The sequence below is a fragment of the Cellulosimicrobium cellulans genome, from assembly GCF_007679345.1.
GTDB lineage: Bacteria > Actinomycetota > Actinomycetes > Actinomycetales > Cellulomonadaceae > Cellulomonas > Cellulomonas cellulans_A.
In genome coordinates, this window is record NZ_VEGH01000018.1 from 1 (window position 1) to 57534 (window position 57534).

Sequence of the window (57534 nt, forward strand, 5' to 3'; positions counted from 1 at the left end):
CGCCGGCCGCTACCGCCGCGCCGGCGCGCCGGTCGCGCCGCGCCACCCGCCCGGCCGGTGCCGGCGCCACCCCGGCCGCCGCGCCGGAGCAGCCCGCCGCGCCGGTGCAGTCCGCCGCCCCGCAGGCGGCCGCCGTGCCGGCCGCCGTCGAGGCCGCCCCCGTCGAGGAGCCGGTCGAGGCCGACGAGGACGCCGTCATCGAGCAGCCCGAGGACGAGCAGGTCGCCGAGGCGGTCGAGCAGGCCGAGGAGACGTCGGCAGCCGCGCCGGAGAGCCGCCTGGACGTGCTCGCCGAGCTCGGCCGCACCCAGCCCGCCGCCGAGCGCGAGCCGCGCCGCTCGCGGGGCCGCCGGTCCGGCAGCCGCAGGGCCGGCGCACCCGAGGCCGCCGCCGCGGACGGCGCCGAGCAGCAGGCGGCCCCCGCCGAGCGGCCCGCCCCCGCCGAGACGTCCGCCCCCGCCGAGCAGCCCGCCGCCGCGACGCCCGCGGCCGAGCGGCCCGCCGCGCAGCAGCGGGGCGGCGGCCAGAAGCCCGCCGACCAGGACCGCGCGGCCTCCGCGCGCCTCGCCACGACGGCCCTGCTGTTCCAGGCGCCCGAGGCCCCGCGCCGCCGGCGCCGCGCCCAGGCGCCGTCGGGCTCGCCCGAGGCGATCTCCGCCGCGGCGCAGGCCGACCTCGAGGCCGCGCCGGCCGCCGAGGCCGCCGCCGACGCCGTCGAGGCCGCGCAGGAGGTGCCCGCCGAGGAGCAGGCCGCCCCGTCTCGCCGCCGCGGCCGCCGTGGGCGCTCGCGGGCCGAGCGGGCCGAGTCCGCCGAGGTCGTCGAGGAGAGCACCGACGCCGTCGAGGCCGAGGACGCCGCCGCGGTCGAGGCGGCTGCCGCCGCCGAGTCCGACGAGGATGCCGAGGAGGCCGCCGCCGAGCGGGCCGACGACGAGGGTGACGAGGGCGCCCCGCGCCGCCGCCGGCGCCGGGGTGGCCGGGGCCGCCGCTCGCGCGGGGGCTCCGACGGCGACCAGGCCGAGGACGACGCCGACCAGACCGAGGACGGCGACGAGCCCGCGGAGGACGCCGAGGACCGCGAGGACGAGGCCGACGAGCAGGCCGAGGGCGACGAGCAGGGCGGCAGCAGCCGCCGTCGCCGTCGCCGCCGCCGCTCGGGCCGCGGGGGCGGGGACGACGCGGGCGAGCCGCAGCAGCAGTCGTCGCGCCGGTCCTCGTCGCGGGGCGGGGACGAGGTCACCGCGCTGCGCGGGTCGACCCGCCTGGAGGCCAAGCGCCAGCGCCGCCGCGAGGGCCGCGACGCGGGCCGTCGCCGCCAGATCATCACCGAGGCCGAGTTCCTGGCCCGCCGCGAGTCGGTCGAGCGCTCGATGGTCGTGCGCGAGGCCGGCGGCAAGACGCAGATCGCCGTGCTCGAGGACGGCGTCCTGGTCGAGCACTACGTGTCCCGCCAGGCGCAGGTCTCGATGGCCGGCAACGTCTACCTGGGTCGCGTGCAGAACGTGCTGCCGAGCATGGAGGCGGCGTTCGTCGACGTGGGGAAGGGCCGCAACGCCGTGCTCTACGCCGGCGAGGTCAACTGGGACGCCGCGGGGCTCGACGGGGGGCAGCCGCGCCGCATCGAGCAGGCGCTCAAGTCCGGCGACCCGGTGCTGGTCCAGGTCACGAAGGACCCGATCGGCCACAAGGGCGCCCGCCTGACGTCGCAGATCACCCTGGCCGGCCGCTACCTCGTGTACGTGCCCGGCGGCGGCATGACCGGCATCAGCCGCAAGCTGCCCGAGCCCGAGCGCGCCCGCCTGAAGAAGATCCTGCGCGAGGTCGTCCCCGACTCCGCCGGCGTCATCGTGCGCACGGCCGCCGAGGGGGCCTCCGAGGAGGAGCTGCGCGCCGACATCGCCCGCCTGCAGTCGCAGTGGGAGGCGATCGAGAAGAAGTCGAAGACCGCGAACGCGCCGGCGCTGCTCCAGGGCGAGCCGGACCTCGCGATCCGCGTGGTCCGCGACATCTTCAACGACGACTTCTCGTCCCTGGTCGTCCAGGGCGACGAGGCGTGGTCGACGATCTCGGGCTACATCGGCGAGCTCGCCCCGGACCTGGCCGAGAAGGTCTCGAAGTACACCGGCACCGGCGACGTGTTCGCGGACCACCGCGTGGACGAGCAGCTCGCCAAGGGCATGGACCGCAAGGTCTGGCTGCCCTCGGGCGGCTCGCTGGTCATCGACCGCACCGAGGCCATGACGGTCGTCGACGTCAACACCGGCAAGTTCACCGGCGCCGGCGGCACGCTCGAGGAGACCGTCACCCGGAACAACCTGGAGGCCGCGGAGGAGATCGTCCGCCAGCTCCGGCTCCGGGACATCGGCGGCATCATCGTCATCGACTTCATCGACATGGTGCTCGAGTCGAACCGCGACCTGGTGCTGCGCCGCCTCGTCGAGTGCCTGGGCCGGGACCGGACCAAGCACCAGGTGGCCGAGGTCACCTCGCTCGGCCTGGTGCAGATGACCCGCAAGCGGGTCGGCCAGGGCCTGGTCGAGGCGTTCTCCGAGACCTGCGAGCACTGCAACGGCCGCGGGTTCATCGTGCACGCCGAGCCGGTGGAGAAGCACAACCACAAGCCGGAGGCGGGTGCGCCCCAGCAGCCGGCCGAGAACGGCGGCGAGGCCAAGAAGCCGCGGCGCAAGCGCGGCGGCGCCAAGGAGCAGACGCCCGCGCCGGCCGCGGCCCCGGCCGTGCCGGTGCTGCCGGAGGCCCGCGACGCGGTGAAGGCCACGCTCGCGACGATCGCGGCCGCCGCGGCGCACGCCCACGCGCACGACGGCGAGGAGCACGCGGCGCACGCCGCGGCGGGGGAGCAGGCCGCCCAGGCCGCCCCCGAGGCCGCGCCGTCGGCCGCCGCGGACGACGCGGTCGCGGACGGCCACGCCGAGGCCAAGCCCGCGCTCGACGTGCTCGCCGCGCTCGGCGACCTCGCCGCGCGCACCCCGGAGCAGCCCGCCGAGGCCCCCGCCGCCGGGGAGCCCCACCTCGAGCTGACCCCGGTCGACCCGGGCCTGTTCGAGCTGCCCGAGGCCGAGTCCGACCCCGAGGACGACGCGTCCTGACCGTTCCGGTGGCCCCCCGCCCGGGTGCGGGGGGCCACCGGGACGCGGTTTGACCCTCTCGGAGGGTCTGCGTATCCTTGAACGTCGGTGCGCTCTGATGGTGAGCCCGGTTGACCCGGGGTCGCTGCGCAGAGGCACCGTTCGTGCGTGACGCCCCAGCGGCGCCGACCTCCCGAGCTCCGCGGCCACCGCGGTGGCGCGCCGGGACCGGCAGCAGGGCGGGGCGCCCCTGAACCTGAAGTTCGACGAGCAGAGATGAGCAGCAACGTGGTGTACGCGATCGTGAAGGCCGGCGGCCGCCAGGAGAAGGTCGCCGTCGGCGACGTCGTCGTCGTCGACCGGCTCGCGGCCGCGGCCGGCGAGACCGTCGAGCTGCCCGCGCTCCTCCTCGTCGACGGCACCGCCGTGACGTCGGACGCCGCGGCGCTCGCCAAGATCAAGGTCACCGCGGAGGTCGTCCGGGACGAGAAGGGCCCGAAGATCGACATCCTGCGGTACAAGAACAAGACCGGCTACCGCCGCCGCCAGGGCCACCGTCAGGCGCTCACCCGCCTCAAGGTCACCGGCATCAAGTGACCTCGCGGGCCTGCCGGCCCGTGACTCCTCCCGTAGACAGCACCGCAGGAAAGCAGGCCTGAGATGGCACACAAGAAGGGCGCGAGCTCCTCGCGCAACGGTCGTGACTCCAACGCCCAGCGTCTCGGCGTCAAGCGCTTCGGCGGCCAGGTCGTCAACGCCGGCGAGATCATCGTCCGCCAGCGCGGCACGCACTTCCACCCCGGCGTGAACGTCGGCCGTGGCGGCGACGACACCCTGTTCGCGCTCGCCGCCGGTGCGGTGCAGTTCGGCACCCGTCGTGGCCGCAAGGTCATCGACATCGTGACGGCGGGCTGACACCGCCGCACCCCAGCACGCTGGCCGGAGGGGCGCACCGCACGACGCGGTGCGCCCCTCCGTCCGTCCAGGAAGGAACCACCCGCACATGGCCGCGTTCGTCGACCGAGTCGTCCTCCACGCCAGCGGCGGTGACGGCGGCCACGGCTGCGCGTCCATCCACCGCGAGAAGTTCAAGCCGCTCGCCGGCCCCGACGGCGGCAACGGCGGCAACGGCGGCAGCGTCATCCTGGTCGTCGACCCGCAGGTCACCACCCTGCTCGACTACCACCACGCGCCGCACCGGCACGCCCCGTCCGGCACCCAGGGCATGGGCGACCACCGGCAGGGCTCGACCGGCCAGGACCTGGTCCTGCCCGTCCCGGACGGCACCGTCGTGAAGTCGACCGACGGCGAGGTGCTCGCCGACCTGGTGGGCGCCGGCGCCACGTTCGTCGTCGCCGAGGGCGGCCACGGCGGGCTCGGGAACGCCGCACTGTCGTCGCCGCGCCGCAAGGCCCCGGGCTTCGCCCTGCTCGGCGAGCCCGGCGACGCCCGCGACGTGGTCCTCGAGCTCAAGACGATCGCCGACGTCGCGCTCGTCGGCTTCCCCAGCGCGGGCAAGTCGTCGCTGGTCGCCGCGATGTCGGCCGCCCGGCCGAAGATCGCCGACTACCCGTTCACCACCCTGGTGCCGAACCTCGGCGTCGTGCAGGCCGGCGACGCCCGGTACACCGTGGCCGACGTCCCGGGCCTCATCCCGGGGGCGAGCGAGGGCAAGGGCCTCGGCCTGGAGTTCCTGCGGCACGTCGAGCGGTGCGCCGTCCTGGTGCACGTCCTCGACTGCGCGACGCTCGAGCCGGGCCGCGACCCGCTCACCGACCTCGACGTCATCGAGGCCGAGCTCGCCGCCTACGCCGGCGACATCGGCATCGAGGGCGGCCGGGTGCCGCTCACCGAGCGCCCGCGCATGGTCGTGCTGAACAAGATCGACGTCCCCGAGGCCCGCGAGCTCGCGGACCTGGTGCGGCCCGACCTGGAGGCCCGTGGCCTGCAGGTGTTCGAGATCTCGACCGCGAGCCACGAGGGCCTGCGCCCGCTGACGTTCGCGCTGGCCGAGGTCGTCGAGCGGGCCCGCCGCGAGGCGCCGGCGCCCGAGGCCACCCGCGTCGTGCTGCGGCCGAAGGCGGTCGACGAGGCCGGGTTCACGGTCGCGCGCCGGCAGGACGGCGACCACGAGTACTTCCAGGTCCGCGGCACCAAGCCCGAGCGCTGGGTCCGGCAGACCGACTTCGCGAACGACGAGGCCGTGGGCTACCTCGCCGACCGGCTGGCCCGGCTCGGCGTCGAGGAGAAGCTGCTCAAGGCGGGCGCGGTCGCCGGTGCCGAGGTCGTCATCGGCGACGGGCCGAGCGCCGTCGTCTTCGACTGGGAGCCGACGCTGATGACCGGCTCCGAGCTGCTCGGCGGCCCCCGCGGCTCCGACGCGCGCCTGGAGGACCAGAGCCGGCCGACCCGCGGGCAGAAGCGCCAGGAGTACAAGGAGCGCATGGACGCCAAGGCGGAGGCGCGCGCGGAGCTGTGGACCGAGCGCGAGGCCGGCCTCTGGCGCGAGGACTGACGCCGGGCGCCAGCCCGGCCCAGCCCAGCCCGGCCCGCCCCAGCCCCAGCGCCGCCCCCCCGGCCCCGGTCCCCACCCCGCCGCGACCCCCGTTCCCGCACCGAGTGGATCCCTTCGCACGGACACGCCCCGGCGTGTCGGGGCGAGTGGATCCATCCGGCCGGGCGGACAGACCGTCCCGGTCCGCGAGCGGCCGCCGCCACGGACCCCGGACGCGGGGGATGATGCTCCCCGTGAGTGCCGCCGCCCTGTCCGACCGCCGCCTGCTGCCCGAGGTCCGCCGCGTGGTGGTCAAGGTCGGCTCCTCGTCGCTGACGGACGGCACCGGCAAGCTCGACCCCGCCCGGCTGCGCGCGCTCGTCGACGTGCTCGCCGACCGGGTGAACGGCGGCCACCAGGTCGTCCTGGTGTCGTCCGGCGCGATCGCGACCGGCATGGACCCGCTCGGCCTCGCGCAGCGCCCCCGGGACCTCGCCACCCAGCAGGCGGCGGCGTCCGTGGGGCAGGGGCTGCTGGTCGCGCACTACACCCGCGCGTTCCACGAGCACGGGCTGAGGGTCGGCCAGGTGCTGCTCACCGCCGACGACACGATGCGCCGCACGCAGTACCGGAACGCGCAGCGCGCGCTGGAGCGGCTGCTGGACCTCGGCATCGTGCCGATCGTCAACGAGAACGACACCGTCGCCACGGACGAGATCCGGTTCGGCGACAACGACCGGCTCGCCGCGCTGGTGTCCCACCTGGTCCACGCCGACGCCATGGCGCTGCTGACGGACGTCGACGGCCTGTACACCGGGCCGCCGGACCGCGAGGGCTCGCGCCGCATCGCCGAGGTGCGCGGACCGAAGGACCTGGACGGGATCGACGTGTCCGCGCGCGGGTCCCGGGTCGGCACCGGCGGCATGGTGACCAAGCTGGAGTCGGTGGCGATCGCGACGGCGTCCGGCGTGCCCGTCGTGCTGACCTCCGCCGCCCAGGTCGCGCCGGCGCTGGCAGGCGAGGACGTCGGCACCTGGTTCGCCGCCACCGGCAAGCGCGCCTCGACCCGCCTCATGTGGCTGGCGTACGCCGCGCGCACGCACGGGCGCCTCGTGCTGGACGACGGCGCGGTGAAGGCCGTCGTCGAGCGGGGCAAGTCCCTGCTGCCGGCCGGGGTCACCGCGGTCGAGGGGGAGTTCGAGGCCGGCGACCCGGTCGAGGTCGTCGCCGCCGACGGCACGGTGGTGGCCCGCGGGCTGGTCGCGTACTCGTCGCAGGAGGCGCCCGAGATGCTCGGCCGCAGCACCTCCGAGCTCCGGGACGCCCTGGGGGAGGGCTACGACCGCGAGCTCGTGCACCGCGACGACCTCGTGCTGGTGCGCCGCCGGCGCTGAGCGCCGCCGGTCCGGCCCGGCGCCGTCCGGGTCGCGCACTGAGACGCCCGCCGGGTGCCCGCCGGTCCGGGACTAGGCTGGCACGATGACCACCTCGCTCGACGCCCCGGCCACGGACGGGGCCCAGCCCTCCGCCGTGCCCGCCGCGCCGTCGGCCGACGACGTCACCGCCCAGGTGCTCGCCGTGGCCCGGCGCGCCAAGGAGGCGTCCCGCGCCCTGGCCGTCGCCACCCGCGGGACCAAGGACGCGGCGCTGCACGCGCTCGCCGACGCCCTCGTCGCGCACGCGGCCGCGATCGTGGCCGCCAACGCCGAGGACCTGGAGCGCGGCCGCGCCGACGGCCTCCCGGACGGCCTGCTCGACCGGCTCGCGCTGACCCCGGCGCGGATCGACGCCATCGCCGACGCCCTGCGCGAGGTCGCGGCGCTGCCCGACCCGGTCGGCGAGGTCGTCCGCGGCTCGACCCTGCCGAACGGCCTGCGGATGCGCCAGGTGCGCGTGCCGATGGGCGTCGTCGGGATGATCTACGAGGCGCGTCCCAACGTCACCGTCGACGCCGTGGGCCTGACGCTCAAGAGCGGCAACGCGGTCGTGCTCCGTGGCGGCTCGGCGGCGGCCCGCAGCAACGCCGTGATCGTCGACGTGCTGCGCGCCGCGCTCGAGGCGCAGGGCCTGCCCGCGGACCTCGTGCAGTCGGTCGACGCCTGGGGCCGCGCCGGCGGCGTCGCGCTCATGCACGCGCGCGGGCTCGTCGACGTGCTCGTGCCGCGGGGCGGCGCCGGACTCATCCAGACCGTCGTCCGCGAGGCCACCGTGCCCGTCATCGAGACGGGCGTCGGCAACGTGCACGTCTACGTCGACGCCACCGCCGACCCGGCCGTCGCGCTGCCGATCCTGCTCAACGCCAAGACCCAGCGCGTCGGCGTGTGCAACGCCGCCGAGACGCTGCTCGTGCACCGCGACGCGGCGGACGCGTTCCTGCCGTCCGCGCTGACCGCGCTCGCCGAGGCCGGGGTCACCGTGCACGGCGACGCCGCCACCGCCGCCGCGGCGCCCGCCGGGGTCGAGGTCGTCCCCGCCACCGACGAGGACTGGGCCACCGAGTACCTGTCCCTCGACCTGGCCGTCCGCGTCGTCGACGACCTCGACGCCGCCCTCGAGCACATCCGCACCTGGAGCTCCGGCCACACCGAGGCGATCGTCACCCGCGACCTCGCCGCCTCGGAGCGGTTCGTGGCCGAGGTCGACTCCGCGGCCGTCATGGTGAACGCCTCGACGCGGTTCACCGACGGCGGCCAGCTGGGGCTCGGCGCGGAGATCGGGATCTCCACCCAGAAGCTGCACGCCCGCGGGCCGATGGGACTCGGCGAGCTGACCACCACCAAGTGGGTGGTGCACGGCGACGGGCACGTGCGGCCCTGACCCCGCCTCCGGCGGGCGACCCGCCGGACGTGCGACACTTGACCCTCACTTCGACCCGTCCGGGAGGACCACGTGAACGCTGCGCTGCGCGTCGCCGAGACCGCCGCCGAGCACACGACCGAGCTGCCGTTCTCGCCCGTGGTGTTCGGCATCACCGCGTTCGGCGTGCTGCTGGCGCTGCTGCTGGTGACGTTCGCGTTCCGGAGCGTCGGCACGCGCCACGACTGAGCCACCGGCAGGGGACCCGCATCCGATGACGCAGCGACGAGCCCGGCTGGGCGTGATGGGCGGCACGTTCGACCCCATCCACCACGGCCACCTCGTCGCCGCCAGCGAGGTCGCCGCGCGGTTCGACCTCGACGAGGTCGTGTTCGTGCCCACCGGCGCCCCGTCGTTCAAGCAGGACGTCGAGGTCACGCCCGCCGAGCACCGCTACCTCATGACCGTCATCGCGACGGCGTCGAACCCGCGGTTCACCGTCAGCCGCGTCGACATCGACCGGCCCGGGCTGACCTACACCGTCGACACCCTGCGGGACCTCGCGCACGAGCGGCCTGACGCCGACCTGTACTTCATCACCGGCGCGGACGCCATCGAGCAGATCCTCACCTGGAAGGACTCGCCCGAGCTCTTCGAGCGCGCGCAGTTCGTGGCCGTGACCCGGCCCGGGCACACGCTCACGACCGACGGCCTGCCCGCCGACCGGGTCAGCCAGTGGGAGATCCCGGCGCTCGCCATCTCGTCCACCGACGTGCGCGCCCGCGCGCGCGGCGGCAAGCCCGTCTGGTACCTGGTGCCGGACGGCGTCGTCCAGTACATCGCGAAGCACGGTCTGTACCGGGGGAGCGAGTCGTGATCCACGAGATCGCCCGCTGCGCCCCCGGTCCCGAGGAGGCCCCGAGATGAGCTCGTCCGGCAGCCCGCTGACCCGACGGGAGCTGCGGGAGCGCGAGGCCGCGCGGCTCGCGGAGCAGGAGCGCGCGGCCGCGGCGCCGCCCGCCGCCGCACCCGAGGCCGCCCGGGCGACCCCGGCGCGCGGCACGCAGCGGGCGCCGGGGGCGTCGCCGGCGTCGACGTCGCGGGCGACCCCGGCACCGCAGTCGACCCCCGCGTCGCAGCCCACCCCGGCGTCGCAGCCCACCCCGGCGTCGCAGCCGACCCCCACGGCGCAGCCGGTCCCGACCCGCACGAGCGCGTCCGCCGCCTCGCCGTCCTCGCGGCGCGCCCTGCGCAGCCAGCCCGTCTCGGCCGTCGGCCCGGACGGCTCCGCCGCGCCGTACCAGGTGCCGGGGCTCCAGCCCGAGCAGCCCGTCCGCACGCGCCGGTCCATCCGCACGTCGGACGCCCCGCGGCCCGACGCGGCGCAGCCCGGCGCGACCGGCGCCGCGGCCCCGCGGACGACCGCCGCGAGCGGCTCCGGTGCGGCGAGCGGCTCGGGTGCCCACGGAGCCGGGGCGCGGGCCGCCGGCACGCCGGCCGCCGGCGCGGGCTCCGCTCGGACGGCCGAGCCCACCGCGGCGCCGCGCGTGCCCGACCTCTGGGCCGCTGCGCAGCGCGACGCGGGCGGATCCGGCGCCCCGGCGACCGGTGCGGCCGAGCAGCCGACGCGCCCCGCGCCCACGCGTTCCTCGGGACGCCGGCCGCCGACCGGCGCTGCGCCGGCCGGCGGCGCGACGGGTCCCGCCGCTGCCGTGACCGGTTCCGCCGCTCCCGCGACGGGCCAGGGCGGCGCGCCCGCGCCGTGGGCCCGCACCGGGACGACCGCGGCCGCGGCCGGCGGGTCGACCACCCCCGCCGCCGCGCCGGGGGGCCGCGCCGCCTCCCGGTCGGCGCAGGGGGTCCCCGGGCAGGTCGTCCCCGGCCAGGCGGTGCCCGGGCAGGGGACCGCGCCGCACCGCCCGTCGGCGACCCCCGGCGCGGACCAGCCCGCCGGGCGGACCGCGGCGAGTGCGCCCGGCCGCGCGTGGCCCTCGACCGCCGCCCCCGGGTCCGCGACCGCCGCCGGGCCATCGACCGGCACCGGGGCCGGCCCCGCCGCGTCCCGGGCCGCCCTGTCCACCGGTGCCGCTCCGGCCGCCGCCGCCCCGGCCCCCGCGCAGCAGGGCGGCCCCGGCGCGCCCGCGTCCTGGACCGCCGGCGGCGCCTCCTGGCGCCCGCTCGCCGGCGACGCCGCCGCCCCGGGCGCCGGGACGGCCGGCGGCACCGGCACGTCGGCGCTCCCCGCGGTCGGCTCCGCGGCCGCCCCCGCCGCACCGGCGACGCGGGACCAGCCCGGTACCGGCCCGGGTCGCACGACGCCGGCGCGCACCACCGGGGCGCGCCCGACGCCGGCCGAGCCCGCGGCGGCCACCCCGGCGGCCGCCGCTGCCCCGACCCGGCCCGCTGCGCGCCCCGAGGCCGAGTCCGACGACGACGAGGCCCCGGTCCCGCAGTGGCAGAGCCTGCTGCGCGCGATGGCGCCCGCGCCGCTGCCCGAGGACGAGGCCGAGATCACCGACGCCACGGGCGACATGCTCCGGGGCGTCGACGCGGACGAGGAGATCGACGAGATCGACGAGCAGCCCGAGCGGCTGCGCCGCCCGCTGCCCTACACCTGGCTGCAGTGGGTGATCCTGGCGGTCGTGGCCTTCGTGCTCGGCTTCCTCGTCATCCTCGTGGCCAACACCGCCTCGAACGGCGCGGGGCCCGACGTCCCCGCCCTCGCGGCCGCGGTGCTCGACGCCGCGCCCGCACCCTGACCTGCACCACCCCATCCAGAACCACCCCGAGGAGACCCGTGTCGGCTACCGACCGCGCGATCGAGCTCACCGTTGCCGCGGCCCGCGCCGCGGCCGACCTCAAGGCCCAGGAGATCATCGCCCTCGACGTGAGCGGCCAGCTGGTGCTGACGGACGCGTTCCTGATCGCCTCCGGCACCAACGAGCGGCAGGTCGGCGCGATCGTCGACGCCGTGGAGGAGTCCCTGCACAAGCTCGGCGCCAAGCCGCTGCGCCGCGAGGGCAAGTCCGAGGGCCGGTGGGTGCTCATCGACTTCGGCGACGTCGTCGTGCACGTGCAGCACGCCGAGGACCGGACCTACTACGCCCTCGAGCGCCTGTGGAAGGACTGCCCCGTCATCGAGCTGCCGGCCGACGTGCACGGCACCCCCGAGGGCGACGAGGCGGGGGAGTGACCGCCGGGCGCGTCGTCCTCTGGCGGCACGGGCGCACCGCGCACAACGCCGCGGCGCGCCTGCAGGGCCAGTCCGACATCCCGCTCGACGAGGTGGGCGTCTGGCAGGCCGAGACGGCCGCGGCCGCGCTCGCCAGCCGGTACGCCCCGACGCGGATCATCGCCTCCGACCTCGGCCGCGCGCGGTCGACGGCGGAGGCGCTGTCCGCGCGCACCGGCCTGCCCGTGCACACCGACGCGCGGGTCCGGGAGCGCTCGTTCGGCGACTGGGAGGGGATGACCTCGGCGGAGATCGCCGAGCGCTGGCCCGAGCAGCACGCCGCCTGGCGTGCGGGCCGCGAGCCCGAGCGCGTCGGCGCCGAGACCCGCGCCGAGGTCCAGGCCCGCATGGTCGCGGCGATCGCCGACCAGGCCGGGGCCCTCGAGTCCGACGACACCCTCGTGGTCGTGTCCCACGGCGCCGCGATCACCCTCGGCCTCGTCGGGCTGCTCGGGCTGCCCGCGGAGTGGAAGGGCGTCTCCGGCATGTCCAACGCCCACTGGGCCGAGGTCCAGCCCGGCCGCCCCGGCTCCGGCCTGGCGTGGCGGCTGGAGGCCCTGAACGTCGGCCCGGTGCACGCGTCCTCCGACTGGAACGCGGGCCCGGACCGGGCGGAGCACGGCATGGACGAGGAGGTCCGCGACCCGGCCTGACCAGCCGATTCGCATCTTCCGCCCGGTTCGATTAGAGTTCAGGACGCCCGCTCAGCGGGACGGGAGAGGGCCGGAAGGCCTGATCACGGGGCTGTGGCGCAGCTGGTAGCGCACCTGCATGGCATGCAGGGGGTCAGGGGTTCGAATCCCCTCAGCTCCACAACGGAAGCGGGCGAGAGCGGAAGCTCTCGCCCGCTTCGTCGTTCCCGGCCGTCGCCGCGCGGCCGATCGTGGTCGTACAGCTCGAGCGGGGGGCGGGGCAGGGATGACTCAGCGCGACGTCGTCGTCCGCGATGCCGTGGGGGACGACGTGAGGCCGATCTGCGCGTTCGGCGCGACCCACGTGCCGCCGCACTACGCGCCGTTGATCGGTGCCGCAGCCGCACACCGGCAGGTGGTGCGCTGGTGGGGCGAGGCGCAGATCGAGACCGCGGTGTCCGACGGTCTCGTCGTCGTCGCGGAGGCGGGAGGTCGGCTCGTCGGTGTGGCGCAGCGCGGGCGACACGGTGCCGACCACGTCCTGTACAAGCTCTACCTCGACCCGGGCTCCCGCGGGCTCGGGCTCGGGCCCCGGCTGATCGAGGCCGTCATCCGACGGCTGCCGACCGACGCGAGCAGGTTGTTCGTCGAGCACGTCGCGAGCAACACGCGGGCCGGGGCGTTCTACGAACGCGAGGGCTTCGTCGTGGAGCGGGTCGAGCGGAGCGGCGCCAGCTCCGCCCTCGACGTGGTGTGGCGTGTGCGGGACCTCGAGCGCGGGGTGGAGGACCGGCCCGGCGCGTGAGGACGTCTGCGCCCGCCGGTACCGGGCGGGGACCGGTGCCACCCCGTCAGCCCTCGCCCGCCACCCCGTCCGCCCCGCCCAGCGCCGCCGTCCCGGCGCGCAGCACCTCGACGATCCGGTCCACGTCGTACACCGCCCCGCCCCACGTGCCGCCGCTGGCCTCCTGGAGCGCCGCCCACAGCCGGGTGTCGTCGGGCAGCTGCGGGTGCGGCGCGAGCCCGGGGTGCGGCTCACGGGCGGCGAGCACGCGGGCGCCCTCCTCGGGCGTGAGCGGCGCGGACGCGTCGCCGACGTAGTCGACGCTGCCCTCCAGCCCCGCGACGTCGACGCGGATCCGCACCAGGTCGCCGTCCCGGAGCCGCCCGATCGGCCCGCCGGCCAGCGCCTCGGGGCCCACGTGCCCGAGGCAGGCGCCGGTGGAGACGCCGGAGAACCGCGCGTCGGTGATCAGCGAGATGTCCCGCCCGTAGCTGAGGTGCTTGAGGGCGGAGGTCACCTGGTAGGTCTCCTCCATGCCGGTGCCCAGCGGGCCGCCGCCCATGACGACCATGACGTCGCCGGGGGCCACCTCGCGGGCCTTGATCGCGGCGATCGCCCCGGCCTCGGACGTGAACACGCGCGCCGGGCCGACGTGCTCGAACACGTCCCCGTCGAGGCGCGCCGGGTCGATGGCGGTGGACTTGATCACGGAGCCCTCGGGCGCGAGGTTGCCGGTGGGGAACGCGGTCGTCGGCATGAGCCCCCGGCGGCGGGCCGCGGGCGGGCTCATGATCACGTCGTCGGGGTCGACGCCCTCCTGGTCCCGCAGGACCTGCCGCAGGCGGGCGCGGCGCTCGCAGCCGGCCCACCAGTCCAGGACGGTGCCGAGGGTCTCGCCGGTGGCGGTGAGCGCGTCGAGGTGCAGCACGCCGAGGTCGCGCAGGTGCAGCATGACCTCGGGGGCGCCGCCGGCCAGGAACATCCGGACGGTGGGGTGCTGGACCGGGCCGTTCGGCAGCACGCTGACCAGGCGGGGGACCGCGCGGTTCACGCGCACCCAGTCCGCGACGGACGGCCGCTCCACGCCCGCGGCGTGCGCGATGGCCGGCAGGTGCAGCAGCAGGTTGGTCGAGCCGCCGATCGCCGCGTGCACCGCCATGGCGTTCTCGAACGCCTCGGGGGTGAGCACGTCCCGGGTGGTGAGCCCGAGCGAGCGCTGCCGGAGCACGGCGAGCGCCGACTGCCGCGCGACCTCGGCCCAGACCGGCTCGCCGGACGGGGCGAGGGCGGAGTGGGGGAGGGCGAGGCCGAGGGCCTCGGCGATCACCTGGCTGGTGCCGGCGGTGCCGAGGAAGTGGCAGCCGCCGCCGGGGGAGGCGCACGCCCGGCAGCCGGCCTCGGCGGCGTCCTCCAGCGAGAGCTCGCCGTTCGCGAACCGGGCGCCGATCGTCTGGACGCGCGCCAGGTCCTCGCCGCGGGTCGGGGGCAGCGTGACGCCGCCGGGCACCAGGACGGTCGGCAGGTCGTGCTGGGACGCCAGCGCCATCATCGTCGCCGGCAGGCCCTTGTCGCAGGTGGCGACGCCGACGACCGCGGACCGCGTCGGCAGCGACCGGATGAGGCGGCGCATGACCGTCGCGGCGTCGTTCCGGTACGGCAGGGAGTCGAACATGCCGGTGGTGCCCTGCGAGCGGCCGTCGCACTGGTCGGAGACGAACGTCGCGAACGGCAACCCGCCCTCGGCCGCGACGGTCTCGGCCGCCGCGCGCACCTGGTCGACCAGCTCGAAGTGCCCCGAGTGCAGCCCGAGCGCGATCGGCTCGCCGGTCTCCGACCGCAGCCCGCCGGCGGTGGACACGATCATCACCTGCGGCCCGAGCAGGTTCGCCCGGGGCCAGCCCATGCCGGCGTTCTGCGTCATGCCGAACACGTCGCCGCTCGGCGAGTCCCGCAGCGTCTGCGCGGTCAGCGGCAGCCGGCCGGACGGCCCGTCGGCGTGCGAGCGCAGGGCGTAGATGCCGTCGTGCGGCTCCAGCAGCTGCTCCCAGGACGTCACGGCAGGTCCTCGACCGTCGCCATCAGCGCCGCGAGCGCCTCGGCCTGCTCGGGGGTGGCGGGCAGGTGCGGCGCGGTCGAGTGGTGCTCGAGCCGGACGCCCCGGCCGACCATGCCCTCCTTGAGCAGCGGGAAGAACGGAGCGCCGAGCGCGTAGACGCCCATGAGCACGTCGATGCGCCGCTGCGCGGTGGCGATCGCGGCCGCGTCCCCGGAGTCGACGGCTCGCGCGTACGCGGCGCAGTACTCGGGGTACAGGTTGGCGAGGCCGCCGATCGCGCCGGCGCCGCCGGACGTCACGACGTGGTGCAGGTTCTCGTCGAACCCGGCGAACACCCGGAAGTCCGGGAACTCCGGCAGCAGCTCGGTGAGCAGCCTGCGGGTGTGGCCGACCTCGAGCACCGTGTCCTTGTAGCCGACGATGTTCGGGTGCCGGCGCAGCAGCCGGCGGGTGACCTCGGGGCTCAGGTCGTAGCCGGTGCGGGCGGGGAAGTTGTACAGGTAGAGGTCCCCGGGCACCTGGTCCGCGACCGCGGAGAAGTACGCCTCGACGGCCGCGTCCTCGAGCGCGAAGTAGTACGGGCTGACGACCATGACGGCGGGTGCCCCGGCGTCCAGCGCGTACCGGCTCAGCTCGACGGTGTCGTCCACCCGGAGGCAGCCGGTGCCCACGATCAGGTCGCCGCGCGGCAGCACGTGCTCGACGGCGAGGTCGATCAGCTCGCGCTTCTGCTCGGGCCGCAGGGCGAAGAACTCGCCGGTGCTGCCCATGAGGACGATGCCGTCGACGCCACCGTCGAGGATGTGCTCCCAGACGGCGAGGTTGCCGTCGGGGTCGAGGGACCCGTCGGCGCGGAAGGCGGTGACGGCGGGGGCGTAGAACCGGGCCACGGCGCTCACCAGACCCGGACGCGCGCGGCGCCGGCCTCGAGCCGCGCGAGCGGGCCGGGCGGGTAGCGGGTGTCGTGCCGCTTGCGGTGGCCGAGCAGGTCGACGTCCGCGACCAGGGGCGAGCCGTCGGGGTGCTCGAAGGCGGCGCCGACGAGGCGCACGTGCCCGAGGTCGGCGCCGGTGACCACGCCGAGCAGGGGCGCGGCGAGCGCGGCCGGCACGTCGTGCTCGAGGTGCACGACGTCGCCCTCGTCCACCACCCGGAACCGCGCGGGGCCGTCGACGGTCCGCGCGTCGGTCTCGTGCGCGGCGGGCCGGGCGCCGTCGGCGTAGGCGTTCGACCACAGGTAGGCGGGCTGGAGCTCGGAGTGGAACCGCGAGTGGTCCCCGGTCCCGCCGGCGCCGACGCGCTCCAGGTAGGCGTCCCACGAGGCGGGGGCGCGGTCGTACGCGTGCGTGCCGAACGACTCCGGCGGGAAGTCGTCGAGGACGAGCGGGGCGTCGGCGCCGTAGACGCCGCCGCGGGCGCCGGCGAACAGGTTCCCCGCGTACCGGTCGTCGCCGCCGTACACGAAGGCGTAGCCCGCGACCTGCGTCGAGTGCGGCACGTGGTACGGGGTCGCTCGGTCGAGGACCGGCTGCATCCGCACGGCGCCGAGGACCAGGTTGTGCAGGAACGCGGTGCCCTGGCTGAACAGCTCGATCGCGATGGGGGAGGCGAGCACGTTGTGGTCGACGGTGGCCGGGCCGTGCGCGACCTCGACGAACAGGTCGCGGAGGTTGTCGTACAGCAGGTTCCGGCTGACCCGGGCGCCCTGCGCCTGCCAGTCCAGCCAGATGCCGAGGGTGGTGTCGTGGACGCGGTTGTGCACGACGGCGACGTCGAGGGGCGCGTGCAGCTTGATGCCGGCGATCTCGTAGCCCGAGAACTCGTGCCGGGTGCCGATCCGGTGGATGTGGTTGTCCGCGATGGTGCTGAACGCGCAGCCCAGGTGGCCCACCACGCCGTTCTGGCCGCAGTCGCGGATCTCGTTGCGGCGCACGACGTGCGAGCCCACGCGCTCCCGCTCCCAACCGAGGTGCCGCGCGGTGAACACCGCTTCGATCTGGTACTGGTAGCCGGGCTTGTCGCCCCGCTCGTGCGCGAGGTTGTCCCCGGTGGCCGCGGTCGTGCCCAGCGAGACGCCCGCGCACTTCGCGTCGCGGATCAGGTTGTCCTCGATGACCCAGCCGCGGGACCAGCGCGGGCCGACGAGGCCGAGCTGGTCGGCCGTCGGCGGCGCCCACGGCGTGGCGGCCTGGGCGAGCTCGAAGCCGCGCACGGTGATGTAGTCCACGTGCGGGCGCTCGGGGGTGAACACCGAGGGCCGGACGTTCACCTCGACGAGCTCGGTGTTCGGGTCCGCGTCCTGGAAGTTGGCCCAGACGGTGGTCACGTCGTCGCCGACCTCGGCGTACCAGACGAGCACGGTGGCGTCCGGGTCGAGCAGGGGGGTGTCGAGGGCGGTCCACTGGTACCGGGCGGTGATGCGGCGGACGGGGGCGTCGACGGCCGCGCGGTCGGGCACCTCGCGCAGCGCGCGGCCCGCCAGGTACACCTCGCCGCGGTGCGCGACGGCGCCGTCGGTGGCCGGGTGCAGCCAGTCGCCGGCCACGGGCTCGGCGAACGGGTTGAGCTCGCCGAACAGGGCGTTCGGCACCGCCGCGCGCCAGGTGGTGCCGGCCTCGCGGGTCCAGCCGGTGACGACCTCGGCGCCGGTGATGACGACGTGCTCGCCGGGCGCGGCGGCGAACGTGATGCGGCGGTCGTCGGCGACGCCCCCGCGCGGTGGGCGCACCCACTCGCGGTAGGTGCCGGCGTGCACGAGCACCGTGTCGCCCGGCATCGCCGCGCGCGCGGCGCGCTGGATGGTGCGGAACGGGGTGCCGGGCGCGCCGTCGGCCCGGTCGGAGCCGCTCGGGGCGACGTGCAGCGTGGTCAACGGGCGTCCTTCGGTCGGGCCGGAGCTGGTGCGGCACCGCCCCGGATCGGAAAGACTTTCCGGCCGCGCTGCCGCTGTGCCGACCCTAGATGGCCCCCGGCGCGAGCGGAAGAGGTCGTGGCGCGGCTGGCGTGATTGGAAATCTTTTCGCTAGGCTCGCGGCCATGGATGACCACCGCCGACCGACGCTGGAGCAGGTCGCCGCCGCCGCCCGGGTGTCGACGTCCACCGCGTCCAAGGTGCTCAACGGGCGGCCCGGGATCTCCGCCGCGACCCGGCGCCGCGTCGAGGACGCGATCGAGCGGCTGGGCTACGCCCCGACGACCGGCCCGCGGGCGGGCGCCGCGCCGCTCGGCGTCGCCGTGGTGTTCCGCACGCTCGCGGACGTCTACGCGCTCCGGGTGCTGGAGGGCGTCGTCGCCTCGGCGCGCGAGCACGGGATCGAGGTGGTCGTCGACGTGCTGGACGTCGACGCGCGGGCCCCGGGCGACGACGACGCCGCGGTCCCGCTGTCGCCCGCGTGGATCCGGCGCCAGGCGGCCCGGGACCGCGCCGGCGTGGTCCTGGTGACCACCCAGCCCACGGTCGCGCAGCAGGAGCTGCTCCGCGCGCTCGGCGTGCCCACCGTGCACATCGACCCGGTAAACCCGATGGACGACTCGACCGTCTCCGTCGGCTCGACCAACTTCTCCGGCGGCGTGCAGGCCACCCGGCACCTCCTGGAGCTCGGGCACCGGCGGATCGCGTTCGCCGGCGGCGCGCCGACGTTCCTGCCGTCGGCCGAGCGGCTGCAGGGGTTCCTCAGCATGATGCGGGCCGGCGGCGGCCAGGTCGACGACGCGCTGGTGCGCGAGCAGGCGCACACCTTCGAGGCCGGGCTCGCGATCGGGGACCGGCTGCTCGAGCTGCCCGAGCCCCCGACGGCGGTGTTCGCGGCGTCCGACTCCATCGCCCTCGGCGTGCTGGCGGCCGCGCAGCGGCACGGCCTGAGCGTCCCGCAGGACCTGTCGGTGGTCGGGTTCGACGACAGCTCGGCGGCCGCGTCGTCGGCTCCGCCGCTGACCACGGTGCGGCAGCCGGTGGTCGAGATGGGCCGGGTCGCCCTGCGCACCCTGCTCCAGCTGGCCCGGGGGGAGCGGGTCGACTCGCACCACGTCCAGCTGTCCACCGCGCTCGTCGTCCGCGAGTCCACCGCGCCGCCGGCCGGCGCCTGACCGCGCCCGGGTGGCGCCCGACCGCCCGCGGCCGGCGCCCGACCGCGCCCGGACGCCGCGGTCAGGCCGGCACGGCCCCCGTGCTCGCCCGGACCGTCAGCGACGTGCCGAGCTCGACGCGCGCGGAGGCCGGGGGTCGCCCGTCGGCCATCGCGAGCGCGGTCCGCACGGCCATGCGCCCCATGTCCTCCAGGTGCTGGTGGACCGTGGTGAGCGGCGGCGTGGTCCACGCGGCCTGCGGGGTGTCGTCGAAGCCCGTCACGCTCAGCCGCTCCGGCACCGCGACGCCGAGCGCGCGGGCGGCGGCGAGCACGCCCACGGCGATCTCGTCGTCCGCGGCCATGATCGCCGTCGGCGGGTCGGCGGCGGCGAGCAGGTCGCGGGCGTGCCGCTCGCCGGTGTCCACGGCGAACTGGTCGGAGCGGACCAGGGCCGGGTCGGCCGGGACGCCGGCCGCGTCCAGCGCCGCGCGGTAGCCGGAGAGGCGCTCGCGGGCCGCGTCGGAGTCCTCGGGGCCGCCGACCCAGGCGATGCGGCGGTGCCCCAGCTCCAGGAGGTGCTCGGTCGCGGCGCGGGCGCCGTCCCAGTTGCCCGACCCGATGCTGACGAGGTGCCGGTCCCGGGTGCCGACCGGGTCGACCATGACGAACGGCAGGCCGGCGTCGCCCGCGGCGCGGATCAGCGCGCCCGGCCGGGAGAGCGTCAGGCCCACGACCCCGACGACCCCGGCGGCCTGCTGGTCGGCCACCCAGTCGCGGGCGACGGCCGGCTGCGTGCGGGTGTCCCGGTCCGGGGCGAGCCGGGCCAGCAGGTCGACCCGCTCGTCCGTGCTGGCGGCCAGCGTCCCCTGGAGCACCGCGAGGATGTACGGCGAAGCGGGCAGGTCGAAGACGACCGCCAGCGCCCGCCGGCCCGCGGCGCTCCCGGGGGCGGGGGCCGCGCGGTACCCGAGGGCGCTCACGGCGTCCAGGATCCGCTCGCGCGTCCCCGTCGAGACGTCGTCGCGGCCGTTCAGCGCCTTGGAGACGGTCGCCTTGGAGACGCCCGCCGCCGCGGCGACGTCCTGCAGCGTGGCACGGCGCCGGCCCGGGGCACTCGGCATGGGCACTCCTCGTCTCGAAACTGTTTCGCGAGTCTATAACGGTCCGCGCACGGCCACGGTGGGTTTTCGCCGGGGTGTTGCGCGATCGTGCCGCGATCTCCTACGGTCGGCCCCACGATACAGGTTGCGAAACCGTTTCGAACGACCGCGGGCAGCATCGCCGCCCCCCTGCCGACCGAAGGAGGTCTGCGTGTCTGCCGACGCACTGGCGTCACCCCTGACGATCGACGGTGGTCCCGCCGCCGACGTGCCGCTGCGGCACGTCTGGAGCGAGTGCCTGGGAGCCGGCCGCGCCAACGAGGCGCTGCGGGTGGACTGGCAGGACCAGTTCCGCGAGGCGGTGCGGGTGCTGGGGGCGCGCTCCGTGCGGTTCCACGGGGTCTTCCACGACGACATGTTCGTGTACCGGGCGTCGAACGGCGGCGGCTTCGGGCCGCCCACGCCGCTCGCGACGCCGGTGTACACGTACGCCTACGTCGACAAGGTGTTCGACGCGATCCTGGACGCCGGCGCCCGCCCGTTCGTCGAGCTCGGGTTCATGCCCCGCGAGCTGGCCCGGGACACCGAGACGCTGTTCTGGTGGAAGGCGCACGGCAGCCCGCCCACGGACCTGGGCCGGTGGGTCGAGCTCGTCACGACCACCGTCCGGCACTGGATCGACCGCTACGGCCTGGACGAGGTCCGCCGGTGGCCGTTCGAGGTGTGGAACGAGCCGAACCTGGTGCCGCACTTCTGGACCGGGACCCGGTCCGAGTACTTCGCGCTGTACGAGGCGACGGCCCGGGCGATCAAGGCGATCGACCCCGGCCTGCGGGTCGGCGGCCCGTCGTCGTCGGTGTTCGTCCCCGACGCCCGGTACGACGGCGAGTACCACGACCCGTCCCTCGAGGGGGCCACCGCCGAGTCGCCGGACCCGGACGCGCTGCCCTGGAAGCCGGTGTGGATCGAGGAGCTCATCGCGTTCTGCGCCGAGCGGGACCTGCCGCTCGACTTCGTCTCCACCCACCTGTACCCCACGGACTACGCGTTCGACACCCAGGGCGTGGGCCGGCCGATCAGCCGGCACCGGGACGCGACCCGCGACGACCTGCTGCACCTGCGCGCGCTCATCGCGGCGAGCCCGTACCCGCAGGCCGAGGTGCACGTCACCGAGTGGTCGACGTCGCCGTCCAGCCGGGACCACATGCACGACACCCTGTTCGCGGCCACCTACATCACCCGGGCGTTCCTGCAGAGCCAGGACCTCGCCGACTCGATCGCGTACTGGACCTTCACCGACGTGTTCGAGGAGGGCGGCGGGGGCATCGGCCCGTTCCACGGCGGGTTCGGCTTCGTCAACGAGCAGGGCCTCCACAAGCCCACGTTCCACGCGATGGCGATGCTGAACCGGCTCGGGGACCGCCTGCTGCTGCAGACGGAGCACGGCGTGCTCACCCGCCGCGCCGACGACGCCGTCGCCGGGGTGTTCTTCAACTACCCCGACTCGATGGGCGCCCGGTCCGTCGGCAGCGCCGGCAGCTACGCCGACGCGCGCCGGCTCGCCGGCGAGGGACCCGCCCGCCGGGTCACGCACACCGTCGCCGGGCTGGTCCCCGGCGCGGAGTACCGGGTCGAGGTCCTCGACTGGGAGCACGGCAACGTCGCCGAGGCCTGGTACCAGCGCGGCGCGCCGCTCAACCTGTCCCGCCGCGACGTCACCGAGCTCGCGGCAGTCGCCGACGACCTCGACCGCCGCACTCTCGCCGTCGACCCCGACGGCGTCCTGACGATCGACCTCGTGCTGCCCCCGTGGGCCGTCGCGTCGATCAGCCCCGTCCCGCCCACCCGCTGAACACCCACCGACCCTGAGAGAGGACCTCATCATGAGGATCACCGCGAAGTCCGCCGGCGCTGTCGCCTTCGCCGCCGTCTCCGCCCTCGCCCTCGCCGCGTGCGGCGGCGGTGGCGGCGGCGCGTCCGAGGAGGCCGGGGAGGACAACAAGCCCGACAAGCTCACCGTCGCCGCCTGGATGGACTTCCCCCAGGAGCTGCTGGACTCCTTCGAGGAGGAGACCGGCATCGAGGTCGTCGTCAACCGGTTCCCCGACGGGGCGTCGGCGCAGACCGTGCTGCGCAACGGCCTGTCGTCGGACGGCGCCGGGCTGTCGGACGTGCACCTGGTCGAGCTCGACTGGTGGACCGAGATGATGGCCGTGCCCGAGGACTGGGCCGAGCTGCCGGAGGTCCCGGACCGCTGGGTCGACTGGAAGGTCGAGCAGGGCTCGGTCGACGGCACGATCACCGGCTACGGGACGGACATCGGCCCCCTGGCCATCGCGTTCAACCAGGACATGCTGGCCGGCACCGGCCTGGCCACCGACCCCGAGTCCTTCGGGGAGCTCATCGGCGGGGACGGCGCCACCTGGCAGACGTTCCTCGACGCCGGCCGCCAGTACGTGGCGACCAGCGACAACTACTTCGTCGATTCGCTGACCAACGCGTTCCAGGCGGCGATCAACCTGCTGCCGGCGGCGTTCGAGGACCCGGAGTCGGGCCTGCCGTACGACCTCGCGGACAACACCGAGGTGAAGGACCTGTTCATGATGTTCGCCTCTGCCGCCGAGGACGACATCTCGGCCGGCATCGCGATCGGGCACGCCGACTGGGGCGCCGGGTTCCAGAACGAGCAGTGGGCGAGCGTCGTCACCCCGGCGTGGATGACCGGGATCATCGCGGAGAACGCCGACGGCGTCGACGGCTGGCGGATCGCCAGCACGTTCCCCGAGGGCGGCGGCAACTGGGGCGGCTCGTTCTTCGCGGTCCCGTCGACCGGTCCGAACACCGCGTGGGCGATCGAGCTCGCCGACTACCTGACCACCCCGGACGCGGCGATCGACTGGTTCAACGAGACCGGCCAGTTCCCGTCGCAGCTCGAGGCGATGTCCGCGCCCGAGATCGCCGAGGCCGAGAACCCGTTCTTCGGCGACCAGCGCGTCGGCGAGATCTACGGCGACCTGGCCGCGGCCGCGGGCGACGCGGCGGCCGGCGGGTACCGGGGCGAGAACTTCGCGGGCATCCAGACCCTGGTCACGGACGGCATCCGGCTCGTCGAGTCGGACAGCGCCACCGCGGAGCAGGCCTGGGCGTCGGTGGTCGCGGACTTCGACGCGCTCGGCTTCGAGACCGCGGACTGAGCCGCCCGTGTCGACCAGGTCGGCCGTCCCACCCGACGCGCGCCGCGTCGGGTGGGGGCAGCGGTTCTCGCGGTGGGACATCAAGGTCTCGCCCTACCTCTACGTCTCGCCCTTCTTCCTGCTCTTCGCGGTGTTCGGGGCCTTCCCGCTCCTGTTCAACGTGGTCGTCGCGGTGCACGACTGGCACCGCCGGGCCGGCATGGGCGACTTCGTCGGGATCGACAACTTCACCTGGGTGCTCCGGCAGCCGCTGTTCTGGCGGTCGCTGGAGAACACGTTCTCGATCTTCCTGTGGGGCGCCGTCCCGCAGCTGGTCCTCGCGCTGCTGATCGCGGCCGTGCTGGACCAGAACCTGCGGGTGCGGACGTTCTGGCGGATGAGCGTGCTCGTGCCGTTCGTCGTCATGCCGGTGGCGACCGCGATGATCTTCGGGCAGGTGTTCGGGCAGTTCGGGCTGCTGGTGCCGAACCTCCAGGAGCTCGGCCTGCTCACGGGGTCGGACTCGCCCTTCTTCCAGGACCGGCTGCTGTCGCACATGGCCATCGGCTCGATGGTGGTGTTCCGGTGGACCGGCTACAACGCGCTGATCTTCCTCGCCGCGATGCAGGCGGTGCCCCGGGAACTCTACGAGGCGTCCACCGTGGACGGGGCCGGCCGGCTCCGGCAGTTCTTCTCGGTCACCCTGCCGAGCATCCGGCCGACGATGATCTTCGTGACGCTCACCATGACCATCGGCGGGCTGCAGATCTTCGACGAGGTCCGGCTCTACGACGGCGGCGGGACGGGCGGGGGCAAGGGCGGCGCCGACAACCAGTGGACCACCGTCGTCCTCTACCTCTACGAGCTCGGTTTCGGCGACTGGCAGGACCGCCTCGGCCAGGCCGCGGCGGTCGGCTGGATCTTCGCCGTCATCATCGCGGTGTTCTCCCTGGTGAACTTCCTGCTCACCCGGTCGATCTCGTCGTCGCGGTCCCGGGCGCCGCGGGTCACGCGCGCGCAGCACCGGGCCGCCGTGGCGCGGGCGCGGGCCGTCGCGGCCGCGTCGACCCGGCCCGAGGCGGCCGCGGCCGCCGCACCCGGCAGGGACGGACCACCACCCGACGCGCCGGTCCACGACGCCGACGTCCAGGAAGGAGCGAGCCGATGAGCACCGGGTACATCGGGAACACCGCGGGCAAGGGGGCGGTGCGGTACGCGCAGAAGCGCGCGGCCCGCGGCCGGCCCGTCCGGCAGCACGACACCGCGGGGCGCCGCCCCGGGTGGGCGTCGTACCTGTTCCTGCTCGTCGTCTTCGTGGTGTCGGTCTTCCCGCTGTACGCCGCGGCGATGTACGGCTCGTCCACCAGCCAGGAGATCGCCCGGGCGGTCGGCGACCTGCCGACCTGGTTCCCGACGCTCGTCCTGCTGGAGAACTTCCGGGAGGTGGTCACCGCCTCGCAGTTCAACTTCTGGATGGCGTTCGCGAACTCCGTGCTGGTCGCGGTCGCGGTGACCGCGTCGACGGTGTTCTTCTCGACGCTCGCCGGGTTCAGCTTCGCCAAGCTGACCTTCCGGGGCCGTCAGGTCCTCTACGTGACCGTGATCGCCACCATGGCGATCCCGGCCCAGGTCGGCACCATCCCGATGTTCATCATGATGAACGACTTCGGCTGGATCGACTCCCTCGCGGCGCTCGCCGTGCCCACCCTGGTCACGGCGTTCGGCGTCTTCTGGATGACGCAGTACCTGCAGGAGGCGCTGCCGTTCGAGCTGGTCGAGGCGGCCCGGGTCGACGGGGCGTCGCTGTTCCGCACGTTCTGGTCCATCGCGATGCCCGCCGCGCGCCCGGCCGCGGCGACGCTCGCGCTGTTCACGTTCGTCGGGTCGTGGAACAGCTTCTTCTGGCCGTCGGTGGTGATGCGGTCGCAGCTGACCATGCCGCTCGTCGTGCCGCAGCTCAAGGGCGCGTTCACCTCGGACACCGGCCTGGTGATGTCCGGCGTGTTCCTGGTCGCGGCGCCGCTGCTGGTGGTGTTCGTCGTCGCCGGCAAGCAGCTCGTCGCCGGCGTGATGGCGGGTGCCGTGAAGGGCTGACGGCCGGCCGGGTGACGGCCGGCCGTCGGGGGGGTCTGGTCGCGGGACGTGCCCGCGGTCAGACCCCCAGACCGTCCAGCGCCCGCGCCAGCGACCGGCGGTTCGCCGCGTCGTACCCCGCGAGCCAGTCGCCCGCGTAGCCCCGCAGCGGCGCCTCGATCGTCATGACCAGGGCGAGCCACATCCGCGCCAGCAGCAGCCGCGCGGCGGCCCCGGGCGAGGTGGTGTCGAGGTCGCCGGCCACCGCCTCCGGGATGCCGTCCCACATCGGGTCGGCACCCACGAGGTCCAGCACCGGGTCGCCCCACAGCGCCCGCTCCGGGTCGATGACGCCGGTCAGCGCGCCGGTGCCCGGGTCGACGAACAGGTTCCCCGGCCACAGGTCCGCGTGCACGAGCCGCGGGGTCGGCACCTCGTCGAGCGCACCCGCGTGCGCCGCCAGGGCCGCGCGGACCCGGTCGGCCGGGATGTCCGGGACGCCGCCCCGCCCCGCGTCCGCGAGCAGGGCCTCGACGATCGCGGTGAACGCCGCGCGCCACGTCGGCGCCTGCAGGGCCGGCTGCTGCGGGTAGCCGAACACGTCGCCGGTGACGGTGCCGATCCGGCCCAGGACGACGCCGAGGTCCGCGCGGGCGCGCGCGGCGCGGGGGTCCTCGTCCGGGGACCCGAATCCCGCGCCCGCCCACGGCACGCCGTCGAGGTGCGCGGCGACGACGACGTCGCCGGGCACGACCGTGCGGCTGAAGTCGGTGTGCAGCAGGGCGGGCATCAGCAGGTCGGGCCGCTCGCCCGCGAGCGCGTAGACGGCGGCCTCGGTGCGGATCAGGTCGCGCTCGTGGGTCAGCAGGCCGGGGGCGTCCGCCGGCGCGGTCTTCACGACCACCCGCCGCCCGCCCGCCAGGGCGACCCGGTAGGTGGTGGCGAACATCCCGCCGTCGAGGCGCTCGGCGCTCTCGAGGACGCCGACCGGCGCGACGAGGACGCGCAGGGCGTCGAGGGGCAGGGCCGGGGGCGTGGCGTCGTCGGGCACGAGCAGCAGCGTAGGGGCTGGTCGGGGGCCCGGAGTGCGACCATCGGCCCGGTGGCCGCCCGGTGGCCGCCCGGTGGCCGCGCGGTCGGCCCGGTGCCGGGCCGCGCGGCCCGCCGCGGTCAGCCGCCCAGGCCCGCCCGGTCGACCTTCCGGTGGAACCGCATGCCCGCGAGCCCGCCGGCCACCGCGCCGAGCAGGCTGACCACGGCGACGACGAGCAGCGCGATGATGCCGCCGGTGGTGAGGTCGCCCTCGGCGACCGGGATGCGCGGGAAGCTGTCGAGCCGGCCGAGCACGTCGTACTGGTCCCCGGCGACGAGCGCCGCGACCGCGACGACGACGGCGATCAGCACGGCCCACAGCCACACGGCCACGCCCTGCTTCGCCCCGTCGAACCGGGCCATCCGGCCCGCGACGTACCCGCCGCAGTAGTAGGCGACGAACAGGACGACCGCGAGCACGATCGCGCCGACCAGCCCGATCGAGGTGGGGTCGGAGGCGGCCTGGTCGGCGGCCTCGCCGACCGAGGTGTCGTTCGCGACGCCGACGGCGGCGCCCGCGGCGGCCGCGAGCGCGGTGAGCAGCACGGCGGTCCCGGTGGCGGTGAGCCAGCCGAAGAACGCCGAGCCGAACTTCATGCCGCCGTACTCCTCCTTCTCGCGGGCGACGACGGCGTGCCGGTCGCGCGCGAGCGCCTCGGCGGCGGCGGGGTCGGCCGCGGCGGGGTCGCCCGTCGGGGCCGGCGCGACGTGCGCGCCCTCGCCCGGTCGGTCGGGGGTGGTGCGGGGGTCGTCGGAGGTGCTCATGGGGGGATGCTCCTCGGCTCGGCGCCGCCCCGGTCCTGGTGCGGCGGTGCGGCCGTCCGGCCGCGGGCGGTCCGGACGGCCTCGATGCGGGCAACGTAAGTCCGCCGGGCCGTGCCCGCGACCGCAGGGGGCCGCCCGGAGCCGGTCGCCGACCCGGTCGGTGCGACCTGGCACGATGGCCGGGTGGTGGACGACGACGCGACGACGGTGATCCGGGACGTGCGGCCGTGGGGCGGTGCTCCCGCCGACGTGGGGGTCGCGGGGGACCGGATCGCCTGGGTGCGCCCGGCCGGCTCCGCGCAGCCCGCGCCGGGCGCCGAGGTGGTCGAGGGGCGCGGCCTGCTGGCGCTGCCCGGGCTGGTGAACACGCACGCGCACGCCGACAAGAGCTGGTGGGGCCTGCCGTGGCAGTCCTACGGCGGCGAGGGCGGCACCCAGGGGCGGATCGCCCACGAGCGGGCGCGCCGCGACGAGCTCGGCATCCCGAGCGCCCCGGTCGCCGAGCGGGTGCTGCGGGAGTACCTGCGCACCGGCACCACCCGCGTGCGCACGCACGTGGACGTCGACCTCGGGCTCGGGCTGCGGGGGATCGAGGCGGTGCGCGAGGCCGCCGCGGCGCTGGACGGGGCGGTCGAGCTGACGGTCGTGGCGTTCCCGCAGGACGGCGTGCTGCGGTGCCCCGGCGTGCTGGAGCTGCTGGACCGGGCGGCGCGAGCGGGTGCGGAGCACGTCGGCGGCCTCGACCCGGCGCTGATCGACCGCGACCCGGTGGGGCAGCTCGACGGGCTGTTCCGGATCGCCGCCGAGCACGGCTGCGGCCTCGACATCCACCTGCACGAGCCCGGGGACCTGGGCGCGTTCGAGATCGACCTGATCCTGGACCGGGTCGAGCGGGACGGGATCGCCCCGGGCAAGGTCAACGTGGCGCACGGGTTCGCCGTGGTCGACGTCGACCCCGCGCGGCGCCGCGACCTGCTCGACCGGATGGGCGCGCTCGGCGTGACGATGACGACGGTGGCCCCGGTGCGGATGCGGCAGCTCCCGCTCGCCGAGATGGACGCCGCCGGGGTCAGGTTCGGGTTCGGCACGGACGGCATCCGCGACCTGTGGAGCCCGTACGGCGACGGCGACCTGCTCGGCATCGCCTGGCAGTACGCGCGTGCCGGCGGCGTGGTGCGGGACGAGGACCTGCGGCGGGTCGTCCAGCTCGCGACCCGGGACGGGGCGGCGTTCGTCACCGACGAGGTGCACGACCTGGTGCCCGGGGCCCGCGCGGACGTGGTGCTGCTCGACGCGGAGAACCCGATGGACGCGCTGGTGCGGCGCGTGCCGCGCGCGGCGGTCGTGGCCGGCGGGCGGGTCGTCGACCTGGCGGCGCTCGCGACCCGGCCCTGGGAGTGACGACGGACGTGCGGCGGTGAGCGCCGGGCGGGAGGCGGACGGCGCGGACCCGGCCCGGCGTGCGGGCGTCGGGACCGGCCCCGGGGCCGTGCTGCGCCCGTGGACGGCGGACGACGCCCCGGCGCTGCGCGCGGCGGTGGCGGGCGACGCGGACCTGGCCCGCCAGACCGGCGGGGCGGACCTGTCGACGGACGAGGCCGCGGCCGCGTACGTCCGCCGGCACCTGGCGCCGCGCGGGCCGCGGTCGTACGCCTTCGCCGTGGCGGTGGACGGGCTCGTCGTGGGCAACGTCGGGATCGGCGCGGTCGACGAGGTGCACGCGACGGCCTGGGTGTCGTACTGGCTCGCGGCGACGCACCGGGGCCGCGGGCTCGCGGTCGCCGCGCTGGTCGGTGCGTCCTCGTGGGCCGTCCGCGAGCTCGGGACGTTCCGGCTGGAGCTGGGGCACCGGGTCAACAACCCGGCGTCGTGCCGGGTCGCGACGCGGGCCGGCTACCCCGCCGAGGGGATCGAGCGGGCGAAGCTGCGGTACGGCGCCGAGCGGTTCGACGTCGAGACGCACGCCCGGCTCGCGACCGACCCGGCGCCCGGGGTGGCGGGCCTGCCGGTGCGCTGACCCGCGGACGGCGACGCGCGCGTCCGCGGTGGACGGGTGGCCGTCGCCGGGCGAGGATGCCGCCATGACCGAGACCGTCGCCGTGACCGGCGCGCTGGGCAAGGTGGGCCGCGCGGTGGTGCAGGACCTGCTCGCGCACGGGTACCGGGTGCAGGCGTCCGACGCCCAGGGCCCGTTCGGGGAGCGCGCCGGGCTGGGCGTGGACGTGCTCCGTGCGGAGCTCACCGACTACGGGCAGGCCGTCGAGGCGCTCGCGGGCTGCTCCGCGGTGGTGCACCTGGCCAACATCCCGCAGCCGGGGATGGAGTCGCCGCCGGACACCTTCAACCGCAACATGGCCGCCAACGCGAACGTGTTCCTCGCGGCGCAGCGCCTCGGGCTGCGCAAGGTGGCGTGGGCGTCGAGCGAGACGACGCTCGGGCTGCCGTTCGACGTGCCGCCGCGGTACGCCCCGGTCGACGAGGCGCACTTCCCGCACCCGACGACGACCTACGCGCTGTCGAAGGTGCTGAGCGAGGACCTCGCCGCGCAGGTCGCGGAGTGGTCGGGCATCCCGTTCGTCGGGCTCCGGCTGTCGAACGTGTTCCCGGCCGAGGCCTACGCCGCGGTGCCGTCGTTCCAGGACGACCCGGCGAAGCGGCGGTGGAACCTCTGGGGCTACATCGACGCGCGGGACGCGGCGACGGCGTTCCGGCTGGCGCTCGAGGTGGAGACGACCGGCTCGCAGAACGTCATCATCGCCGCGGCCGACACGATCATGGACACCCCGTCGGCCGACCTGCTCGCGGCGGAGTTCCCGGGCGTCCCGGTGCGCAAGGAGCTCGGGACGCACGAGACGCTGCTGGCGATCGACGGCGCCCGGGCGCTGCTGGGCTTCGAGCCGCAGCACTCCTGGCGCGACGAGGTCCCGCGGGGCTGACTGCAGGCGGCCCGGGGGATCAGACCCGGGCGGGGGCCGGGGCCGCGCGGCGCAGGCTCAGGACCGCGGCCGCGAGGACGGCCTCGGAGTTGTCCGCCAGCTTCTCCGCCCCGTAGCGGCCCTTCAGCCGCACGGTCCCGCCGCGCTTGAGCACCAGGGTCGCCCGCAGCGGCACCTTGCCCCGGACCTTCGCCGTCGCGACCTCCTCGAACGGCAGGTAGCGGAACCGGGCGGCGAGCTCGCCGACGGAGGCACCCTCGACGAGCGCGACCAGCCGCTTGCGACCGGACCCGCGCCGCGGCGCCGGGACCAGCACCAGGCCCTCGTCCAGCACGAGCACGTCGTGCCGGGCCCCGTCGACGGCGACCGACGCCACGCCGCCGAGCAGCGACGCCCCGAGCGCGTCCGCCTGCGCCGCGGCCTGGCCCGCGCGGTCGACGTCGACCCGGAGCGCCGCGAGGTGGCGGCGGGCGTCCCCGACGGTGCGCGGGTCGGCGGCGAGCACGGCCAGCGGGCGCGGGTCGATCGGCACGCCCGACAGGTCGACCAGGCGGGGGCCGCCGACCCAGGGCTGCTCCCAGCGGCCGATGCCGGCCTGCACGGCCGCGGAGCACACGACGACCTGGAGCGCGTCGACGAGCGTGCCGGCGTCCTCGTCCGGGGCGGGCCCGCCGGCGGGGAGCGCGGGCTGCGGGGCTCCGGGCGGCACCGCTCCCGGTCGGGCGGCACCCGGCGCCGCGGGCTCGGGGGCCAGGCCGAGCTCCAGCGCGAGCTCCGGTCCGCGGCCCTGGGCGACCAGCCCGAGCACGGTCGCGAGCGTCGCCCGCGGCAGCCCCGCGAGCCGGGCCGCCGCGCGGTAGACCGCGTCCGCGGTGCGCTGCCGGTTCCGGGTGGTGGCCGCCTCGCCGAGCGCGGGCCAGTCGAGCAGGGTCCGGTCCTCGAACCGCAGCGAACCCTCGGCGACCATCGCCGCGGCGTCCGGGAAGCCCGGGACCAGGAGGGTCGCGCGCCGGGTGTCCCGCGCCCGGTGCACGTCGGGCACCCGGTCCATCGCGGCGATCCGGGCGGCGTGCGACGGGTGGCTGTCCCAGCGGGACTGCGTGGCGTCGGGGGCCTGCCGGCGCAGGTCGGCGAGCTCGTCGGCGCGGGCGTGCAGCAGGGCGTCGAACCCGCCGAAGAACGCCGGCGCGGTGGGGGCCAGGCCGACCTCGAACGCGGGCGCCACGTACACGCCGGTGTAGTGCTGCCACGCGGCCGACACGACCTCGACCTCGCGCAGGGACTGCTGGGCGACCTCCCGACCCGCGACGGCCACGCTGATCTCGTCCGCCTCCAGCTCCTGGCGGCGGCTGACCGCCGCGGACACCAGCAGGTAGAGCCGGGCGTACCCCGCGAGCAGCCAGCCGACGACCGAGCCCGACGTGGCCTGGACGGTCGCGAGGACCATCGCGCGGCCGCGGTAGGCCAGGGGGCCGAGCCGGGTGTGGTTCCGGGAGTAGTGGCCGAGCTCGTGGGACAGCACGGAGCGGAGCATCGCGACGTCCAGCGCCTGCAGGAGCGGGACGCCGAGGTACATCCGCCGCCGGCCGCCGACCAGGCCCAGCAGCCGGGCCTCCTCGGAGACGGCGGCGTTGACGTCGGGGACCAGGCGGATCTCGTCGGGGGCGCGGGTGTGCGCGGCGGCCGCGAGCTCCCGGACGACGGTCCAGAGCTCCGGCGCGGACTGCGGCGGCACCTCGACGCCGTGCGGCGGGGCGGCCTTCGCGCGCGCGACCTTCCACAGCGCGGAGACGATCCCGACGACGAGGATGATCGCGAACAGCGCCAGGTAGCCGGCGCCCCGGGCCTGGTCGTTGGTGAACGCCAGCACGCTGAGCCAGCCGAGGAGGACGGCGAGCCCGACGGCGACGACGTAGAAGCCGGCGAGCATGCGGAGGGACAGCGCGGCGCGCAGCGTGGTGACCATCGGCGCCGGACGCTAGCACCGGGTCGGGCCGGCCCGCCCGGTGGGACCGCAGGTCCACCCGGGTGGCGGTCCCGGACGCCTAGCATCGGGGGCGTGCCGACCCCCGACTTCGTCCTCGACCTCCGCGCCCGCATCGGGCACGACCTGCTCTGGCTGTCGGGGGTGAGCGCCGTCGTGGTGCGACCCGGTGCCGACGGCCGCGACGAGGTGCTGCTGGTGCGGCGCGCGGACAACGGGGCCTGGACGCCGGTCACCGGGATCATCGACCCGGGGGAGGAGCCGGCCGTGGCGGGCGCGCGGGAGGTGCTCGAGGAGACCGAGGTCGTGGCGGTGGCCGAGCGGCTCGCGTGGGTGCACACGCTGCCGCCCATGCAGTACGCGAACGGCGACCGGTCGCAGTACCTGGACCTGACGTTCCGGTTCCGCTGGGTGTCGGGCGAGCCCGGCCCGGGCGACGGGGAGAACACCGAGGCCCGGTGGTTCCCGGTGGACGCGATGCCGGCGATGTCGGAGGAGATGCTGGCGCGGGTCGCGCACGCGCTGGCCCCGGACGAGGCCGCCCGCTTCGCGGTCTGAGCGCGCGCGCGGGACGGTGGTCAGACGCGGCGGCCCGACGCGCGGCGCAGGGCCAGCAGCTCGCGGTGGAACGCCACCCGGCGGCGCAGGCGCAGCGTCTCCTCGTCGACCGCGGCGCCCGGTGCGGCGCCCCGCGCCAGCAGCAGCGCCCGGGTCGCCGCCAGCTTGGCCGCCGACTCCGCCGCGGACGGCCGCTTCCCGAGCAGGTGGTGCGCCAGGTACGCCTCGCCCCGCCCGCGTCCGGTCGCCTGCTCCGCGAGCCGCGCCGGGTCGAGCCGGCCGGGGTCGGGGTGGTGCTCGACGGTGGCGCCCGCGACCGCCGCCTGCCGGAAGCCCGCGGCGAGGACGTCCAGCCGGAACACCGTGTCCTCCGCGCCGGGGTAGCGGGCGGTGCCCAGCGCCTCGTCGAACGGCACGGCGTCCAGCACCGCCCGGGTGGCGCCGATGCTGGCGGCGGCGAACTCGCGGCCGACCACGGGTGGCTCGGGCACGACGGCGAAGTAGGCCGCGGCGAGGGCGGGACTCAGCCAGTCGCGGTGCAGGTGCGGCGCCAGGCTGACGGCCCCGCCCACCAGGTCGGCCTCGCCGCGGCGCAGCGGTGCGGCCATCGACCGGACCCAGTGCGGCGGGACGTGCACGTCGTCGTCGGTGAACAGCACGACGGGCGCGACGGCTGCGGCGACCCCCGCGTTCCGCGCGCGGGCGATGCCGGCGCGCGGCTCGGGCACGACGCGCAGCCGCGGGTCGCGCCCCGCGGCGGCGGCGAGCACGTCGGGGGTGCCGTCGGTCGAGCCGTTGTCCACGACGACGACCTCCGCCGGCAGCCCGGCCCGCCCGGCCTCGTCCAGGGCCGCCCCGAGGTGGTCCAGCGTCGGCCGCAGCCGCCCCGCGCCGTCGCGGGTGCACACGACCACGCTGACCTCGGGCGTGCCGGTCCCAGCCCCCATGCGCCTGCTCCGCTCGGTCCGTGCCTCGGGCGGTCGCCCGGTGCAGTATGCGGCCGGGTGCCGGGTCGGCGGAAGGTCAGCGGCCCTGGTGGGGGAGCCGGTCGGTAGGCGCGTCCGGGTGCCGGTCCCCGCGCGTGCCCGGGCCCGGGACGGGCCGACGCCGGGTCCGCTTGGCCTCGTAGAGCGCCACGTCCGCGCGGGCGAGCAGGTCCCGCGCGCCGTCCCCGGCCCGGGCGGCCGCGATCCCGGCGCTCCACGGCGTCGGGCAGCGCGTGCGCGCCGCCGCGACCCAGCGCTCCGCCGCGGCGGCGTCGTGACCCGGCAGCACGATGACGAACTCGTCGCCGCCGACCCGGCCCACGACGGCGCGGCCCGCCGCCGGGCCGCGCCACGACGCGACGAGCGCCACGAGCACGTCGTCGCCGGCGAGGTGGCCCCGGGTGTCGTTCACGGCCTTGAAGTCGTCGACGTCGGCGGACACCACCGCCAGCGGCGCGCCGGCGCGGCGGGCCTCCCGGAGCCGGCCCTCCAGCCGCTCGAGCACCGCGGCGCGGTTCAGCGCGCCCGTGAGGTCGTCGGTGGTCGCGTGCCGGCGCAGCCAGTGCGTCACGTGCCCGAGCAGCGACGTGCTCGCGACGGTCATGATCACGACCACCAGCCAGGTCAGCGCGTGGAACGGCACCGGCGCCAGCACCATGCCGGCGGTCACGGCCACGATCGCCCCGGCCACGAGCGGCGCGGCGACCCGGGCCCGGAACGCGTACGCCGCGTACTGCGCGGCGGTCATCACCCCGATGGACAGCACGACCAGCCCCTCGGCGGTCCGGCAGGACGCGAGCAGCACCCCCGCGCCCGCCAGGGCCACGGCCAGCGCGCCGGGCATGGTCCAGCGGCGGGCGGGGAGCACCTGCACGCCGACCGCCAGCGCCGCGAGCAGCCCCGACGCGGCGAACCACAGGCGCACGGGCGACTGCGGGCTCAGCGGCCACAGCCCGCCGCCCAGCACGAGCACCGCCATCAGGCCCAGGGCGCACGCCAGGTGGCCCCGGGTGGCGTACAGCCGGGGCGTCCGCGAGCCGGAGCTGCCCATGCGGAGTGTGTCGGCACGCGCGCCCCCGGGGATGACCGGCGCCGCGGGTGAGCCACGTATCCTCCGCGGGTGCACCTGCCCGCCCGCACCGGCCCCGTCCTCGCCCTCGTCGGAGCCACGCTGTTCTGGGCGGGCAACTACGTGCTGGGCGCCGTCGCCGTGCGGGAGCTGACCCCGGTGAGCCTGACCGCCCTGCGCTGGGCGCTCGCGGCCGTGCCGCTCGCCGTGATCGCCCAGGTCGTCGAGCGACCGGACTGGCGCGCCGTCCTCCGGACGTGGCCGCGGCAGGTGGTGCTGGCGCTGCTCGGCATGATCGGGTACGCGCTGTTCGTCTACACCGCGCTGCAGCACACGTCGTCGGTGAACGCGTCGCTGGTGAACGCCCTCAACCCCGCGCTGATCGCGCTGCTCGGGTCGGTCGTGGCCCACCGCGCCCCGTCGGGCCGGGCGGTGGCGGGCATGCTCGTGGGGCTGCTCGGGGTGCTGGTGGTGCTCACCGGCGGCCGGCTCGCGGCGCTGACGGCGCTGGAGCTGAACGTCGGCGACCTGCTGATGGTCGGCGCGATCGTCGTGTGGAGCGTGTACACCGTCGGCGGCCGCGGGCTGGCGGGGGTGCCGCCGATCGCCTCGACGGCCGTCCAGGCCGCGATCGCGGCCGTGGTCATGGCGCCGTTCGCCGCGACCGGGCACGTGCACTGGCCGACGGGCCGGGACGCGACCGTCGCGCTGGTCGTGATCGCGGTGCTGCCGTCGGTCGGCTCCTACCTGCTGTGGAACCTGGCGCTGCGCCGGGTGCCGCCCGCCGAGGCGGGGTCGTACCTCAACCTCATCACGGTGTTCACGGTGCTGATCAGCACGGCCACCGGGTACGTGCTCGGGGCGGCCCAGGTCGTGGGCGGCGCGCTGGTGCTCGGCGGGGTGCTGCTGGTGCGGGACCGGCGGGCCGGTAGGGTCCCTGGTCATGCGGGTGAGACCGTTCGCGACGTGCGACCTGCCGGGGATGTACCGCGTGTGCCTGCTGACGGGCGACGCGGGGACTGACGCGACGCCGGTGTACCGCGACCCCGACCTGCTCGGGCACGTGTACGCGGCGCCGTACCCGGTCGCGGACCCGACGCTGACCTGGGTGGTCACCGACGACGCGGGCGTCGCCGGCTACGTGGTGGGCACCGCCGACTCCCAGGCGTTCGCCCGCTGGCAGGAGTCGGCGTGGTGGCCACCGCTGCGCGAGCGGTACCCGCGGCGCCCCGAGGTCGCCGGCTACCGGGACCACGAGCTGCTCGGCACCGTCCACGACGGCGCGCGGTACGACCCCGCGGTCACGGACCGGTACCCCGCGCACCTGCACATCGACCTGCTGCCCCGTGCCCAGGGGCGCGGGCTCGGCCGGACGCTGATCGAGACGCTCGCCGGCGCCCTGCGCGAGCGCGGCGTGCCCGGGCTGCACCTCGGGGTGGCGGAGCAGAACGCCGGGGCGATCGCGTTCTACGACCGGGTCGGCTTCCGGCAGGTCCAGGCGCACCCGTGGGGCCGGACGCTCGGGATGGACCTGCGCGCCGCGGCCTGACCCTGGCGCCCGTCGCGTAGCGTGGCCCGCAGCGGACCAGCGGCGGAGCCCCGCCGCACCCGACCGGCGCGAGGAGGGCGTGGTGAGCGACACCGGGTACGGCGACTTCGAGTTCGAGCGCCGGTTCTTCGTGCGGACGCCGCCGATGGAGCTGCTCTCCGAGCCCGACCCGGTGCTGATCGTCCAGTCCTACTTCCTGGCCCAGGACGGCTACGCGCTGCGGCTGCGGGTGCAGGCGTCCGGGGTACGGCTGCCGCTCGGGCCCGACGCGGACCCGCTGGACGTGCTCGACGAGGTCGGCGACCGGTTCGAGTTCTGCGCCGTCACGCTCAAGGGCCCGATGAACGTCGGCACCCGGTACGAGGCGGAGCGGGAGATCGACGTGCTCGTGGGCACCGAGATGATCCGCCGCGGCGGGCACCGCATCGTGAAGAACCGGTACTCCGTGTGGCTGGGCGCGGACGGCTGGGTGGTGGACGTCTTCGGCGGCCCGAACGCGCCGCTCGTGATCGCCGAGTGCGAGCGGTCCGGACCCGTCACCGACCTGCAGATCCCGGCGTTCTGCGAGTCCGAGGTGACCGACGACGCCCGGTTCGCCAACGACGGCCTGGCGCGGGTGCCGTACCGGGGCTGGGCGGGGGAGTACGAGGCGGAGCTGCGCGAGCGCGGGCCGCGGTTCCTCACGGACTTCGGCCGGAACGACCTGCAGCGCCGGGGCTGACGCCCCCCCCGCACGGCCCGGCACGCGGCCGGGTGGCTCTCGCGCGCTCGGAGGTCGACGCGTGTCTCGACAACCGTTGAAGGCTCAACTATCGTGGTCGGCATGACCACCGCCGACCCCCGCCCCGCCCTCGACCGCCTCGCCGCCGACACCGCGATGGGGCCCGTGACCCTGCTGGTCGGCGACCTCGACGTCCAGCTGCGGTACTACCGCGACGTGCTCGGCCTGCAGGTCGTCGAGCGCCCGGACGAGCGCATCGAGGGCGTCGGCCGCCCCGACGTCGTCGTCCTCGGGCGGGGCACCCAGCCGCTGATGGTGCTCCGGCACACCCCGGACCTGCCGCCCACGAGCCGCGGCCAGGCCGGCCTGTTCCACACCGCGATCCTGTTCGACACCCAGGAGGCGCTGGCCGCCACGCTCGCGTCGGTCGCCGCCCGCGCCCCGCACACCTTCGTCGGCAGCGCGGACCACCTGGTGTCCGAGGCGTTCTACCTCACCGACCCGGAGGGCAACGGGGTCGAGCTGTACTGGGACCGCGCGCGGGACCTGTGGGGCTACGACGAGCAGGGGCGGGTGCTGATGGACTCGCTGCGGCTCGACCCGAACGCGTTCATCCAGGGCCACGTCACCGACGCCGCGCTGGCGGGCCCGGCCGGGAAGCCCGTCGTCGGGCACGTGCACCTGCAGGTCGGCGACGTCGCCGGGGCGCGTGCGTTCTACGTCGACGCCCTGGGGTTCGACGTGATGGCCGAGTGGCACGGCGCGCTGTTCGTCTCGGCGGGCGGGTACCACCACCACATGGCGATGAACACCTGGAACTCCGCCGGTGCCGGCCCGCGGGCGAGCAGCCTCGGCCTGGGCGAGGTCACCCTGGTGGTCCCCGGCAGCGACGACGTGGGCGCGCTGCGCGAGCGCCTCGCGGCGCACGGCGTCGCGGTGCGCGACGACGGCGCGACGGTCACGTTCGACGACCCGTGGCGCAACGTGGTCCGCGTCCGCCCCGTCGCGGCGTAGCCGCGGCCCGGCGCTCGGCCGAGGTCGAGCGCTTCCGTCGAGGTCGAGGGTTTCCGGCGGGTCCGGCGGGGGAAGCCCTCGACCTCGCGCGGCGGCCGCGCCCGGGGTCAGCCCGCCATCGCCTCCGCGGTGTGGGTCGGGTCGACGCGCTCGTGCTCCCGGACCGGGGCGGGCGGGGTGCCGTCGCCGAACGGGCGGCCGCCCAGGGACTCGCGGCCGTGCTCGGTCAGCCAGCCCCGCAGGTCCGGGCCGGCCGGGACGATCTGCGTCGGGTTGATGTCCTCGTGGACCACGTAGTAGTGCCGCTTGATGTGGTCGAAGTCGATCGTGTCGCCGAACCCCGGGGTCTGGAACAGGTCCCGCGCGTAGGCCCACAGCACCGGCATCTCGGTCAGCTTGGAGCGGTTGCACTTGAAGTGCCCGTGGTAGACCGCGTCGAACCGGACCAGCGTGGTGAACAGCCGGACGTCGGCCTCGGTGATCGTGTCGCCGACCAGGTACCGCTGGGTCGACAGCCGCTCCGACAGCCAGTCCAGGCGAGAGAACAGCCGGTGGTAGGCGCGGTCGTAGGCCTCCTGCGAGCCCGCGAAGCCGCAGCGGTACACGCCGTTGTTCACGTCGGTGAACACCTTCCGGGCGACCTGGTCGATCTCGTCCCGCAGGTGCTCGGGGTACAGGTCGGGCGCGCCGTCCCGGTGGTACGCGGTCCACTCGGTCGACAGGTCGAAGGTCAGCTGCGCGTAGTCGTTCGTCACGACCGCCCCCGACGGCACGTCGACGATCGCCGGGACCGTGATGCCCTTCGGGTAGTCCGGGAACCGCCGGAAGTAGGCGTCCTGGATGCGCGGGATGCCGAGCACCGGGTCGACCCCGCCCGGGTCGAGGTCGAACGTCCAGGAGCGGGCGTCGTGCGTCGGGCCGCAGACGCCCATCGAGATCACGTCCTCCAGCCCGAGCAGCCGGCGCACGATGATCGCCCGGTTCGCCCACGGGCACGCCCGCGACACCACGAGCCGGTACCGGCCGGGCTCGACCGGGTAGCCGTCCCGGCCGTCGGCGGTGATCCGCGTCGTGATGTAGCTCTGGTCGCGGACGAACTCCTCGCCGCCCGTGACGTAGGCGCCGGCGGTGCTGAACTCCTGCTGGGTGGGCTCGGGGGTCATGCGTCGATCATCCCCGACCCGGGGCGCGGTCGCCGCCCGGCTCTCGGGGTCGCCGGTCCGGCGGCCTCGCCGGGTGTCGGCGGGGATGCCTACAGTGGCGCAGTCCCCGTGTCCCCGGCCCCGGAGAGCCGTGCCCGCCGCACCCGCCCGCCCGACCCGTCCGACCCGCCCTGCCCGGCTTCCCTGGGCCCGCCCGTGGCGTCCCCTCGCCGCGCTGGCCGCGCTCGGCCTGCTCGCCGCCTGCACCGGCGGCGGGACCGACGGCGCCACCCCCGACCCGACCCCGTCGGCGGTGACGCTGCGGTCCGCCGTGACCCTGCCCGACGCCCCGACCACGGTCGTGCCGGACGGGACGGCGGCAGGGACGGCGCTCGCGGTGAGCGCCGCGCTGTTCGCCGAGGCGCCCGTGGCGGTGCTGGTCGCCGACGAGGCCCCGGCGGTCGTCGCGCCCGCCGCCACCGCGGCGGTCGCGCTCGGCTCGCCGGTGCTGGTCGCCGGCGCGGGCGTGGCCGACGAGCTCGACCGCCTCGGCACGACCGACGTGGTCGTGGTCGACGACGACGCCGACGGGCGTGCCGCGCTGGCCGCCGACCTGCCGGAGGGGCTCCGGACCTACGGCGTCGACGCCGGGGACCCCGCGCTCGCCGACCTCGGGCTGGCCGTCGGGGAGGAGCAGGAGGTGGACGACCGCGGGCTGGTCGCCGCGGTCGCGGGGCTCACCGGGCCGGAGCCGGCGCTGCTGCTCGGCGCGGCGCGGGCCGACGACGGCGCAGCCCCGACGGCGTCCCCGTCCGGCGCCCCGGGAGCCGAGCCGACCGGCGGCGCGGGCCGCGAGCCGGAGACCGCGACGGCGGCCGGCTCGCCCGACGCCTCGCCGGGGCAGGGCGACGTGCTGGGCCTGCCGACGACCACGGTCGAGCCCCCGGCGGCCGCCGACGCCGCCGCCCTGCTCGTGGACTCGCACGCCGCGCCCGCGGGCACCGCCGTCGCCGCCGCGACCGCCCGCGCCGCCGGCCTGCCCGTCGTCGACGTGCCCGGGGCGGACCCGCGCGCCACGTCCGCGACCGTGCGGGCGCTCACGGGCGTGGACACCGTCGTCGCCGTGGGCTCGTCGTTCGGCGACGCCGCCCGGCTCGGTCCCCGCGTCGCCAGCGCGTCGACCGGCGTCGAGCTGCCCGGCGGCGGCCAGCTCGTCTTCCCGGACGCGTCGACGGCCCCGGGCGTCGACGGCAAGCGGTACGTCGCCCTCTACGGCACGCCCGGCACCCCGGCGCTCGGCGTGCTGGGGGAGCAGGACGTGCCGGCCACGATCGCCCGGGCCGAGCAGACCGCCGCCCCCTACCGGGCGCTGACCGCGGACACCGTGGTGCCGACGCTCGAGATCATCGCCACCATCGCGTCGGCCGCCCCCGAGCCGGACGGCTCGTACTCCCGGGGCCGGTCCGTGGACGAGCTGCGCCCGCTGGTCGAGGCGGCCCAGGAGGCGGGGCAGGCGGTCGTCATCGACCTGCAGCCCGGGCGCACCGACTTCCTCACCCAGGCGCAGCGGTACGCCGAGCTGCTGGAGTACCCGCACGTCGGGCTGGCGCTCGACCCGGAGTGGCGGCTCGCGCCCGACCAGGTGCACCTGCGGCAGATCGGCTCCGTCGGCATCGACGAGGTGAACGCCACCGCCGACTGGCTCGCCACCTTCACGCGCGACCGCGCGCTGCCGCAGAAGATGTTCCTGCTGCACCAGTTCTCGCTGCGGATGATCACCGACCGCGAGCGGCTGCACACCGGCCACGACGAGCTCGCGATGATCGTCCACGCCGACGGGCAGGGCTCCCAGCCCGCCAAGGCCGGGACCTGGGCGACGCTGCACCAGGGCGCACCCGACGTGCACTGGGGCTGGAAGAACTTCTACGACGAGGACACGCCGATGCTCGACCCGGCGCAGACCTACGCGGTGCAGCCGGTGCCGGACCTGGTGACGTACCAGTAGCCGGCTACCGGGCGCCGGGGAGGGCCCGGTACCGGTGCACGGGCAGCAGCCCGGCCGGGGGCGAGCGCGCGAGCAGCCGGGTGGACGGCGCGAGCCGCTGACGACCGAGGCGCACGTGGGCGTGACCGGGGTGCTCGAGGCGCACGGCGAGCGCGTTGGCGACCTCGTCCCCGAGCCGCCCGGTCATGTCGCGACGAGCGCCGGTCAGGCCACCGCGGCCGAGGCGGCCTCGGTGCGCTCGTACACCCGCTGGTGCCCGGTGATCGCCGCGAGCCGGAACGGGCCGCGCGTCAGCCGCTCGACGTCGTGGTCCCCGCCGTCGACCGGGTTCACCGGGGCGACGATCCGCAGGTACTCGGCGTGCGACACCCGGTCGCGCTCGTCGAGCAGGCGGCGGTGCGCGGCGGTGCGCAGCCGCCCGCGGTAGCCGGGCTGCACCACGCCGGTGAAGAACTCGCCGACGGCGCCGGAACCGTAGGAGAAGAACCCGATCCGCGCCCCGGCCAGGTCCTCGGCCGCGTGGTCGAGCAGCGACACGAGGCCGATGTACATCGACGCGGTGTAGGAGTTCCCGATCGCGCGGTTGTACCGCAGGGTGTCGGCGATCTGCGCGTCCATCACCTCGGCGTCCCGCGGGGCGCCGACCAGGCGGGTCAGGTGCGCGTGCGCCTTGACGGCCATCTTGGTGAACGGCTGGTGGTAGACGAACGCGTCGATGTCGCCGAACTCGGGACCGCCCTGGGCGCGGAAGTCCTGCCACGCGCCGGTGAGGGAGTCGGTGTAGGCGCGCAGCGACAGCCGGCCGTCGACGACCGCGGTCGTGCGGTAGTTCGGGCGCCAGAAGTCCATGACGTCGGTGGTGTGCAGGCCGGAGACCGGCTCGATCGCGACCAGCCGCGGGTTCGCCGTCACCAGCATCGCGACGGCGCCGCAGCCCTGCGTCGGCTCGCCGGACGAGCCGACGTCGTACCGGGCGACGTCCGAGCAGATCACGAGCACCTTCTGCTCGGGGTTCCGGGCGACGAGCGCGAGGGCCATCTGCAGCGCCGAGGTGCCGGAGTAGCAGGCCTGCTTGAGCTCCACGACGCGCGCGGCGGGGTTCAGGCCCAGCAGGTGGTGCACGTACACGCCGGCCGACTTGGACTGGTCGATGCCGCTCTCGGTCGCGAGCAGCACGGTGCGGATCGCGGCGCGCTCGTCGTCGGCGAGGTCCGCCACGAGCGGGAGCGCGGCCGCCGCGGCCAGCGTCACGACGTCCTCGTCCGGTGCGCACACGCTCATCCGGTCCTGGCCGAGGCCCACCGTGTACTTCGCCGGCTCCACGCCGTGCACGGGCGCCAGGTCCGCCAGGTCGAGGTACCGGCCCGCGGTCGCGAACGCCAGGTCGTCGATGCCGAGCTGCATGTCGGGGTGGGATCCTCTCGGGCTGGACGTCGTCCGCGGGCGGTGACCCGGCGTGGTGACGGGCCCTGCGGTGCGGCCCGCCGTCGTCGGCGGTCACGCGAGGCCCGGACGACTGTAGCCCTGCGTGCGAGCACCGACCAGCGAGCGTCGGGACTCTTCACCTGCTCCACACGGAACGCCGACGGCGCCCGGAATCATCCCGTTCGTGAACGTGGTCACGATCACGCCGGGGTCAGCCCTTGGCGGGGGTGCCCCGCTCCAGCGTGAGGTGCGCGGCCATGAGCTCGCCCGGGTTGGTCTGCGCGGCCATCAGCGACAGCTCCCCGCACAGCACGGTCGCCGCGCACAGCACCGCGAGCCGCCGGGCGTTGGCGCCGGGCTCGCGCTGCTCGCGGCAGCCCAGGCGGGTCAGGTTCTCCTCGACGAAGTCGAGGCCCTTGCCGTTGCCGACGCTGCCGACGATGAGGTTCGGCAGCGTGCAGGAGAAGTACAGGTCTCCGTCGCGGACCTCGGCGTGGGTCAGGCCCTGGGAGCCCTCGACGATGTTCGCCGCGTCCTGGCCGGTCGCCAGGTAGAACGCCAGCAGCATGTTCGCGTAGTGCGCGTTCGCCGACCGGAGCCCGCCCGCGAGCATCGTGCCGATCAGGTTCTTGCGGATGTTCAGCTGGACGACCGCCTCGGGCGTCGTGTGCAGGAACCGCTCGACGTGCCGGCGGGGGAGCACGATCTCGGTCACGACGTTCTTGCCGCGGCCGAGGATGCCGTTGACCGCCGTCGCCTTCTTGTCGGAGCAGAAGTTGCCGGAGATCGACCCGTACCGGACGCCCGGGACGGTCGCGAGGACGTGGTCCATCAGCGTGTCGGCCGCGTTGGTCACCATGTTGTGGCCCGAGGCGTCGCCGGTGGTCAGCTCGAAGCGCACGAACAGCAGGTTCGCGGCGATCTGGACGTGCAGGTCGATCAGCCGGGCGAACCGGCTGGTGGTCGCGACGACCGCCGCCAGCTCCTCGCGGCGGGCGGACAGGTGCTGCCAGGCGGCGAGCGCGGCCTCGGCGTCGTCGGCCTCCAGCAGCACGGAGCGGGACATGCGCTCGTCGACCAGCGTGGCCTTGATCCCGCCCTCGACCATCGTCGACAGCCGGGCGCCGCGGCGGACGCTCGGCCACAGCGGCGACTCGTACGTCGCGAGCGGCACCTCGGTCTCGCCGGACATCACGTTGCCGCTGATCCGCAGGGGTCCGACCCAGCGCAGGGGGATCGGCGCGGACGTGTCGGCGGCGGGCATGGGGACCTCCGGGGATCGGGTGCGGGCGCGCGGCCGGGCGCGGCGGTGCGCGTGGTGCGGCGCGTCGGCCAGCGTAGACGCCGGGCGCACGCCCGTCCGCGCGGACGTACGGTCTGTCCATGACGCGACCGCTCCGCATCGGAGTCCAGATCCAGCCCCAGCACGCCGACTACGCGCAGATCCGGGACGCGGTCCGCCGCGCCGAGGACCTGGGCGTCGACGTGATCTTCAACTGGGACCACTTCTTCCCGCTCTACGGCGACCCGGACGGCAAGCACTTCGAGTGCTGGACCATGCTCGGCGCCTGGGCGGAGCAGACCAGCCGGGTGCAGATCGGCGCCCTGGTGACCTGCAACTCGTACCGGAACCCCGAGCTGCTGGCCGACATGGCCCGCACCGTCGACCACATCAGCGGCGGCCGCCTGATCCTGGGCGTCGGCGCCGGCTGGTTCGAGAAGGACTACGACCAGTTCGGCTACGAGTTCGGCACCCCGGGCACCCGGATCGCCGAGCTGGCGTCGGCCCTGCCGCGGATCAAGGCCCGGCTCGCGGCGGGCAACCCGGCGCCGACCCGCGACATCCCGATCCTCATCGGCGGTGGCGGCGAGCGGAAGACGCTGCGCGTCGTGGCCGAGCACGCCGACGTGTGGCACTCGTTCGGCGACCTGGACACGCTGACCCGCAAGAGCGCGATCCTCGACGAGCACGGCGCGGCCGTCGGCCGGGACACCGCGTCGCTGGTCGAGCGCAGCGTCGGGGTGAGCGCGGCGCCCGCCGAGGTGGCCGCGCCGCTGGTCGAGGCGGGCGTGACCCTGTTCACGGTCGGCGTCGGCGGCCCGGACTACGACCTGTCCCTGGTGGAGCAGTGGGTGGCCTGGCGGGACGCCCGGGCCTGAGCCCGGGCGTCGGCCGGGCCGCCGGCGACCCGGGCGCCGGGCGGGGCCGGCGGCGTGCCCCGGTCACGCGTGGGGTGCCGACCCCGGGGCCCTAACCTTGTCGGCGTGAGCGAGACCAGCGACCTGACCTCCGTGGCCCAGGACTACCTCAAGGTCGTCTGGACGGCGCGCGAGTGGTCGTCCGCACCGGTGACCACGAAGATGCTCGCCGAGCGGCTCGGCGTCGGCGCCTCGACCGTGTCGGAGACCGTCCGCCGGCTCGCCGACCAGGGCCTCGTCGAGCACGCCCCGTACGCGGCGATCACGCTCACCGAGGAGGGCGTCCGGCACGCGGTGCAGGTCGTCCGCCGGCACCGGCTGATCGAGACGTTCCTGGTCAGCGAGCTCGGCTACGCCTGGGACGAGGTGCACGACGAGGCCGAGGTGCTGGAGCACGCCGTGTCGGACCTCATGGTCGAGCGGATCGACGCCCGCCTCGGCCACCCCACCCGCGACCCGCACGGCGATCCCATCCCCGCACCCGACGGCACCGTGCCCGCGCCGGCCGCGGACATGCTCTGGGAGCTCACCTCGGGGTCGGGCCGGATCGCCCGCATCTCCGACGCCGACCCCGGCCTGCTGCGCTACCTCGCGTCGGTCGGCGTCGTGCTGGACGCCCGGGTCGAGGTCGTCGAGCGCCGGGACTTCGCCGGGATGACCGCGGTGCGGGTGCTGCCGCCGCTCGACGGCGGGTCGGTCGCGGACGCGGCGGCCGGGGCCGTGGGCGCCGCCGCCGAGGCGCGCCCGGTCGAGCTCGGCGAGGTCGCCGCGCGCGCGATCTGGGTGCTGCTCGACCCGGCCTGACCCGGGCCCCGGGCCGCGACCGACCGGCCGGTAGGCTGGGCGGCACCGGACTCCTCGCCGACGCGGTCCGCCGGGACGGGCCGCCGCACCCGTCGGCGCGCTCCGCCGGGTTCCACGCGGTCCACCGACGACGACCGCGGGAGCCGCACATGCACACGAGCACGCCGGGCGCCGGGCCCGCCGTCGACACCGAGGTGGTCCTGGACCCGAGCCTGGTCCGCCGCCGCGCGCGGCTGCCGCTGCTGGCGCTCGCGCTCGGCGGGTTCTCGATCGGCACCACCGAGTTCGCGACGATGGGCCTGCTGCCGCTCATCGCCGAGGACCTCGACGGCACGATCCCCGAGGCCGGCCACGCGATCACCGCGTACGCCCTGGGCGTCGTCGTCGGGGCGCCGCTGCTGACCACGATGGCGGCCCGGATGGACCGCCGGAAGCTCCTGCTGGTCCTCATGGCGGCGTTCACCGTCGGCAACGTGCTGTCGGCGCTCGCGCCCTCGCTCGGCTGGCTGGTGGCGGCGCGGTTCGTCGCGGGTCTGCCCCACGGCGCGTTCTTCGGCGTCGGCGCGGTGATGGGTGCGCACGTCGCCGGGCCGGGGCGCCGCGGGCAGGCCGTCGCGACGATGATGGCCGGCCTGACGATCGCGAACGTCGTGGGCGTGCCGCTGTCCACCGTGCTGGGGCAGGCGTTCGGCTGGCGGGTGGCGTTCGTCGCCGTGGGCGTGCTCGGGGCGCTGACCCTGCTGGCCCTGCTCCGGTTCCTGCCCGGCCTGCCGGTGCGGGACGGCGCGACGGTGCGGGCGGAGCTCGGGGCGCTGCGGAACCGGCGGCTGTGGGTCGCGTGCGCCGCGGGCTCGATCGGGTTCGGCGGCATGTTCGCCGTGTACTCCTACGTGTCGCCGCTGCTGACCGAGGTCACCGGCATCGCCGAGGCGACGGTGCCCGTCGTGCTCGCGCTGTTCGGCGTCGGGATGACGGCCGGGACGCTGCTCGGCGGCCGCCTCGCGGACCGGTCCGTGGCCCGCACGGTGCTGCTCGGGTTCGCGTCGACGATCGTCGCGCTCGTGCTCATCGCGGTGCTCGCGCAGTGGGTCGTGCCCGGCGTCCTGGCGATCGTGCTGCTGGGCGTGACCACGCAGGTGCTCGGGCTGTCGCTGCAGGCGTGGCTGATGGACCTGTCGCCGTCCGCGCCGTCGCTCGGCGCCGCGCTGTGCCACTCCGCGCTCAACGCCGGGAACGCGTTCGGCGCCTGGGTCGGCGGCCTCGTGATCGCGGGCGGCCTCGGCTACGTCGCGCCGGCCTGGGTGGGGGCGGGGCTGACCGTGGTCGGCCTGGTCGTCTCGGGCATCGTGCTGGGCGGGGCCGCCCGCCGGCGCACCGCCTGACCCCGACGCGCGGGCGTCCCGCCGGTGTCCGCCGGCGTCCGGCGGCGTCCGGCCCTCCGCCCGCCGAGTGCGGCAGTTCGCGCCGAGCGCGGGGGCTGGGGCGACCGCGCTCGGCGCGGACCACCGCGCTCGGCGACACCCGGCCGAGGGCCGCGCGAGGCGCTCGCGCCGCGTCCGGCGGCGGCTCCGCGCGTCGATAGACTTCCCCGGTGACGTCGCCCGCCAGCACCCAGCCCGATCCCGCCTCCGCCCCGGCCACCGCCGGCGGCCAGGACGTGCCGTTCCGGTACACCGCCGAGCTCGCCCAGCAGATCGAGCTCCGGTGGCAGGACGAGTGGGTCGAGCGCGGCACGTTCTTCGCGGCCAACCCGGCCGGCAGCGCGCTGACCGACGGCGACGGCGCGAACGCCCGCGAGGGCGCGCGGCCGTTCTTCGTGATGGACATGTTCCCGTATCCCTCGGGCGCGGGCCTGCACGTCGGCCACCCGCTGGGGTACATCGCCACCGACGTCGTCGCGCGGTTCCGCCGCATGCAGGGCGACAACGTGCTGCACGCGCTGGGCTACGACGCGTTCGGCCTGCCCGCCGAGCAGTACGCCGTGCAGACGGGCCAGCACCCGCGCACGACCACCGAGGCGAACATCGAGATCATGGCGCGCCAGCTCAAGCGCCTGGGCGTGGCGCACGACCCGCGCCGGTCGTTCGCGACGATCGACCCGGACTACGTGCGCTGGACGCAGTGGATCTTCCTGCAGATCTTCGAGTCCTGGTACGACGAGGACGCCGTGCGCCCCGACGGCGGCACGGGTGCCGCCCGGCCGGTGTCGACGCTGGTCGAGGCGTACGAGTCGGGCGCCCGCGCGGTGCCGGACGGGATCGACGGGGTGCCCGAGGGCGCCGCGTGGGCCGACCTGGACGCCGTGCAGCGCCGCCGCGTGGTCGACGCCCAGCGCCTGGCGTACGTCTCCGAGACGCCGGTGAACTGGTGCCCCGGCCTGGGCACCGTGCTGGCCAACGAGGAGGTCACCTCCGACGGCCGGTCCGAGCGCGGCAACTTCCCGGTGTTCCAGCGCACGCTGCGCCAGTGGAACATGCGGATCACCGCGTACGCCGACCGCCTGGCCGACGACCTGGCGCTGATCGACTGGCCGGAGAAGGTCACCGCGATGCAGCGGAACTGGATCGGCCGGTCCGAGGGCGCGCACGTCGACTTCGAGGTCACCGACGCCGACGAGCCGCTGACCGTCTTCACCACCCGCCCCGACACGCTGTTCGGCGCGACCTACGTCGTCCTGGCGCCCGAGCACCCGCTGGTCGACGCGATCGTCGCCGACTCCGAGCCGGCCTGGGACGAGGACGTGCCGGAGTCCTGGCGCGGGGGCGCCGCGAGCCCGGCCGAGGCCGTCGCCGCCTACCGCCGCGAGGCCGCCGCCAAGACCGCCGTCGAGCGGCAGGCCGACGCCGGCCGCAAGACCGGCGTGTTCACCGGCGGGTACGCGCTGAACCCGGTCAACGGCGCGCAGCTGCCCGTGTTCATCGCCGACTACGTGCTCATGGGTTACGGCACCGGCGCGATCATGGCCGTGCCCGGCGGCGACACCCGCGACTTCGCGTTCGCCGAGGCGTTCGGCCTGCCCGTCGTGCACACCGTGCAGCCGCCGGAGGGCCACGAGGGCCCCTGGACGGGCGACGGCGCGATCATCAACTCGTCGAACGACGAGATCAGCCTGGACGGGCTGTCCGTCGCCGAGGCCAAGACCCGGATCGTCGACTGGCTGGCCGAGCGCAGGGCCGGCTCGCGCACCACCACCTACCGGCTGCGCGACTGGCTGTTCAGCCGGCAGCGGTACTGGGGCGAGCCGTTCCCGATCGTCTACGACGAGCACGACCTGCCCATCGCCGTCCCGGAGCAGGCGCTGCCGGTCGACCTGCCCGACGTGCCGGACTACGCCCCGCGCACCTTCGACCCCGACGACGCCGACTCCTCGCCCGAGGCGCCGCTGAGCCGCAACGACGACTGGGTCAACGTCACGCTGGACCTGGGCGACGGCCCGAAGGTCTACCGCCGCGACACCAACACCATGCCCAACTGGGCCGGGTCGTGCTGGTACTACCTGCACTACCTGGACCCGTCGCACGCGACCGGCCAGGTCGTCGACCCCGCCCTCGAGCAGTACTGGATGGGCCCGGGCCACAACCCGGGGGACACCCACGGCGCGGGCGGCGTCGACCTGTACGTCGGCGGCGTCGAGCACGCCGTGCTGCACCTGCTGTACGCCCGGTTCTGGCACAAGGCGCTGTACGACCTGGGCCACGTCTCCAGCCGCGAGCCCTTCTACAAGCTGTTCAACCAGGGCTACATCCAGGCGTACGCCTACACCGACGCGCGCGGCGTGTACGTCCCGGCCGCCGAGGTGGTCGAGGACGAGTCCGTCGAGTCCGGGTTCACCTGGAACGGCGAGGAGGTGTTCCGCGAGTACGGCAAGATCGGCAAGTCGCTGAAGAACGCCGTGTCCCCGGACGAGATGTACGCCGAGTACGGCGCGGACACCCTGCGCGTCTACGAGATGTCGATGGGACCGCTCGACCTGTCCCGCCCGTGGGAGACCCGGGCCGTCGTCGGCGCGCAGCGGTTCCTGCAGCGCGTGTGGCGCAACGTCGTGTCCGAGGAGACCGGTGAGGTCACCGTCGTCGACGAGGAGCCGACGGTCGAGACGCTGCGCGTCCTGCACCGGACCATCGCCGAGGTCGGCGAGGACATGCAGGGCATGCGGATCAACACCGCCATCGCCAAGCTCATCGTCCTCAACAACCACCTGACGTCGCTGCCCGCGGTGCCGCGGACCGTCGCCGAGCAGCTCGTGCTGATGACCGCGCCCGTCGCGCCGCACCTGGCCGAGGAGCTGTGGTCCCGCCTGGGCCACGAGCGGTCGCTCGCGCACGAGCCGTTCCCGGCCGTCGACCCGCAGTACCTGGTGCAGGAGTCCGTGACCTGCGTGTTCCAGGTGCAGGGCAAGGTCCGCGGGCGGGCCGAGGTCGCGCCCGACGCCGACGAGGCCACGCTGCGCGAGCTCGCGCTGGCCGACCCCGGCGTCCAGCGCGCGATGGCCGGGCGCGGCGTGCGCACGGTGATCGTGCGGGCGCCGAAGCTCGTCAACGTGGTGCCGGCCTGACGCTGGCCGAGGGCGCCGACGCCCCGTCCGCCGCGCTGGGCGCGGGGGCGGGGCGCGGTGCCGCGCGCGGCGGCGGGGCTGCTGGAGCGGGTGGTGACGGGGGTGCGGCGGGCGTCGTGGCCGTGACCGGCGACGGGGGTCCGGCGGGGGCCGGGGCCGCGACCGGTGACGAGGGAGCGGTGCGCTCCGGGGGCGGGACCGTGGGCGGGTCCGGTCCGGGACCGCGCGCCCGGGCCGCGCTGCGGATCGCGGTGCCGCCGCCCGCGTGGGCCGAGCGCGTCGCGCGCCGGCTCCGCCGTGGTCCCCGGGCGGTCGTCGACCCCGAGCCCGCTCAGCCCGCCCCGCCCCGGGTCGTCGTGGTCACCGACTCGACGTCCTGCCTGACGGCGGCCGACGCCGCGGCCTGGGGGATCGACGTCGTCCCGCTCGACGTGGCGGCCGACGGCGAGCGGTTCCGTGACGGCGTCGACCTGACCCCCGACGGGCTGGTCGCGGCGCTCGCCGCCGGGCGCCGCGTCACGACGTCCCAGCCGCCGCCCGCCGCGTTCGCCGCCGCCTACGAGGCCGCCGCCGCGCGCGGGGCCGCCGAGGTGGTGTCCGTGCACCTGTCCGGCGAGCTCTCCGGCACCGTCCGCGCTGCCGGCCTGGCCGCGCAGCTCGCGCCGCTGCCCGTGCACGTCGTCGACTCGCGGAGCGCCGGGCTCGGGCTCGGCTTCGCCGCGCTGGCCGCCGCGGAGGCCGCTCGCGGCACCGTCTGGGGGCCCGCCGACGGCGCGTCCGTGGCGGGGGCCGCCGAGCAGGTCGGGCGGTCCACCGCGGCGTGGTTCGTCGTGGACTCGCTGGACCACCTGCGCCGGGGCGGGCGGCTGGCGGCCGCCGCCGCCGCGTTCGGGACGGTGCTCGGGCTGCGGCCGGTGCTCGTCCTGCGCGACGGGCGGATCGAGGTCGCGGAGCGGGTGCGGACGCGGCGCGCGGCGCGGGAGCGGCTGCACGCGCTCGCCGTGGCGGAGGTGGGACGGCGAGTGCCGGGGGCGGGTTCCGGGGTCGCGGGTGCCGGTGCCGCGGGTGCCGGCTCGGCCGTGTCGGCCGTGCGGGTCGGGGTGCAGCACCTCGGCCGCCCCGAGGTGGCCGAGGAGGTGGCCGGCCGGCTTCGGGACGCGCTCGGCCTCGACGAGGTCCTGGTGCGTGAGGTGGGGGCCGTGCTCGGCGGGCACCTCGGCGTCGGTGCCCTCGCCGTGACCGTGACCGACCGCTGACGTCCCGGGCGGGGCGCAGGCGGGTCGCCCGAGGGCCGGCGCGTGCTCGGCGGCGGTGCGGGTCCCGGCCGTGCCCGCTCGGCGAGCGGTCGCCGAACCGTCCACAGGGGGGTGCCCCGTGCGTCGTCCCCAGGTCGGCGGCCGCCTCGGCACCACCGACGGGGAGGCTGCCTAGCGTCGCCGCATGACCTGGTACGACGGTGGACCGCCACCGGACCCGCGCCACGACGCCACGGTCCCCTTCACCACGGGCGCCGGCGCTGCGCGGCTGCGTGAGGCGGCGCGGGGGGCGTCGGCCGTGCTGCCCGCCGCCGGCGAGCGCGGGGCGGGGCCCGAGCGGGACGAGGCCGCGCGTGCCGGGGACGGTGCGGTGCGGGGTGACGGCGGGACGCCGGGCGCCGAGCAGCCGGTACGGGGTGGTGGCGGGGCGCGCGTCGTGCCGGTCGGTGGCGTCGGTGCCGGCCCGGGCGCGGACCTCGACGAGCCGGACCGCGCGGTCGATGACGGGCGGTCCGGGCTCGACGGCCTCGTGCGGTGGCGGGTCGCGCCGCGGACCGCGGGGATCGCGCTCGGGGCGCTGCTGCTCGCGGGGGGAGCGGTGGCCCTGCGGTCGGCCGGGCAGCCGACGGGGGAGCCGGTCGCGGTCGAGGAGCCCGCGGTGACGGCTCCGGTGGCCGGGCCGGGAGGTGCGGAGCCCGGCCCGACGCCCGAGGAGGCGACCGTCTGGGTGCACGTCGTCGGCGAGGTCGCGTCGCCGGGGGTGGTCGCGATGCCCGCCGGTTCGCGCGTGGCCGACGCCGTCACGGCGGCCGGCGGCGCGCTCCCGGGCGCGGACCTCACCGCGCTGAACCTGGCGGCCGTGGTCCAGGACGGTGCCCAGATCCGCGTCCCGGCGCCCGGTGAGGAGCCGGTGGCGGCCGAGGACGCGGGCGGCGGCGTGGGTGGCGGCGGTGCGGCGGGTGGCGCGGTGGACGTGAACGCGGCCGGCGCGGCCGAGCTCCAGACGCTGCCGGGGATCGGCCCGGTGCTCGCCGAGCGGATCGTGGCCTGGCGCGAGGCGCACGGCCCGTTCGCGAGCGTGGACGCCCTGCAGGACGTGTCCGGCATCGGCCCCGCGGTGCTCGGCCAGATCCGTGACCTGGTGCGGGTGTGAGCGCCGACGAGGCGGTCGACGTCCGGCTGGTCCCGGCGGCGCTCGCGGTCTGGGCGGCCGCGGTGCTCGCCGTCTGCGGCACCGCGGGGGTGCTGGTCGGCGCCGGTGCGGTGGTCGGGGCGCTCGCCGCGGCCGTGCTCGGCGTGCGGCCGCGGGCGGAGGCACCGGCGCGGAGTGCGCGGCGTGCGCGGGCGTGGGGCGCGGTGCGGGCCGGGCCGCGCCCGCCGGACCGGGCTGCGCGGCGCCCGCCGGACCGGGCTGCGCTGCGCGGGCAGGGCGGGCTGGCGCTGGGCGCGGTGGCGGTCCTGCTCCTGGCCACGGGGACCCAGGTCCGCGCCCGCGAGGCGGGCGACATCCGGGGGCTCGCCGAGGAGCGAGCACGCGTGCGGCTGGCCGGGACCGTCCGGTCCACCCCGCAGCCGCCCGGGGGCGGGGGCGGCTCGGGCGGGGTCGTGCGCTTCCTGCTGGCGGTGGACTCGGTGGCCGACGTCGGTGCCGGGCGGGGCGCGGAGCAGACCACCGGGCGGGACGCCGGGCAGGAGGCCGAGCAGGAGGCCGGGCAGGAGACGCGGCGGGCGGGCGGCCCGCGTGCCACCGCGTCGCGTGCCGCCGTCGAGGTGTACGCGCCTGCCACGGCGTCCGACCTGGCCTACGGCACGCGCGTCGTCGTCGAGGCCCGGCTCTCGCCGGTCCCGGACGTCGCGCGACGGGCGATGGCGCGCGCCCGGGCGGACGGCGACCTGGGGGTGCGGGCACCGCCTCCCACCGTGCTCCGCGTCGCCGACGGGGTGCGGGCCGGGCTGGTCGCGACCGCGGCCACGGTGCCCGGCGACGCGGGTCGGCTGCTGCCGGCGGTGGCGGTCGGCGACACCCGCGGGGTCGGTGACCTGGACGACGCGATGCGCGTGTCCGGGCTCGCGCACATCACGGCGGTGTCGGGGGCGCACTTCTCGATCCTCGGGGCGGTCGTGCTGGCGGTGGTCACGCGGTGCGGGGTGCCGCGGCGGTGGCGCTGGTTGCCGCTCGTGGTGGCGCTCGGGGGGTTCGTCGCGGTGGTGCAGCCCGGGTCGAGCGTCGTGCGCGCGGCGGTGATGGGCGCTGTCGGCGTGCTCGGCATCGTCGTGGGCCGACCGGCGCGGTCGGTGCCTGCGCTGGCGTGCGCCGTGATCGTGCTGCTCGTGGTGGACCCGTGGTTGGCGCGGGACGTCGGGTTCGTGCTGTCCGTGGTCGCGACGGCGGGGATCGCGCTGCTCGCGGGGCCGCTGGCTCGACGGTGGTCGGCGACGGCGGGCGCCTCACGGACGCGCGCGACCAGCAGGGCCGGTGCCGACGAGCTCCCGGCTGCGCATCCCGTGGCGACCGCCTTCGCCGTCCCCGTCGCCGCCCAGGCGGTGTGCGGGCCGGTGCTGCTCGTGCTCACCCCTGCCGTGTCCGCGTACGCCGTGCTGGCGAACGCCGTCGCGGCGCCGGCCGTGGCTCCGGCGACGGTCGGAGGGCTGCTCGCCGCCGTGCTCGGCCCGTGGTGGCCGGCGGGTGCGACCTGGTGCGCGCAGGGGGCGGGCGCGGCGTGCTGGTGGATCGCCGCGGTCGCCCGCACCGCGACCGGGCTGCCGGGCGCCCAGGTGGCGTGGGCGGGCGGTGCGCTCGGCCAGGTGCTCCTCGCGTGCGCGTGCGGCGCCGCGCTCGTCCTGGTGCTCCGGTGTCGGCGGGCCGTGGGACGCTAGGCAGGTGCCTGCTCCCACCTCCGCCGCGCGCCGACCCGCCCGGGGCGGCCGCGGGTCGTCCGCCCCCGCCGGCCTCGCGTGGGACGAGGTCGGGCTCGCCCCGGTCGTCCTGATCACCGGCCCGGAGGAGCTGCTCGCCGAACGCGCCGCCGACCGGGTCGTCGGGCTCGCCCGCGAGCGGGACGCCGAGGTCGAGGTCACGCGCCTCGACGCCGCGGCGTACGGGGCCGGCGAGCTGACGCTGGCCACGAGCCCCTCGTTGTTCGCCGAGGACCGGGTCGTGGTGGTCGAGAACGTCGAGAAGGGCACGGACGACCTGATCCTCGAGGCGACGGCCTACGTCGCGGCCCCGCAGGAGGACGTCGTCCTGGTGCTCCGGCACGGCGGCGGCCAGCGCGGCAAGCGGCTGCTCGACGCGGTGAAGGCGGCCGGCCACCCCGTGGCGGTGTGCGAGACGATCAAGCGCGACGCCGACAAGGCCGCGTTCGTGACGCAGGAGCTGCGTCGCGCGGGCCGCCGGATGGAGGCCCGTGCCGTCCGGTCCCTGGTGGACGCCGTCGGCAGCGACCTGCGCGAGCTCGCCGCGGCGTGCGCCCAGCTCGTCGCGGACACGTCGGGCGTCATCAGCGTCGAGGTCGTCGAGCGGTACTACGGCGGCCGGATCGAGGCGACGGGGTTCCGCGTCGCCGACGCAGCGGTCGACGGCAACGCCGGGGAGGCGGTCGCGCTGCTGCGGCACGCGTTCGCCACGGGCGTCGACCCGGTCCCGCTGGTGGCGGCGCTCGCGGCGCGGCTCCGGGTGCTCGCCAAGGTGTCGGCGGTGCGGGGGCGCGGACCGGGCGCCGAGCGCGACCTCGGGCTCGCGCCGTGGCAGGTCGACCGGTCGCGCAAGGAGCTGAACCGGTGGACGCCCGAGGCGCTCGCGTCGGCGATCACCGCGGTCGCGCAGGCGGACGCGGAGGTCAAGGGCGCGAGCCGCGACCCGCGCTTCGCCGTCGAGCGCGCGGTGCTGCGGATCGCCGCGGTCGTCCGGCGCTGACCGCCCCGCGGGGTCGGCCCGCCGCACGGCGAGGCAGGCGGGCGACGAGGACGTGCGCCACGTGCCCGGCGCCGATCAGATGTAGTGCTGCCCCAGCGCGTTGGTGCCGGGCCGCAGCAGCGGCGCCGCCGAGCGGTCGACCAGCAGGCTCCGCTCCAGCAGGTTGCCCTGGTAGAGGTCGAAGCCGAGGCGCCGCCCGGCCTTGAGCTCGGCGCTCGTCTCGACGAACTCGGCGACCAGCAGCGCGCCGTGGGACCGCGCCAGGTCGACCACCGGCTCGCCCTCGAGGTCGAGGTCCCGTGCGTCGATCTTCACGAAGTCGGCCTGGGGGAGGAGCATGCGCTGGTCCTGCCGGGAGACGAACCCGGCCATCGCGATCCGGAAGCCCTGCTCCCGGAGCCGGCGGACCCCCCGCAGCACGTCGCCGTCGATGCGGGTCGTGCCCGTGATCTCCACCACGAGGCGGTCGGGACGGTTCGGCAGGTGCAGCTCGCCGGTGAGGAACGCGCGCGGGCACCGCGCGAACAGCCAGCGCCCGTGGCCGACCTCGTCGACGTCCGCGCGGCCGAAGGTGGCGCGCAGCACGGCGCTGGTCGCGCGCTCGTGCTGGAGCTCGCTCCACGCGCCGGCGTCGGCCGAGGTGGCGCCGGGTGCCCGGAACGCCAGCTCGTAGCCGAAGGGGTGCAGCCGGGGGGAGAAGATCCCCTGCCGCCCGACCAGCACGCGCTCCGTCGCCACGTGCCGCTCCCACTGGCGGCGCAGCACGTCCGGGATCGCGGCGTCGATCTCGTCCGCGAGCTGTCGCTCCACGTCGCCCTGTCCCCTGGTCATGTCATCCATGACACCACAGTCAGCGCCGCATGACACGGGTTCGGCTCTCCGACCGGGGGTGATATCGCGAGATGACGGGGCAAAGTGACGTCGGATTCACCCGATCGGGCGGAACCGCGCCAGAACTGCTCAGCAGGTGGTGCGAAGCGCATCGCATCAGTCATGATCGTCGTGACAGCCAGTCAACATTCTGTGACAGGAGACCCCCCATGCGCACCTCGATCAAGGCCATCGCCACCGCCGCCCTCGCCCTGACCCTCACCCTCGGCGCGTCGGGCGCGGCCAACGCCGCCGGCGGCTTCACGATCCAGAGCGGCGCGACGGGCTGCTGCCGGACCGTCGCCTGAACGCCTTCGGGGCGTCCCGGCTCGCTCCGCCGACGCTCGGCGCGTGCGGCGAGCCGGGACCGAGTCGTGGCGGACGGGTGACAGGCTCGCCGTCACGAGGCGTCATAGGTACAGTGACACCCATGACGACCATTGCTGACCGCGTCCGCCAGGCGCGGTTGGCCGCTGGGCTCTCCCAGACGGCCCTCGCCGGAGACGCGCTCTCGCCGAGCTACATCTCCCTCATCGAGTCCGGTCGGCGCGAGCCGACCGACGCGGCGCTCGGCGTCATCGCCGAGCGGCTCGGGTCCACGGTCGAGTACCTCAAGCACGGCGACGAGGGGCCGGCCGAGGCGCGCGCCAAGCTCGCGCTCGACTACGCCCGTCTCGACCTGGTGTCGGGGGAGGCCTCGTCGGCACGGGACCGGATCCTCGCGCTGGACCTCGAGCCGGTGTCCCGGCAGGTGCGGGTCGAGGCGCTGCTGGCCCTCGCGCAGGCGCACGAGATGCTCGGCGACCTCGAGTCGGCCGTCGGCGTCCTGGAGCCCCTGCTCACGCAGGCACGCGTCGAGCAGCACCACCTCGACGCCGCCGCGGCGGCCACGGCCCTCGTCGCCTCCTACGTGGAGTCCGGCGACCTCGGCCGCGCGATCGAGGTCGGCGACCGCCAGCTCGCGGAGCTGGAGGAGGCCGGCCTGACCGGCACCGACGAGCACCTCCGCCTCGGCTCGACGACCCTGTGGGCGTACGTCGAGCGCGGCGACCTGCTGTACGCGACGCACCGCGCGGCCGAGCTGATCCGCCAGGCGGAGTCGCTGGGCACCCCGCGCGGCCGCGGGTCGGTCTACTGGAACGCGGCGCTCGTGGCGGAGCAGCGGCACGACTACGGCCTGGCCAAGCGCTACACC

At 76.2% G+C, this 57534-nt stretch carries 50 protein-coding genes and 1 tRNA gene (1 of these 51 only partly in view); 37 read left to right on the forward strand and 14 right to left on the reverse strand.

What is annotated here, in order from left to right; translation table 11 throughout:
• From FS882_RS18680 to FS882_RS18735, 13 genes are all read left to right on the forward strand, one after another.
• Positions 1–3107: ribonuclease E/G (locus FS882_RS18680; protein WP_158375417.1), on the forward strand; the 3107-nt coding region annotated here is incomplete at its 5' end.
• Positions 3108–3374: 267 nt separating this feature from the next.
• A complete protein-coding gene (gene rplU / locus FS882_RS18685) occupies positions 3375–3683 on the forward strand; it encodes a 50S ribosomal protein L21 (RefSeq protein WP_203670265.1) in 309 nt (102 codons plus the stop codon).
• A gap of 63 nt (positions 3684–3746) precedes the next feature.
• Positions 3747–4001, forward strand: coding sequence for a 50S ribosomal protein L27 (gene rpmA / locus FS882_RS18690; RefSeq protein ID WP_147796066.1), 255 nt, complete (start codon positions 3747–3749; stop codon positions 3999–4001).
• An 88-nt stretch (positions 4002–4089) separates the two neighbouring features.
• On the forward strand, positions 4090–5601 hold the full coding sequence (obgE, locus tag FS882_RS18695; RefSeq protein WP_158375418.1) for a GTPase ObgE: 1512 nt from the start codon (positions 4090–4092) through the stop codon (positions 5599–5601).
• 224 nt (positions 5602–5825) lie between these two features.
• On the forward strand, positions 5826–6974 hold the full coding sequence (gene proB / locus FS882_RS18700; RefSeq protein ID WP_158375420.1) for a glutamate 5-kinase: 1149 nt from the start codon (positions 5826–5828) through the stop codon (positions 6972–6974).
• Between the two features lie 85 nt (positions 6975–7059).
• Positions 7060–8397 carry a glutamate-5-semialdehyde dehydrogenase gene (locus tag FS882_RS18705; protein ID WP_158375422.1) on the forward strand — a complete coding sequence of 446 codons (1338 nt, stop codon included), beginning with the start codon at positions 7060–7062 and terminating at the stop codon, positions 8395–8397.
• A gap of 72 nt (positions 8398–8469) precedes the next feature.
• Positions 8470–8625: a hypothetical protein gene (locus tag FS882_RS21185; RefSeq protein ID WP_168217004.1), complete on the forward strand. Its 156-nt coding sequence runs from the start codon at positions 8470–8472 to the stop codon at positions 8623–8625.
• A 25-nt stretch (positions 8626–8650) separates the two neighbouring features.
• Entirely contained in the window at positions 8651–9253 is a 603-nt protein-coding gene (gene nadD, locus FS882_RS18710; RefSeq protein ID WP_158375424.1) for a nicotinate-nucleotide adenylyltransferase, read from the forward strand.
• A gap of 46 nt (positions 9254–9299) precedes the next feature.
• A complete protein-coding gene (locus FS882_RS18715; RefSeq protein ID WP_158375426.1) occupies positions 9300–11135 on the forward strand; it encodes a hypothetical protein in 1836 nt (611 codons plus the stop codon).
• 38 nt (positions 11136–11173) lie between these two features.
• Entirely contained in the window at positions 11174–11569 is a 396-nt protein-coding gene (rsfS, locus tag FS882_RS18720) for a ribosome silencing factor (RefSeq protein ID WP_158375428.1), read from the forward strand.
• A complete protein-coding gene (locus FS882_RS18725; protein WP_158375430.1) occupies positions 11566–12261 on the forward strand; it encodes a histidine phosphatase family protein in 696 nt (231 codons plus the stop codon). The genes rsfS and FS882_RS18725 overlap by 4 nt, the downstream gene beginning before the upstream one ends.
• Positions 12262–12348: 87 nt before the next feature.
• A tRNA-Ala gene (locus tag FS882_RS18730) sits at positions 12349–12421 on the forward strand.
• 105 nt (positions 12422–12526) lie between these two features.
• Positions 12527–13045, forward strand: coding sequence for a GNAT family N-acetyltransferase (locus FS882_RS18735; RefSeq protein WP_158375432.1), 519 nt, complete (start codon positions 12527–12529; stop codon positions 13043–13045).
• Between the two features lie 46 nt (positions 13046–13091).
• On the opposite strand, the gene FS882_RS18740 is transcribed toward FS882_RS18735, so the two are convergent.
• Genes FS882_RS18740 through FS882_RS18750 form a run of 3 tightly spaced genes read right to left on the reverse strand, consistent with a single transcriptional unit; the run spans position 13092 to position 17952 of the window.
• Positions 13092–15080, reverse strand: coding sequence for a YjhG/YagF family D-xylonate dehydratase (locus tag FS882_RS18740; protein WP_158375434.1), 1989 nt, complete (start codon positions 15078–15080; stop codon positions 13092–13094).
• Positions 15077–15970: a dihydrodipicolinate synthase family protein gene (locus tag FS882_RS18745; RefSeq protein WP_158375436.1), complete on the reverse strand. Its 894-nt coding sequence runs from the start codon at positions 15968–15970 to the stop codon at positions 15077–15079. The genes FS882_RS18740 and FS882_RS18745 overlap by 4 nt, the downstream gene beginning before the upstream one ends.
• A gap of 5 nt (positions 15971–15975) precedes the next feature.
• On the reverse strand, positions 15976–17952 hold the full coding sequence (locus FS882_RS18750) for a DUF1565 domain-containing protein (protein WP_158375438.1): 1977 nt from the start codon (positions 17950–17952) through the stop codon (positions 15976–15978).
• Positions 17953–18116: 164 nt separating this feature from the next.
• Here FS882_RS18750 and FS882_RS18755 point away from each other — a divergent pair, with 164 nt between their 5' ends.
• On the forward strand, positions 18117–19166 hold the full coding sequence (locus tag FS882_RS18755) for a LacI family DNA-binding transcriptional regulator (protein ID WP_158375440.1): 1050 nt from the start codon (positions 18117–18119) through the stop codon (positions 19164–19166).
• A 61-nt stretch (positions 19167–19227) separates the two neighbouring features.
• Here FS882_RS18755 and FS882_RS18760 read toward each other — a convergent pair whose 3' ends face one another.
• Positions 19228–20268: a LacI family DNA-binding transcriptional regulator gene (locus FS882_RS18760; protein WP_158375442.1), complete on the reverse strand. Its 1041-nt coding sequence runs from the start codon at positions 20266–20268 to the stop codon at positions 19228–19230.
• A gap of 190 nt (positions 20269–20458) precedes the next feature.
• On the opposite strand from FS882_RS18760, the gene FS882_RS18765 reads away from it, so the two are divergent.
• From FS882_RS18765 to FS882_RS18780, 4 genes are read left to right on the forward strand one after another with little or no spacing between them, the layout of a single operon-like run.
• The gene (locus FS882_RS18765; protein ID WP_262348404.1) at positions 20459–22099 is read left to right on the forward strand and encodes a GH39 family glycosyl hydrolase; all 1641 of its coding nucleotides are present in this window, start codon (positions 20459–20461) and stop codon (positions 22097–22099) included.
• A gap of 31 nt (positions 22100–22130) precedes the next feature.
• Positions 22131–23441 carry an extracellular solute-binding protein gene (locus FS882_RS18770; RefSeq protein ID WP_158375446.1) on the forward strand — a complete coding sequence of 437 codons (1311 nt, stop codon included), beginning with the start codon at positions 22131–22133 and terminating at the stop codon, positions 23439–23441.
• Between the two features lie 7 nt (positions 23442–23448).
• Positions 23449–24588: a carbohydrate ABC transporter permease gene (locus FS882_RS18775; RefSeq protein WP_158375448.1), complete on the forward strand. Its 1140-nt coding sequence runs from the start codon at positions 23449–23451 to the stop codon at positions 24586–24588.
• Positions 24585–25514 carry a carbohydrate ABC transporter permease gene (locus tag FS882_RS18780; protein WP_158375450.1) on the forward strand — a complete coding sequence of 310 codons (930 nt, stop codon included), beginning with the start codon at positions 24585–24587 and terminating at the stop codon, positions 25512–25514. Before FS882_RS18775 ends, FS882_RS18780 begins: the two co-directional genes overlap by 4 nt.
• 58 nt (positions 25515–25572) lie before the next feature.
• On the opposite strand, the gene FS882_RS18785 is transcribed toward FS882_RS18780, so the two are convergent.
• Both FS882_RS18785 and FS882_RS18790 read right to left on the reverse strand, forming a co-directional pair.
• A complete protein-coding gene (locus FS882_RS18785) occupies positions 25573–26544 on the reverse strand; it encodes a phosphotransferase family protein (protein WP_158375452.1) in 972 nt (323 codons plus the stop codon).
• 119 nt (positions 26545–26663) lie between these two features.
• Positions 26664–27350: a hypothetical protein gene (locus FS882_RS18790; RefSeq protein WP_262348405.1), complete on the reverse strand. Its 687-nt coding sequence runs from the start codon at positions 27348–27350 to the stop codon at positions 26664–26666.
• Positions 27351–27533: 183 nt separating this feature from the next.
• On the opposite strand from FS882_RS18790, the gene FS882_RS18795 reads away from it, so the two are divergent.
• The 3 genes from FS882_RS18795 to FS882_RS18805 all read left to right on the forward strand — a co-directional run bounded on the left by FS882_RS18795 (position 27534) and on the right by FS882_RS18805 (position 30286).
• Complete coding sequence (locus FS882_RS18795) at positions 27534–28751, forward strand: amidohydrolase family protein (protein WP_222848264.1); 1218 nt, start codon at positions 27534–27536, stop codon at positions 28749–28751.
• Positions 28752–28767: 16 nt separating this feature from the next.
• Entirely contained in the window at positions 28768–29367 is a 600-nt protein-coding gene (locus tag FS882_RS18800) for a GNAT family N-acetyltransferase (RefSeq protein WP_262348406.1), read from the forward strand.
• A 64-nt stretch (positions 29368–29431) separates the two neighbouring features.
• Positions 29432–30286, forward strand: a complete 855-nt coding sequence (locus tag FS882_RS18805) for an NAD-dependent epimerase/dehydratase family protein (RefSeq protein WP_158375454.1) — start codon at positions 29432–29434, stop codon at positions 30284–30286.
• A 19-nt stretch (positions 30287–30305) separates the two neighbouring features.
• Here the strand turns inward: FS882_RS18805 and FS882_RS18810 are convergent, their stop codons facing one another.
• Entirely contained in the window at positions 30306–32252 is a 1947-nt protein-coding gene (locus FS882_RS18810) for a M48 family metallopeptidase (protein ID WP_158375456.1), read from the reverse strand.
• A gap of 93 nt (positions 32253–32345) precedes the next feature.
• Between FS882_RS18810 and FS882_RS18815 the strand changes: the two genes are divergently transcribed.
• Positions 32346–32828, forward strand: a complete 483-nt coding sequence (locus FS882_RS18815; protein ID WP_158375458.1) for an NUDIX hydrolase — start codon at positions 32346–32348, stop codon at positions 32826–32828.
• A gap of 20 nt (positions 32829–32848) precedes the next feature.
• Here FS882_RS18815 and FS882_RS18820 read toward each other — a convergent pair whose 3' ends face one another.
• Both FS882_RS18820 and FS882_RS18825 read right to left on the reverse strand, forming a co-directional pair.
• Positions 32849–33775, reverse strand: coding sequence for a glycosyltransferase family 2 protein (locus FS882_RS18820; protein ID WP_158375460.1), 927 nt, complete (start codon positions 33773–33775; stop codon positions 32849–32851).
• 76 nt (positions 33776–33851) lie between these two features.
• On the reverse strand, positions 33852–34865 hold the full coding sequence (locus tag FS882_RS18825; RefSeq protein WP_158375462.1) for a GGDEF domain-containing protein: 1014 nt from the start codon (positions 34863–34865) through the stop codon (positions 33852–33854).
• Positions 34866–34934: 69 nt separating this feature from the next.
• On the opposite strand from FS882_RS18825, the gene FS882_RS18830 reads away from it, so the two are divergent.
• The 4 genes from FS882_RS18830 to FS882_RS18845 all read left to right on the forward strand — a co-directional run bounded on the left by FS882_RS18830 (position 34935) and on the right by FS882_RS18845 (position 38167).
• Entirely contained in the window at positions 34935–35906 is a 972-nt protein-coding gene (locus FS882_RS18830) for a DMT family transporter (protein WP_262348407.1), read from the forward strand.
• A complete protein-coding gene (locus FS882_RS18835) occupies positions 35866–36432 on the forward strand; it encodes a GNAT family N-acetyltransferase (RefSeq protein WP_262348414.1) in 567 nt (188 codons plus the stop codon). Before FS882_RS18830 ends, FS882_RS18835 begins: the two co-directional genes overlap by 41 nt.
• Positions 36433–36514: 82 nt before the next feature.
• A complete protein-coding gene (locus FS882_RS18840; RefSeq protein ID WP_158375466.1) occupies positions 36515–37153 on the forward strand; it encodes a hypothetical protein in 639 nt (212 codons plus the stop codon).
• Between the two features lie 102 nt (positions 37154–37255).
• Entirely contained in the window at positions 37256–38167 is a 912-nt protein-coding gene (locus FS882_RS18845) for a VOC family protein (protein WP_158375468.1), read from the forward strand.
• 107 nt (positions 38168–38274) lie between these two features.
• Here FS882_RS18845 and FS882_RS18850 read toward each other — a convergent pair whose 3' ends face one another.
• Complete coding sequence (locus tag FS882_RS18850; protein WP_158375470.1) at positions 38275–39330, reverse strand: glutathione S-transferase family protein; 1056 nt, start codon at positions 39328–39330, stop codon at positions 38275–38277.
• Between the two features lie 130 nt (positions 39331–39460).
• On the opposite strand from FS882_RS18850, the gene FS882_RS18855 reads away from it, so the two are divergent.
• A complete protein-coding gene (locus FS882_RS18855) occupies positions 39461–41314 on the forward strand; it encodes a hypothetical protein (RefSeq protein ID WP_262348408.1) in 1854 nt (617 codons plus the stop codon).
• A gap of 4 nt (positions 41315–41318) precedes the next feature.
• On the opposite strand, the gene FS882_RS18860 is transcribed toward FS882_RS18855, so the two are convergent.
• The 3 genes from FS882_RS18860 to FS882_RS18870 all read right to left on the reverse strand — a co-directional run bounded on the left by FS882_RS18860 (position 41319) and on the right by FS882_RS18870 (position 44003).
• Positions 41319–41501, reverse strand: a complete 183-nt coding sequence (locus tag FS882_RS18860; RefSeq protein WP_158375472.1) for a hypothetical protein — start codon at positions 41499–41501, stop codon at positions 41319–41321.
• Positions 41502–41518: 17 nt separating this feature from the next.
• Entirely contained in the window at positions 41519–42718 is a 1200-nt protein-coding gene (locus FS882_RS18865) for a hydroxymethylglutaryl-CoA synthase (protein ID WP_158375474.1), read from the reverse strand.
• Between the two features lie 232 nt (positions 42719–42950).
• Positions 42951–44003, reverse strand: a complete 1053-nt coding sequence (locus FS882_RS18870; RefSeq protein WP_158375476.1) for a hydroxymethylglutaryl-CoA reductase — start codon at positions 44001–44003, stop codon at positions 42951–42953.
• A gap of 119 nt (positions 44004–44122) precedes the next feature.
• Between FS882_RS18870 and FS882_RS18875 the strand changes: the two genes are divergently transcribed.
• The 8 genes from FS882_RS18875 to holA all read left to right on the forward strand — a co-directional run bounded on the left by FS882_RS18875 (position 44123) and on the right by holA (position 55469).
• Positions 44123–44899: an LLM class F420-dependent oxidoreductase gene (locus FS882_RS18875; protein WP_158375478.1), complete on the forward strand. Its 777-nt coding sequence runs from the start codon at positions 44123–44125 to the stop codon at positions 44897–44899.
• A 105-nt stretch (positions 44900–45004) separates the two neighbouring features.
• Positions 45005–45742, forward strand: a complete 738-nt coding sequence (locus FS882_RS18880) for a metal-dependent transcriptional regulator (RefSeq protein ID WP_262348409.1) — start codon at positions 45005–45007, stop codon at positions 45740–45742.
• Between the two features lie 149 nt (positions 45743–45891).
• Positions 45892–47124, forward strand: a complete 1233-nt coding sequence (locus FS882_RS18885; RefSeq protein WP_158375480.1) for an MFS transporter — start codon at positions 45892–45894, stop codon at positions 47122–47124.
• A gap of 209 nt (positions 47125–47333) precedes the next feature.
• On the forward strand, positions 47334–50297 hold the full coding sequence (gene leuS / locus FS882_RS18890) for a leucine--tRNA ligase (RefSeq protein WP_410053299.1): 2964 nt from the start codon (positions 47334–47336) through the stop codon (positions 50295–50297).
• A gap of 116 nt (positions 50298–50413) precedes the next feature.
• Complete coding sequence (locus FS882_RS18895) at positions 50414–51553, forward strand: DegV family protein (protein WP_262348410.1); 1140 nt, start codon at positions 50414–50416, stop codon at positions 51551–51553.
• Between the two features lie 184 nt (positions 51554–51737).
• Complete coding sequence (locus FS882_RS21695; RefSeq protein ID WP_158375482.1) at positions 51738–52706, forward strand: ComEA family DNA-binding protein; 969 nt, start codon at positions 51738–51740, stop codon at positions 52704–52706.
• Positions 52703–54430, forward strand: coding sequence for a ComEC/Rec2 family competence protein (locus tag FS882_RS18905; RefSeq protein ID WP_158375484.1), 1728 nt, complete (start codon positions 52703–52705; stop codon positions 54428–54430). The genes FS882_RS21695 and FS882_RS18905 overlap by 4 nt, the downstream gene beginning before the upstream one ends.
• 4 nt (positions 54431–54434) lie before the next feature.
• Positions 54435–55469, forward strand: a complete 1035-nt coding sequence (gene holA, locus FS882_RS18910; RefSeq protein ID WP_158375486.1) for a DNA polymerase III subunit delta — start codon at positions 54435–54437, stop codon at positions 55467–55469.
• 75 nt (positions 55470–55544) lie between these two features.
• On the opposite strand, the gene FS882_RS18915 is transcribed toward holA, so the two are convergent.
• Positions 55545–56300: an EAL domain-containing protein gene (locus FS882_RS18915; protein ID WP_158375488.1), complete on the reverse strand. Its 756-nt coding sequence runs from the start codon at positions 56298–56300 to the stop codon at positions 55545–55547.
• Positions 56301–56509: 209 nt separating this feature from the next.
• On the opposite strand from FS882_RS18915, the gene FS882_RS21190 reads away from it, so the two are divergent.
• Both FS882_RS21190 and FS882_RS18920 read left to right on the forward strand, forming a co-directional pair.
• Entirely contained in the window at positions 56510–56647 is a 138-nt protein-coding gene (locus FS882_RS21190; protein WP_154730606.1) for a hypothetical protein, read from the forward strand.
• Between the two features lie 122 nt (positions 56648–56769).
• Positions 56770–57534: the 5' portion of a helix-turn-helix domain-containing protein gene (locus FS882_RS18920; protein ID WP_158375490.1), read on the forward strand. It continues 567 nt past the right edge of the window; only the first 765 of its 1332 coding nucleotides appear in the window; it begins with the start codon at positions 56770–56772; its stop codon lies off the right edge, out of view.

What these genes read in the sequence shown, in the direction of transcription:
- rpmA (WP_147796066.1), top strand. Translation starts at nt 3,747, where the DNA reads ATGGCACACAAGAAGGGCGCGAGCTCCTCGCGCAACGGTCGTGACTCC.
- obgE (WP_158375418.1), top strand. Translation starts at nt 4,090, where the DNA reads ATGGCCGCGTTCGTCGACCGAGTCGTCCTCCACGCCAGCGGCGGTGAC.
- proB (WP_158375420.1), top strand. Translation starts at nt 5,826, where the DNA reads ATGCTCCCCGTGAGTGCCGCCGCCCTGTCCGACCGCCGCCTGCTGCCC.
- FS882_RS18705 (WP_158375422.1), top strand. Translation starts at nt 7,060, where the DNA reads ATGACCACCTCGCTCGACGCCCCGGCCACGGACGGGGCCCAGCCCTCC.
- nadD (WP_158375424.1), top strand. Translation starts at nt 8,651, where the DNA reads ATGACGCAGCGACGAGCCCGGCTGGGCGTGATGGGCGGCACGTTCGAC.
- FS882_RS18715 (WP_158375426.1), top strand. Translation starts at nt 9,300, where the DNA reads ATGAGCTCGTCCGGCAGCCCGCTGACCCGACGGGAGCTGCGGGAGCGC.
- FS882_RS18735 (WP_158375432.1), top strand. Translation starts at nt 12,527, where the DNA reads ATGACTCAGCGCGACGTCGTCGTCCGCGATGCCGTGGGGGACGACGTG.
- FS882_RS18755 (WP_158375440.1), top strand. Translation starts at nt 18,117, where the DNA reads ATGGATGACCACCGCCGACCGACGCTGGAGCAGGTCGCCGCCGCCGCC.
- FS882_RS18760 (WP_158375442.1), bottom strand. Translation starts at nt 20,268, where the DNA reads ATGCCGAGTGCCCCGGGCCGGCGCCGTGCCACGCTGCAGGACGTCGCC.
- FS882_RS18770 (WP_158375446.1), top strand. Translation starts at nt 22,131, where the DNA reads ATGAGGATCACCGCGAAGTCCGCCGGCGCTGTCGCCTTCGCCGCCGTC.
- FS882_RS18780 (WP_158375450.1), top strand. Translation starts at nt 24,585, where the DNA reads ATGAGCACCGGGTACATCGGGAACACCGCGGGCAAGGGGGCGGTGCGG.
- FS882_RS18790 (WP_262348405.1), bottom strand. Translation starts at nt 27,350, where the DNA reads ATGAGCACCTCCGACGACCCCCGCACCACCCCCGACCGACCGGGCGAG.
- FS882_RS18805 (WP_158375454.1), top strand. Translation starts at nt 29,432, where the DNA reads ATGACCGAGACCGTCGCCGTGACCGGCGCGCTGGGCAAGGTGGGCCGC.
- FS882_RS18810 (WP_158375456.1), bottom strand. Translation starts at nt 32,252, where the DNA reads ATGGTCACCACGCTGCGCGCCGCGCTGTCCCTCCGCATGCTCGCCGGC.
- FS882_RS18820 (WP_158375460.1), bottom strand. Translation starts at nt 33,775, where the DNA reads ATGGGGGCTGGGACCGGCACGCCCGAGGTCAGCGTGGTCGTGTGCACC.
- FS882_RS18825 (WP_158375462.1), bottom strand. Translation starts at nt 34,865, where the DNA reads ATGGGCAGCTCCGGCTCGCGGACGCCCCGGCTGTACGCCACCCGGGGC.
- FS882_RS18835 (WP_262348414.1), top strand. Translation starts at nt 35,866, where the DNA reads ATGTACCGCGTGTGCCTGCTGACGGGCGACGCGGGGACTGACGCGACG.
- FS882_RS18845 (WP_158375468.1), top strand. Translation starts at nt 37,256, where the DNA reads ATGACCACCGCCGACCCCCGCCCCGCCCTCGACCGCCTCGCCGCCGAC.
- FS882_RS18850 (WP_158375470.1), bottom strand. Translation starts at nt 39,330, where the DNA reads ATGACCCCCGAGCCCACCCAGCAGGAGTTCAGCACCGCCGGCGCCTAC.
- FS882_RS18860 (WP_158375472.1), bottom strand. Translation starts at nt 41,501, where the DNA reads ATGACCGGGCGGCTCGGGGACGAGGTCGCCAACGCGCTCGCCGTGCGC.
- FS882_RS18865 (WP_158375474.1), bottom strand. Translation starts at nt 42,718, where the DNA reads ATGCAGCTCGGCATCGACGACCTGGCGTTCGCGACCGCGGGCCGGTAC.
- FS882_RS18870 (WP_158375476.1), bottom strand. Translation starts at nt 44,003, where the DNA reads ATGCCCGCCGCCGACACGTCCGCGCCGATCCCCCTGCGCTGGGTCGGA.
- FS882_RS18875 (WP_158375478.1), top strand. Translation starts at nt 44,123, where the DNA reads ATGACGCGACCGCTCCGCATCGGAGTCCAGATCCAGCCCCAGCACGCC.
- FS882_RS18885 (WP_158375480.1), top strand. Translation starts at nt 45,892, where the DNA reads ATGCACACGAGCACGCCGGGCGCCGGGCCCGCCGTCGACACCGAGGTG.
- FS882_RS21695 (WP_158375482.1), top strand. Translation starts at nt 51,738, where the DNA reads ATGACCTGGTACGACGGTGGACCGCCACCGGACCCGCGCCACGACGCC.
- FS882_RS18915 (WP_158375488.1), bottom strand. Translation starts at nt 56,300, where the DNA reads ATGACCAGGGGACAGGGCGACGTGGAGCGACAGCTCGCGGACGAGATC.
- FS882_RS21190 (WP_154730606.1), top strand. Translation starts at nt 56,510, where the DNA reads ATGCGCACCTCGATCAAGGCCATCGCCACCGCCGCCCTCGCCCTGACC.